Source organism: Nostoc sp., assembly GCF_036917095.1.
GTDB lineage: Bacteria > Cyanobacteriota > Cyanobacteriia > Cyanobacteriales > Nostocaceae > Nostoc.
In genome coordinates this window covers 1-41,378 of record NZ_JBALFH010000010.1, presented here as the reverse complement: position 1 = coordinate 41,378, position 41,378 = coordinate 1, and the positions used below count along the sequence as shown (strand labels likewise).

40 protein-coding genes are annotated in these 41,378 nt (G+C 41.6%); 21 read left to right on the top strand and 19 right to left on the bottom strand.

All coding sequences use genetic code 11. The features are described from left to right. A partial coding sequence (locus tag V7L01_RS02605) for a tetratricopeptide repeat protein (protein ID WP_335031652.1) occupies positions 1-1,584 on the bottom strand: 1,584 nt, incomplete at its 3' end. A gap of 104 nt (positions 1,585-1,688) precedes the next feature. Continuing rightward, complete coding sequence (locus tag V7L01_RS02600; protein ID WP_335031650.1) at positions 1,689-2,051, bottom strand: hypothetical protein; 363 nt, start codon at positions 2,049-2,051, stop codon at positions 1,689-1,691. 618 nt (positions 2,052-2,669) lie between these two features. On the opposite strand from V7L01_RS02600, the gene V7L01_RS02595 reads away from it, so the two are divergent. Then, a complete protein-coding gene (locus tag V7L01_RS02595) occupies positions 2,670-2,948 on the top strand; it encodes a hypothetical protein (protein WP_442936930.1) in 279 nt (92 codons plus the stop codon). 286 nt (positions 2,949-3,234) lie between these two features. On the opposite strand, the gene V7L01_RS02590 is transcribed toward V7L01_RS02595, so the two are convergent. Both V7L01_RS02590 and V7L01_RS02585 read right to left on the bottom strand, forming a co-directional pair. Beyond that, a complete protein-coding gene (locus tag V7L01_RS02590; protein WP_335031646.1) occupies positions 3,235-3,786 on the bottom strand; it encodes a Uma2 family endonuclease in 552 nt (183 codons plus the stop codon). A 271-nt stretch (positions 3,787-4,057) separates the two neighbouring features. Continuing rightward, complete coding sequence (locus V7L01_RS02585; RefSeq protein WP_335031644.1) at positions 4,058-4,240, bottom strand: CsbD family protein; 183 nt, start codon at positions 4,238-4,240, stop codon at positions 4,058-4,060. Positions 4,241-4,549: 309 nt separating this feature from the next. Between V7L01_RS02585 and V7L01_RS02580 the strand changes: the two genes are divergently transcribed. Continuing rightward, entirely contained in the window at positions 4,550-5,437 is an 888-nt protein-coding gene (locus tag V7L01_RS02580) for a TIGR02587 family membrane protein (RefSeq protein ID WP_335031642.1), read from the top strand. Continuing rightward, the gene (locus V7L01_RS02575) at positions 5,434-5,832 is read left to right on the top strand and encodes a TIGR02588 family protein (protein WP_335031640.1); all 399 of its coding nucleotides are present in this window, start codon (positions 5,434-5,436) and stop codon (positions 5,830-5,832) included. Before V7L01_RS02580 ends, V7L01_RS02575 begins: the two co-directional genes overlap by 4 nt. A 263-nt stretch (positions 5,833-6,095) precedes the next feature. On the opposite strand, the gene V7L01_RS02570 is transcribed toward V7L01_RS02575, so the two are convergent. From V7L01_RS02570 to V7L01_RS02550, 5 genes are all read right to left on the bottom strand, one after another. Further along, the gene (locus tag V7L01_RS02570; protein ID WP_335031638.1) at positions 6,096-6,863 is read right to left on the bottom strand and encodes a ChaB family protein; all 768 of its coding nucleotides are present in this window, start codon (positions 6,861-6,863) and stop codon (positions 6,096-6,098) included. Positions 6,864-7,284: 421 nt separating this feature from the next. After that, on the bottom strand, positions 7,285-7,824 hold the full coding sequence (locus tag V7L01_RS02565) for a Dps family protein (RefSeq protein WP_335031636.1): 540 nt from the start codon (positions 7,822-7,824) through the stop codon (positions 7,285-7,287). A 370-nt stretch (positions 7,825-8,194) separates the two neighbouring features. Continuing rightward, positions 8,195-8,554, bottom strand: coding sequence for a hypothetical protein (locus V7L01_RS02560; RefSeq protein WP_335031634.1), 360 nt, complete (start codon positions 8,552-8,554; stop codon positions 8,195-8,197). A 736-nt stretch (positions 8,555-9,290) separates the two neighbouring features. Then, entirely contained in the window at positions 9,291-10,391 is a 1,101-nt protein-coding gene (locus tag V7L01_RS02555) for a glutamate--cysteine ligase (RefSeq protein WP_335031633.1), read from the bottom strand. After that, positions 10,391-10,663: a hypothetical protein gene (locus tag V7L01_RS02550; RefSeq protein ID WP_335031632.1), complete on the bottom strand. Its 273-nt coding sequence runs from the start codon at positions 10,661-10,663 to the stop codon at positions 10,391-10,393. The genes V7L01_RS02555 and V7L01_RS02550 overlap by 1 nt, the downstream gene beginning before the upstream one ends. Before the next feature lie 371 nt (positions 10,664-11,034). On the opposite strand from V7L01_RS02550, the gene V7L01_RS02545 reads away from it, so the two are divergent. Both V7L01_RS02545 and obgE read left to right on the top strand, forming a co-directional pair. Beyond that, entirely contained in the window at positions 11,035-11,712 is a 678-nt protein-coding gene (locus V7L01_RS02545; protein WP_335031630.1) for a Mo-dependent nitrogenase C-terminal domain-containing protein, read from the top strand. A gap of 74 nt (positions 11,713-11,786) precedes the next feature. Next, positions 11,787-12,815: a GTPase ObgE gene (gene obgE / locus V7L01_RS02540; protein ID WP_335031628.1), complete on the top strand. Its 1,029-nt coding sequence runs from the start codon at positions 11,787-11,789 to the stop codon at positions 12,813-12,815. A 151-nt stretch (positions 12,816-12,966) separates the two neighbouring features. Here obgE and V7L01_RS02535 read toward each other — a convergent pair whose 3' ends face one another. Continuing rightward, a complete protein-coding gene (locus V7L01_RS02535; protein WP_335031626.1) occupies positions 12,967-16,014 on the bottom strand; it encodes a PAS domain S-box protein in 3,048 nt (1,015 codons plus the stop codon). Between the two features lie 406 nt (positions 16,015-16,420). Between V7L01_RS02535 and V7L01_RS02530 the strand changes: the two genes are divergently transcribed. From V7L01_RS02530 to V7L01_RS02520, 3 genes are all read left to right on the top strand, one after another. Next, complete coding sequence (locus tag V7L01_RS02530) at positions 16,421-17,026, top strand: vWA domain-containing protein (protein WP_335031623.1); 606 nt, start codon at positions 16,421-16,423, stop codon at positions 17,024-17,026. A 69-nt stretch (positions 17,027-17,095) separates the two neighbouring features. Continuing rightward, complete coding sequence (locus V7L01_RS02525) at positions 17,096-17,701, top strand: vWA domain-containing protein (protein ID WP_335031621.1); 606 nt, start codon at positions 17,096-17,098, stop codon at positions 17,699-17,701. A 27-nt stretch (positions 17,702-17,728) separates the two neighbouring features. Beyond that, the gene (locus V7L01_RS02520; RefSeq protein ID WP_335031620.1) at positions 17,729-18,121 is read left to right on the top strand and encodes a salt stress protein, Slr1339 family; all 393 of its coding nucleotides are present in this window, start codon (positions 17,729-17,731) and stop codon (positions 18,119-18,121) included. 72 nt (positions 18,122-18,193) lie between these two features. On the opposite strand, the gene V7L01_RS02515 is transcribed toward V7L01_RS02520, so the two are convergent. Then, entirely contained in the window at positions 18,194-18,541 is a 348-nt protein-coding gene (locus V7L01_RS02515) for a winged helix-turn-helix transcriptional regulator (protein ID WP_335031618.1), read from the bottom strand. A gap of 283 nt (positions 18,542-18,824) precedes the next feature. Between V7L01_RS02515 and V7L01_RS02510 the strand changes: the two genes are divergently transcribed. Continuing rightward, positions 18,825-19,439, top strand: coding sequence for a hypothetical protein (locus tag V7L01_RS02510; RefSeq protein WP_335031616.1), 615 nt, complete (start codon positions 18,825-18,827; stop codon positions 19,437-19,439). Positions 19,440-19,526: 87 nt separating this feature from the next. Continuing rightward, on the top strand, positions 19,527-19,823 hold the full coding sequence (locus V7L01_RS02505) for a type II toxin-antitoxin system death-on-curing family toxin (protein WP_335031614.1): 297 nt from the start codon (positions 19,527-19,529) through the stop codon (positions 19,821-19,823). Between the two features lie 377 nt (positions 19,824-20,200). Here the strand turns inward: V7L01_RS02505 and V7L01_RS02500 are convergent, their stop codons facing one another. Then, positions 20,201-20,944 (bottom strand): ferritin-like domain-containing protein, encoded by a 744-nt coding sequence (locus V7L01_RS02500; protein WP_335031612.1) that lies wholly within the window; start codon positions 20,942-20,944, stop codon positions 20,201-20,203. 114 nt (positions 20,945-21,058) lie between these two features. Here V7L01_RS02500 and V7L01_RS02495 point away from each other — a divergent pair, with 114 nt between their 5' ends. Further along, on the top strand, positions 21,059-21,625 hold the full coding sequence (locus tag V7L01_RS02495) for a thermonuclease family protein (RefSeq protein ID WP_335031611.1): 567 nt from the start codon (positions 21,059-21,061) through the stop codon (positions 21,623-21,625). An 80-nt stretch (positions 21,626-21,705) separates the two neighbouring features. On the opposite strand, the gene V7L01_RS02490 is transcribed toward V7L01_RS02495, so the two are convergent. Then, positions 21,706-22,587, bottom strand: coding sequence for a carbohydrate ABC transporter permease (locus V7L01_RS02490; RefSeq protein ID WP_335031610.1), 882 nt, complete (start codon positions 22,585-22,587; stop codon positions 21,706-21,708). Positions 22,588-22,612: 25 nt separating this feature from the next. Between V7L01_RS02490 and purN the strand changes: the two genes are divergently transcribed. Continuing rightward, positions 22,613-23,281, top strand: coding sequence for a phosphoribosylglycinamide formyltransferase (gene purN, locus V7L01_RS02485; RefSeq protein ID WP_335031608.1), 669 nt, complete (start codon positions 22,613-22,615; stop codon positions 23,279-23,281). Positions 23,282-23,441: 160 nt separating this feature from the next. Here the strand turns inward: purN and V7L01_RS02480 are convergent, their stop codons facing one another. From V7L01_RS02480 to V7L01_RS02460, 5 genes are all read right to left on the bottom strand, one after another. Next, the gene (locus V7L01_RS02480; protein ID WP_335031606.1) at positions 23,442-26,006 is read right to left on the bottom strand and encodes a GAF domain-containing protein; all 2,565 of its coding nucleotides are present in this window, start codon (positions 26,004-26,006) and stop codon (positions 23,442-23,444) included. 1,069 nt (positions 26,007-27,075) lie between these two features. Next, a complete protein-coding gene (locus V7L01_RS02475) occupies positions 27,076-27,678 on the bottom strand; it encodes a CPBP family intramembrane glutamic endopeptidase (protein ID WP_335031604.1) in 603 nt (200 codons plus the stop codon). A 97-nt stretch (positions 27,679-27,775) separates the two neighbouring features. Next, the gene (locus V7L01_RS02470) at positions 27,776-28,837 is read right to left on the bottom strand and encodes a DUF3326 domain-containing protein (protein ID WP_335031602.1); all 1,062 of its coding nucleotides are present in this window, start codon (positions 28,835-28,837) and stop codon (positions 27,776-27,778) included. A 79-nt stretch (positions 28,838-28,916) separates the two neighbouring features. Continuing rightward, the gene (locus V7L01_RS02465) at positions 28,917-29,096 is read right to left on the bottom strand and encodes a hypothetical protein (protein WP_335031600.1); all 180 of its coding nucleotides are present in this window, start codon (positions 29,094-29,096) and stop codon (positions 28,917-28,919) included. 140 nt (positions 29,097-29,236) lie between these two features. Next, the gene (locus tag V7L01_RS02460; RefSeq protein ID WP_335031598.1) at positions 29,237-29,557 is read right to left on the bottom strand and encodes a 2Fe-2S iron-sulfur cluster-binding protein; all 321 of its coding nucleotides are present in this window, start codon (positions 29,555-29,557) and stop codon (positions 29,237-29,239) included. A 293-nt stretch (positions 29,558-29,850) separates the two neighbouring features. Here V7L01_RS02460 and acnB point away from each other — a divergent pair, with 293 nt between their 5' ends. The 6 genes from acnB to V7L01_RS02430 all read left to right on the top strand — a co-directional run bounded on the left by acnB (position 29,851) and on the right by V7L01_RS02430 (position 37,012). Further along, positions 29,851-32,511, top strand: coding sequence for a bifunctional aconitate hydratase 2/2-methylisocitrate dehydratase (acnB, locus tag V7L01_RS02455; protein ID WP_335031596.1), 2,661 nt, complete (start codon positions 29,851-29,853; stop codon positions 32,509-32,511). 79 nt (positions 32,512-32,590) lie between these two features. After that, positions 32,591-33,010, top strand: coding sequence for an endonuclease domain-containing protein (locus tag V7L01_RS02450; protein ID WP_335031594.1), 420 nt, complete (start codon positions 32,591-32,593; stop codon positions 33,008-33,010). Between the two features lie 178 nt (positions 33,011-33,188). Then, positions 33,189-33,401, top strand: coding sequence for a hypothetical protein (locus V7L01_RS02445; protein WP_335031592.1), 213 nt, complete (start codon positions 33,189-33,191; stop codon positions 33,399-33,401). Between the two features lie 669 nt (positions 33,402-34,070). Then, entirely contained in the window at positions 34,071-34,607 is a 537-nt protein-coding gene (locus tag V7L01_RS02440) for a universal stress protein (RefSeq protein ID WP_335031653.1), read from the top strand. 210 nt (positions 34,608-34,817) lie between these two features. Continuing rightward, entirely contained in the window at positions 34,818-35,183 is a 366-nt protein-coding gene (locus V7L01_RS02435; protein WP_335031591.1) for a DOPA 4,5-dioxygenase family protein, read from the top strand. 425 nt (positions 35,184-35,608) lie between these two features. After that, a complete protein-coding gene (locus V7L01_RS02430; protein WP_335031589.1) occupies positions 35,609-37,012 on the top strand; it encodes a hypothetical protein in 1,404 nt (467 codons plus the stop codon). A gap of 776 nt (positions 37,013-37,788) precedes the next feature. On the opposite strand, the gene V7L01_RS02425 is transcribed toward V7L01_RS02430, so the two are convergent. Then, entirely contained in the window at positions 37,789-37,920 is a 132-nt protein-coding gene (locus V7L01_RS02425) for a hypothetical protein (protein WP_335031587.1), read from the bottom strand. Between the two features lie 128 nt (positions 37,921-38,048). On the opposite strand from V7L01_RS02425, the gene V7L01_RS02420 reads away from it, so the two are divergent. From V7L01_RS02420 to V7L01_RS02410, 3 genes are all read left to right on the top strand, one after another. Further along, entirely contained in the window at positions 38,049-38,276 is a 228-nt protein-coding gene (locus tag V7L01_RS02420) for a hypothetical protein (RefSeq protein WP_335031586.1), read from the top strand. Positions 38,277-38,775: 499 nt separating this feature from the next. Further along, positions 38,776-39,675 carry a hypothetical protein gene (locus tag V7L01_RS02415; protein ID WP_335031585.1) on the top strand — a complete coding sequence of 300 codons (900 nt, stop codon included), beginning with the start codon at positions 38,776-38,778 and terminating at the stop codon, positions 39,673-39,675. 245 nt (positions 39,676-39,920) lie between these two features. Beyond that, complete coding sequence (locus tag V7L01_RS02410; RefSeq protein WP_335031584.1) at positions 39,921-41,216, top strand: hypothetical protein; 1,296 nt, start codon at positions 39,921-39,923, stop codon at positions 41,214-41,216. Positions 41,217-41,378: the final 162 nt, after the last annotated feature.

The following is a 41,378-nucleotide window of genomic DNA, read 5'->3' as shown; positions in this document are numbered from 1 at the left end:
CGAGAGGGCAATTCCCCGGATGTTCCAAGTCTCATCGTTATTTGGATTAATTTTCAGTGCTTGGTCGTAAGATGCAACAGCTTCTTCGTAGCGTTCCAACTTCGAGAGGGCAATCCCCCGGATGTTCCAAGCTTTATCATCGTCAGGTTTAATTTTCAGTCCTTGGTCGTAAGATGCAACAGCTTCTTCGTAGCGTTCCAACTTCAAGAGGGCAATCCCCCGGATGTACCAAGCCGAATCGTTATTTGGATTAATTTTCAGTGCTTGGTCGTAAGATGCAACAGCTTCTTCGTAGCGTTCCAACTTCGAGAGGGCAATCCCCCGCTTGTTCAAAGCTTTATCGTCGTCTGGTTTAATTTTCAGTGCTTGGTCGAAAGATGCAACAGCTTCTTCGTAGCGTTCCAACTTCGAGAGGGCAATCCCCCGCTTGTACCAAGTCTCATCGTCATTTGGATTAATTTTCAGTGCTTGGTTGTAAGATGCAACAGCTTCTTCGTAGCGTTCTAACTTCGAGAGGGCAATCCCCCGCATGTACCAAGCTTTATCATCGTCATTTGGATTAATTTTCAGTGCTTGGTCGTAAGATGCAACAGCTTCTTCGTAGCGTTCCAACTTCGAGAGGGTAATCCCCCGGATGTACCAAGCTTTATCATCGTCAGGTTTAATTTTCAGTGCTTGGTCGTAAGATGCAACAGCTTCTTCATAGCGTTTCAAATTCCACAGCGCAATCCCCCGGATGTACCAAGCTTTATCATCGTCAGGTTTAATTTTCAGTGCTTGGTCGTAAGATGCAACAGCTTCTTCGTAGCGTTCCAACTTCGAGAGGGCAATCCCCCGCTTGTTCCAAGTCTCATCGTCATTTGGATTAATTTTCAGTGCTTGGTCGTAAGATGCAACCGCTTCTTTGTTGCGTTCCAAAGCCCTCAGCACAACGCCCCGGATGTACCAAGCCTGATCGTTATTTGGATTAATTTTTAGTGCTTGGTCGTAAGATGTTACAGCTTCTTCGTAGCGTTCCAAATCCGAGAGGGCAATCCCCCGGTAGTACCAAGCCTGATCGTTATTTGGATTAATTTTCAGTGTTTGGTCGAAAGATGCTACAGCTTCTTCGTCGCGTTTCAAAATCCGTAGAGCAATCCCCCGGATGTACCAAGCTTTATCGTTATTTGGATTAATTTTCAGTGCTTGGTCGTAAGATGCAACAGCTTCCTCATAGCGTTGTAATTTAATTAATGCAATTCCTCTACCTTGCCAGTCTTCTGAATCTTGGGCGGCAAGTGCGATCGCTTGCTCCAAATCTGCTTGTGCTTGCTGCGCTTGGTCAATTTTTTGGCAAGCCAATCCTCGCCATACTAGCGCCAAAATGTAGTTTGGCTTAATTCTCAAAGCTTTGTTTAGATATTCAATAGACTCGTGGTATTGTTCCAGACGATAACAAGTTAGACCCAACCCATAACTTACTTTAGGGTTTTGCGGTTCTAGTACAGCAGCTTGCTGAAAAATCTGTAAAGCTGCTTGGTACTCTCCCCGATCCAGTTGGTTGTGTCCTTGCTCTAGTAAACTTGCTACGTTAGGATTTGGCATTATTACCCAAAGTCCAATAATTTAATTGATATCATAACTTATTGGCTAAATAAGAGGCTGTTTATACCAGGGCTTACGCAGTATCACCGCATAAGCCCTGTTTATCAAACAACAGCCCCTTGTTTAGGCTGACGCACCGGACGTTTGCGATCGCTTCGACGAACGCCCCCCGCCATTTTGTACTCATCGCTATTCTTGCCATACTTTGCAGCTACACTCAGTAACATGTGTTCTGTTAGTTCCATTAGCGACTTTTCGGTAACTTCTAAAGCTTCCTGAGTCATATCCACGGTGGAGAGGCTTGAGTTATAAGCTTCCAACTTGTCTTGCGTTGTTTTGATAAGGGTTGCAAAGGCGTCAATTGTTACCCCATTCCCTAAGTCTAAGGTGGGACTGATCGATTTCAAAGCCGCAATCCGACGCTGCGCTCTATCAATTACTTTAGACCCGCGTTTTAGACGTGACATAAATCACCTTTCTGTTATTAATAATGCGCCAGGATAAAACTGATTTCTAACCTGGACTGTACAGCACTAGCATAGACAGAATTAGGGTTACTTGACACCCGCATTATTCAGTATAAATTAAATTATTTACTACAAATATATAAAATATTTTTGCGTAAATTCTTGTAGGTTGCCCGAATTCAATAAACGACTACCCGAATTCAATAAACGACTACCCGAATTCAATAAACGACTACCCGAATTCAATAAACAACTACCCAAATTCGATAAACGACTACCCGAATTCAATAAACGACTACCCAAATTCGATAAACGACTACCCGAATTCAATAAACGGCTACCCGAATTCAATAAACGGCTACCCGAATTCAATAAACGAACTTATAGCAATCTTATTTGAGTTGTGAAAATTTTTGTTATGGTCGTCCTTGGTCAGTTGTAATTACAAAGGACAAATGACTAATAACATCTTCACGCCTAATCTATGTAAAAATACTTAAAAAACTATTGACAAGTATAAAATAATACTATAAATTGAAATAAGAAAGGCGATCGCGGACTCTTGGCCGAGGGCGATCGCCTTTCATTTAACCCCTACAATTGGAGTCAAGTATGATCATTGCACAATCAAAAAAGTTTGCCAAATCACAACAAAAGCAGTATTTACCTACCCAAGGCAATAATGCACCCCCTCTGAATCTATCTAACCAAAAGCGATCGCCAAAAAGAGAACCGATCAAACATTTATTGATTGGTTCACCAAAAGCCGTTACCAGCACAATTCACTTGTTGCAAGTTCTCGGCTATGCGAACGTTGGTGATTGGAGTGCCCTACTACCAACAGGTAATCCACATGAAGTTATGAGTATTTTAAGCCGTCAGATTTTGATGCAATAACTCAGTCAAACACGATCTAGTCTCCTCCCCTTTATAAGGGGAGGGTTAGGGTGGTGTAAAACTGACACAAAAACTCAGTGAGTGAACTATTTCAGACTTGTGTGTACACCCTAGCCCTTTATAAGGGGAGAATCAGGGTGCAATACAGTTCAGTTAAGCTTTTGTTCTCTAAAGAAAAAATATGGCATTCCTCGTATCGATGTAGTTGACTATGCTTGCGATCGCTATATTATTTTTTCGCGAAGAGCAATTGAATATGCTTTCATCAAAAGATATTGTAATTACCTTAACTGTTAATAATCTGTTCTACCGCAACAGAAATATCTGGAAACGCCAGAGGTTGAATTGTTCCCGCAGTCAATGTCAATTTCGTGGCGTACTCTCCATCTAATATTTCTCGAAACACCACTAGGTGTAGCTTTTTAAGGTTGACAACCCAATACTCTAAAATACCTGCTTCTGCGTAGATTTTGCTTTTTATCTCTAAATCTTTTTCTAAATTGGAGTTAGCATACTCAATCAACCAGAAAATATTTTCTGGATAGGGATGATGCTCTCGATATTCGCGTCCTAAACGTTGGACAATGGCAATATCTGGTTCTGGCTCCGAGTCGTTTGGTAAGGTGATAGGCTTGGCATGACGAATTTTGGCGCGTTCAGCCAATAACTTTGCTAGATACTCACCAGATTCATCACTACAATAAGCATGAGGTTCCCCTTCCGGCGACATTTCGACAATTTCTCCCTTAAGTAGTTCAACTTTGCGATCGCTCAAAATGCCAGCATCAATCATGCGGTGATATTCGTCAATCGTCCACTTTGCAACAATAACAGTCATGACGAATGATTCCTCCCAATGATTCGTGATATTTTCTTATCTTAAAGGTACTTCAAAGGAAGCCGCTAGCAGCAACAGTTAACAATTCAAAATTCAAACAATTTTTAATTAATAATTTTTAATTTTTAATTGGAGCGAAGCGACTTGACCCTTTCAAAATTTACGCTAACAACATAAAAACTCCACTTTCTCAAAGAAAGTGGAGTTTTTAATCTTAGACTATCATTAATAAATCATCGCTAGGATTGCTATTTGGACTGCAAAAACTAAATTAGTCTAAAGCTTTCTTAAGTTCGTCTTTGATGTTTTCTACAGTGTGGTCAATTTGGGCTTCAGCTTGCTTTGCTTGTCCTTCAGTTTTATCTTGTGGATTACCTGTTATTTCACCCACAACCTCTTGAATTTTCCCTTCAATATTTTTTGCAGTAGCTTCTATTCTTTTTTCAGTACTCATGGTTTTTATTTCCAGCTTGTAGTTGATTAACCTATTACATAAGCTAACAGTAGTGTATTATTTGTGACTTCCATCAAACGATACAATAATTTGGTGAATTATATATCTTAAGATAGATACGGAGTGCAACGTAACACCCATCTGAAAAAATATGAAGCTATTATAAATTCGCGGTATCCCGATCCCCGACTTCGTAAAGTTGCCGGGGATATAACTTTTCACGAATAATTTAGGACTACTATATGCCTTTTGGTAGAGAATTAGTATAAGTAAGTCAAAGCAAATTTTTAACAAAAGGAAAGCAAAGGAGTGGCAACAAAACCTCAAAAAAATGTATGGAGGAGTGAGATTAATGACATCATTCGGGGTGCTTGCGGAGGTTTTTTATTTGGCATACCCTTGCTGTACACAATGGAAGTTTGGTGGATTGGCTCGCTGGCAAAAGCACAACTGATAATGACAGCGATCGCATTGATGTTTATTGTGGTTTACTTGCTCAATCAGATAGAAGGCTTTCGCAAACGCAGATATAGCTGGCTAGCTGCTCAAACCGCAATCGATACCGTCGAAGCGATCGCGATCGGAATAGCTTGTTCTACCTTTGTGCTATTACTATTGCGAGAATTGACACCAGAAACCTCCCTAAAGGAATCTTTAGGTAAAATCATCTTTGAAAGTGTGCCCTTTGCTGTTGGTGTAGCATTAGCGAATCAGTTGTTGGGAGAGACTGAAAACAGTAATGGAAAAGGACAAGGAAGCGATCGGGAAAATAGCACAACCAAGAACAAAGGGGATGAGTTACACACCACCTTTACTGATGTGGGTGGAACGCTGATTGGTGCAACCATAATTGCATTTAACATCGCTCCCACAGATGAAATTCCTATGCTTGCAGCCGCAACCTCTCCACCTTGGGAGTTGGCAATGATCGCCGCATCGTTGCTAATTTCTTATGGCATTGTATTTCAGGCAGGTTTTTCTAACCAGCAAAAACGTAAAGAGCAAAAGGGAATTTTTCAACGACCATCAAGCGAAACCATTATGTCCTACTTAGTATCATTGCTAGCAGGCGCTTTTATGCTGTGGTTCTTTCAAAAGTTAACTCTTAGCGACCCTTGGACAATGTGGTTAGATCACACATTGATCCTGGGTTTACCTGCAACTATTGGTGGTGCAGCCGGAAGGTTAGCAATATGACTGAAACAGAACAACAACCAAAGCGCTCAATAGCTGAGTGGATAACATTCAGCATCGCCTCATTCATCCTAGCAATCATTGTGAGTCTGGTGGGCTACACTTGGCTGAACGAAAAAAATCAACCTCCCATCCTTTCTGTTACCAAAAAACAAACAATTCGGGAAATTGATGGCCAATTTTATGTCCCCTTTGAAGTTGTAAATAGTGGAGGAGATACAGCAGAGTCAGTGCAAATTATGGCTGAGTTACTGATTAACGGTAAAGTTACAGAAACAGGAGAGCAACAGATCGACTTTTTATCTAGTGGGGAGACTGAAGAAGGCGCATTTATATTCAGCCAGAACCCGCGCCAAGGTCAGTTAAATGTGCGTGTTAGTAGCTATAAATTGCCTTAGTGAAGATTTAAAACCGCAGACAAACATAGAGTTATATCATGTCCGCTTGATTACTTATTAAACCCGAAGAACCCCACCCCGCCAAAGCTACCCTTTGTCTCCCCTCCCGAAGAGCGGGGAGGGGTTGGGGGTGGGGTGCAATGACTCTGGGAATCATAACTATTTATCTGGACATGATAAGGGTGGCTATCTCGCCCAGCCTTAACTAAATGCGGGCAAGATAGCCACCCGATAAAATTGGATAATTTATTTTTTGGAAATCTTTAAGCTTTAACCTTAGCTTTTGACCAAACGCCGTTTTCATCTTCATCATATTGCTGATGAACAGACTCCCAAGCGGCTTGTTCGGCAGTGAACTCGTCATTTTTCTCATTGAAGACAGTGTTATAGCGCTCAATAAATGTGCGTTGAGCTTCATCAGAAAGATGAGCGCGAACCTCAGGAGACAAGTCGTCTGGGCTGTTGCACTGTCCAGGACAAGGACGAGCAAAGGTTTTTTCAATTGTGTGAATTTCTTCGCCACCAGCACTTTCGAGCAGCAAATTAAATTCGCCAGCGCGATCGCTCGGAACTTCTGCCATCACTAAAAACTCGCCAGCTTGTAAGCGCGTTTGGTAGATAGCCGCTTTATCTTCTGGCATCCCCAAAGTAGTTAGAACCGATACTAGACCGGCACCTGCACTACCTGCGATCGCTCCACTAGCAGCCCCCAACAGCACTGCACCAATAGGCCCTGCTGCCACGATTGAACCGACAAAAGGAATAAACAGTACGCCTACACCCGTGAGCAAGCTGAGAAAGGAACCAAACAAGGAACCAAAAACTGCCCCTGTTCTCAAACCCCCCACAATAACATCTTTTTTACTAATAAAGCCAGCGATTCTAGTTTCTGACTGGAAGTTTCTGCCCATGACCGAAATATGATCTCTAGGCACACCCCTGTCTAATAAACGGCGAATCACATCATCAATTTGCTTCTGTTCTTTAAATACAGCAGAGATAGTCCGTTCTGCTTTATATACTTCTGACACTTAAATACTCCTTGTCTGATGTTTAGGACTTACGCAGCATAGATTCCCCAACCCCCTTAAAAGGTTGCCTTTTAAGCTCCCCTCTTTTTTCGGCTACGGTGTACACACATTTTTGTACAAAATCAAAATCTTTGTAGATATTCCTAAATCCCCCGATAAGTTGGGAGACTTTAAGAAGTTTTTGCCCTCCTAAAAAAGGGGGGTTGGGGGGATCAAAAACTTGTGGAACAACTCTAGAAGACTTGTGTCTACACCGTAGGTTTTTAAGGGGGGAGCAAGATTTCAGGTTTTAAATCTGTAAGTGCTGATGTTGTTTTTGCAATGAAGATGGTGAATATGCAGGGAGATTAATTCTTTCACACCAGTTAGAAGGAGGAATCAATCTTCCTTCTAACTCGTTTCCCAGACAATTATCCTCAACTTAGACACCTACAGGAGTCTTGGCCCCTTCTGCCGGCTGTCTACCATCTGGGCCCAGTGCTTCGCCTTCAATGAATGAACGTAACATCCAAGCCATTTCTTCATGCTGTTCCATCAGTCCAGTCAGAAAGTCAGCAGTTCCCTGATCGTGGAACTTGTCACCAGACTGATCTACATGGTCTCTTAAGTTCCGAATAACCTGCTCGTGATCGTTCACTAGATTAGATACCATCCCCGTTGCTGTGGGAACATTACCAGCATGTTCCTTGAGGGTAGCAATCTTGAGAAATCCTTCCATTGTGCCAACTGGATAACCGCCCAAAGCACGAGTCCGCTCTGCTAAGGCATCAATATTTAGAGTCAGCGTTTGGTAGTGTTCTTCCCAAAGCTGGTGCAAAGAGCGGAACTGAGGGCCAACGACATCCCAGTGATACTTTTTGGTTTTCACCAACAGTAGATAAGCATCTGCCAAATCTTGATTTAACAGATTAATTACACCTTGACGCTGTTCTTCACTCAAACCAATGTTTATCGAACGCATTGTTTTCCATCCCTAAGCAAACTTATCTATTAACTTCTCAAATTTCAGATAGATTCCACATCAACCAAAGGTAACATTGTCGGCTGAAATTAATTATATGCCTATGCCTTAATAGGTAGTGTTAAGCCAATACTCTAGTAATTGGCGAACTTTATTGTTTTTTGGCTACAACAATAAAATATACTAAATATAATTATAAATTAAGATATGTTTAATCAAAACTATGCACAGCCAGTTTCACCATAGATGCTCAGGGCGAACATATTTTTATAATTAAATTGTAGTCTTCAGGTTAACAATACTAATTAGTAATGGGTAACTGCATTTACGCAATTACCCATTACTACTGTAAAATTACCAGAACTTTAATTTAGTTCTTACCTGTAACTTTCTCCAACACATTCTTTATATTTTCTTCAACTGAGGTTGCACCTTGTGAATTTTCTGGACGCTTCTGCTTGTCAATATCAGCCGCTCCCTGAACCTCATTTAATCCTTCGCTAGTCTCTTTTTGAGTCTTTTTCAATCCTATTGGTGGTTCTTTGCCGGCTTGGTCAGTTTTGGCCTGAATGTCAAGCAGTTGTGTAGTACCTTCGGTAGACTCACTTTGGTAGCTATCGATCGCAAAAGCAGGAAAAGCACTAGATAGCAATAGTAAGGCACAAGTAAAAGCCACAACTAGGAAGCGTACTGGACTTAGGATAGATAAAACAGAAGCAATGATTTTCATTTGAGATCCTCGATAACAAACAGCTTTAACAACGCAGAACTTTTACAGAAAGAGCCAAGCTTATACCTTATTTAGCAAATTCGAGCAATAATAAAACAACCAAGCTGTGCTTCAATCTGGAAGTTCTTTTAGAAACCAACCTGACGAAATTGTCTTTATTGTTTTTGTATTTATGCATCGAATGAGTAAGGGATAATAAGCAAATACCACCTTCATTCATTAGCCAAATAATTACATTTAATATTGACGTTCTTCGTTTTCCAGGCTCCCTATTTCTACTTTTACTTGGAAAACCCTAAGGTCTGCATCAATCTCTAGAATGAACTTTCCTCCATCTTTAGTTATAATAAAATCAGTCTCTAGGTATATCGACTTAATATAGTTTTGGCAAGTTAATGCTCTACTATTTATGTTCAATTAGCTCGACTTTATCCAATCAGTAGAAAAACTTTTGCAGGATCTTGTGTTTACTGCTTATGCATCTGAATAGTTTATGCCAAAAGCTATAAAAAATACTTATAATACGCAAGATTACACAGCGAATCTAAGGATTTATATTATGAATATTAATATCCAGTAGATTAAAACAGATGTACTTGTCATTGGCGATCGCGACGTAATTAACTCCCTATAATAAACTTTAGATGACCCAGACGAAGAAGTGTCTATCCAAGCGCAACGGGCAATTTCAGAAGATTAAAATAGAAGCTTTAAAAGTCCTCATCCCCAATTTCCTCTAAACTTGATAAGTCTGCCTGATTACCTCCTCTATTGAACTTAGGCGATGGAACATTTCTATTAATTCATGCGATCTTGTTTTTCGCTTCGCCAGCAGCACTTTTAATGGCGTTAAATAATCAACATCTGGGTCGTTTCTCAAAGCAACTTCGGCTGCTTGCAAGACTTTTGTCGCATTTCCAAAAATATCCTCGTTGTCAAACCCTTCTTTTGCAGAAAGTTGATGTAACTCTGCATCGGGTACAGTTGCTCTACCCAGCAAGGTTTCATCTAACACCAAACCTTTCAATAATGTCAGCAAAGCTGCATAGATAGAAAAATCATCACAACTATCACAAGCCTTAAATTCAATGCGCCCCACTTCAGCCGGAATGCGGGCGATTTTTGTCAAGGGAGGTATGCTATTAATCAGTTGTTCCTGTTTCTGAATAAAAACTAGGGCTGCTGGTCTTTTTCCGGTTCTGATAAACGTTCGTACCGATAGCCCATCCCATAAACCTCCCTTATAAAAAGGAGAACTATAACTAAAAGGGACGATATATGGACTATAATAAGTTAACTTTTTGCCAATATCAATCACGTTTTCAGGGGACAAATATGACAGTGAAATATTTAAATCTGGCCCGTATGAAACCATGTGAATATTAGCAGTTTGTTCGTCAGGATAAGCCTCTAGCTGTTTGATTTCATAATCGTTTAATGGGGGTTGAGGCTCAAAAACCGGATTGTAGGGATTAAAACTGACCAAAACTGGTGATAAATTAAAGTTAGCAGCAACCTCACGTAGCAAATGAAAACTTTCTGATAATTCAGTTATAGCCCCTTGAATATCAGAATGTATAGTAGTTCTTATTTCAATACCTTTAACATGACAATCTATCACCTTGTCGGAATCCGCAAATCTTTCAAATCCCTCAATGTACCATCTCTTCATCTTAATACCTGCATCACCGACGCGTAGTTGAGGATAGTCGCTGGGGTATGTAGGTAGCTTTTCAATAATTTGATTGAAATCAGCAAACTTTGTGTGGGAAAAATCAGCAAATTTTCCTTCTTTATTTAGAAAAGCGACTTCATGCTCAATGCCAAATAAAAACATTATGTATACCTTAATTGCTTATTGAGGGGTGCGTACCCACTTCCGAGGATAGTTCCTCGTAAATAACCTATGTGAGAACTTTTTGCAGTAGTAAAATTATCAAATTCGTAGTTGATGCCTGCGGTAACCCAAAGCGGGAACGCTGCAATAATCTCAGATGATTTAGGATCTACTATAATTGGTTCTGTTGCCTGAAGCTGACAAGCTCTAACCCAGAGCGGCATTGGTGATGTTTCTTGAATGATGTCGAGGTGAACTTTGGTTTTATTCATGAATACCTCCACAACACAGATTAAATCTCCCTTTTCAGTTTAAGTAGAAAAAATTCTCAAGATACCTCTCAAATGGATTTTACCCCAAGACCGACTGTTGCGATTTGAAAACTTCTCTGGTTTAGGGACTTCCAGAGAATAAATTACCCAATTTATTTAGATGATATTTTTCTTTTCCCCCTGCCCCCTGCCCCCTGCCCCCTGCTCCCCTGCCTCACAGCGATTGATTATTTTTTTAATTGGAAGTCCCTTATGTCTTTAGGCGGCTACGCCTACGCGCTCTCTTGATTATTCTCTGCTGTCCCACTATCTTCATAGTCACTGGGTAGGGTAGCTTAGTAGTGACTGAGGAAAGCTTGAGACGTGAGTTTATGACAAGTACCGTTCAATCCCCCTACAGCAACGAACAGATTGCCGCTTGGTTGCGTGGACTGCTTACTATTGCTTGGGCTGATGGTAATTTTGACGATCGAGAACAGGAATTAATTGCCACCATCACCAAAGATGAATTAGCTCCTAAAATTAAATGCGACTCACTAGAGGTAATTACGCCAGAAGAATTAGCCGCAGTGTTGGGTAAAGGGACACCAGCTGCGGAAAATTTTTTAAGGACAGGGATAATGGTAGCGATCGCAGATGGTACTTATTCTCCCACCGAAGATGAGGTTCTGCATCAGTTCTGCCAAGCCTTAGAACAGCCAGATAATTTACTAGAAGCCCTTCGCCACACCTTAGAATACCCACAGCAAGTTACCCCTGCGATCGCCAGCCCTGCACTTACAAAGCGTCAAATTAATGCACTACACCCCCTACGCGACTGGCTGGATAAGCTAGATATCCAAGACCCAAGAGTAGCCCGCTTTTTGTGTAAAATGATTCCCTCCCAGTGTCCCTTTGAGCGGGATGTCACCCTATTTGGACGCAAGGTTGTCCACATCCCGCCGATGTGTAAAATTAACCCCTTGTATGAGCAACTAGTGGGCTTACGTTTCCGCGCCCTCTCTTATCTAGCAGATAAATGTGGTGAAGATATTTCACCATATATTTAGTTAAAGTGAAGAGTGAGGAGTTATAATTTTTTACTCCTAATTCCTAACTCCTCACTTTTCACTATTATTTAAGTATGCAATTTATCGACCAAGCAAAGATTGAAGTTGAAGCTGGTAAGGGTGGCGATGGGATTGTCGCCTTCCGGCGGGAGAAATACGTGCCGACTGGTGGCCCCTCTGGTGGTAATGGCGGAAGAGGCGGGTCGGTATTTTTTGTTGCCGACGAAAACCTACAAACCTTGCTGGACTTCAGATACAACCATCGCTTTCAGGCAGAAAAAGGGACTCGTGGCGGCCCAAATAACTGCACTGGAGCAGCAGGAAAGGATTTAATCATCGAAGTTCCCTGTGGTACAACCATTTATGATGCTGAAACTGGCGAAATGTTGGGGGATTTAACTGAGCCTAAGCAGACTTTGCTGATTGCTCAAGGTGGTAAAGGCGGACTAGGAAATCAGCATTTCTTGAGTAACCGTAACCGCGCCCCAGAATACGCCCTCCCAGGATTACCAGGGGAAATAAAGCAGCTGCGCCTAGAGTTGAAACTTTTGGCAGAAGTGGGGATTATTGGCTTACCAAATGCTGGTAAATCCACTCTAATTTCATCTTTATCAGCAGCACGTCCAAAAATCGCAGACTATCCCTTCACTACCCTCATCCCAAATTTGGGTGTAGTGCGGAAACCTACTGGTGATGGTACTGTTTTCGCCGACATTCCCGGACTAATTGAGGGAGCGGCTCACGGTGCAGGACTGGGACACGATTTCTTGCGCCATATCGAGCGCACGCAAGTGTTACTTCACTTGATTGATGCCACTAGTGATGATGTGGTTAGAGACTACAACACAATTAAGGAAGAATTACAAGCTTATGGACGGGGTTTAGCAGAACGCCCGCAAATTTTGGCGCTGAACAAAATTGATGCAGTCGATCGGGAAACTGTTGATTTGGAGGCGTTAGCTACCCAACTTAATCATCTCTCCTACGCCCCGGTTTTTGTGATTTCAGCGGTTACTCGTACTGGGTTAGAGCCGATGTTACAAGAAATCTGGGGAATTCTCGACCAAATGAAGGTTCGTGAAGAAGTTGAGGTATTTAGATAATTCGTAATTCGTAATTCGTAATTACTACTTGAAGAAGGGAAGTAGTTGTTGGCAGCAGAAATACTTTGTTTTTTAGTCACAGGATAAAGCTTTCAAAATTATGAATTACGTAGCTTGCTTCTTGCCAGAGGCGAGTATTATTTATTACGAATTATGTTGACGTATCCTGAATCAGAGGAATCTTAATCACAAACTCAGCGCCTTGTCCTGGCTGCGAAAGACATTTTAAGGAACCGCCATGTCTTTCTGTAATGATTTGGTAACTAATGGCAAGTCCCATCCCCGTACCTTTGCCGATGGGCTTAGTGGTAAAGAAGGGATTAAATAGTTGTTTTTTAACATCTTTTGGTATTCCCAATCCATTGTCGGCAATCTTAATTGTTACCTGATTTCGCTTCTGTAGTTGAGTGCAAATGCGAATTTGCGGGGCAGTCATTTGCTCTACCCTTCGGGCCTTTTCCTCAGGGATAGGATAAATGACCAATGACTCTTCTAAGGCATCGATCGCATTTGACAAAATATTCATGAATACTTGATTTAGCTGCCCAGCGTAACATTCAACCAGCGGCAGTTTGCCGTATTCTTTGATTATTTCAATTGTCGGGCGTTGGTCATTACCCTTGAGGCGGCTTTGCAAAATCATCAGAGTACTGTCGATTCCCTGATGAATATCAACAGCTTTCATTTCGGCTTCATCTAAGCGCGAAAAAGTTCGCAAGGAAAGCACAATTTCCCGAATCCGGTCTGCCCCAACTTTCATTGAGTTGATTATTTGTGGCAAATCTGATTTCATAAATTCCAGTTCGATTAGTTCTGCAAAATCCTGAATTTCTAGCACAGGTTCAGGATAATTATTTTGGTAAAGTTGCAAAAGTGAAAGTAAATCTTGGGTGTATTCTTTGGCAGGAATGAGGTTGCCATTGATAAAATTCACCGGGTTGTTGATTTCATGTGCCACTCCTGCAACTAGTTGACCCAAACTGGACATCTTTTCAGTTTGAATTAAGTGAGTCTGGGTGTGTTTAAGTTCGCGGAGTGCAACTTTAAGTTCTTCGGCTTGTTGTCGTAGTTGCGCTTCCGACTTTAGCAGGGCTTCCTTGGCTTGTTTACGTTCTGTGATGTCTCTAGCAACAGCTACCTGACAAAAAGGCTCTCCTGTTTCAGGATGTTTAACCATGAACAGGCTGCAATCAGTAGGAATTTCTATGCCCGTTTGAAAATGCCTATGGCGAAACTCACCTTGCCAGAAACCATGTTGAGACATCAAAGGCATAATTTGTTGATGAAACTCTGCAAAGGCTTCTGGTGAATGAAAATCAACCACTGGTTTGGTTTTAGCTGCTTCCAGGCTACTAAGTCCCACCATCTTGAGTCCGGCAGGGTTCACATAGACAACTTGCCCTTCCATTGAAGAAATGCCAATAAAGTCACTGCTGTTTTCAACCAACGCTACAAATTTTTGCTGTTCCTCTTCTGCTCGTTTGCGTTCTGTGATGTCCAGCACCATTGAGGCAATGCCAAGCACCTGACCATCAGGAGCCACTAACGGGTTATTATGCCACTCACAGAGCATCGTTCTGCCATCTTTAGTAACGTTCTCGTTGATACTAAAACTTCCTCCACGTTGTGTTAGCAGGGCAGCGATAATCTCATTTACGTGTTTTTTGGCGCTCTCAGGAATTATCATCTCAAAACTATTCCCTAGCATTTCCTCTGTGGTGTATCCAAAGATTTTTTCTGCTGCCCGATTCCATGTCTGAATCTCAAAGTTGGAATTCCATTCAATAATGGCTAAAGGTGTTTGTTCAATCAGCAACGCCAGTCTTTGCTTTGAAGCCCTGAGTTCTGCCTCTGCTTGCTTGTATTCGGTAATGTCGCGATAATACCAAATCCTACCGTAATACTCTTCTAAAGGTGATATCCGATCGCAAGCCCCTAGCTGTTTACGCACGGGTGCAGAATAACGCTCAAAAATCTTTCCAGACTTGAGGAAAATTTCATCGCGGCTGCTTTCCTCTGGATGCTGGTAAAGATACTCCACCTTAGCCACAAATTCGTTTGGATTTACTAGTTTGTCTAATACCCATTCCACGAGTTGGCGATCGCTCCCTGCTTGAATCAGTGCCGCAGGAATTTGCCATAGCTGGGAGAATTTCTGATTAAATGATGTAACTGTAAGATTTTCATCAACAATCAGAATTCCGTCGATGGAAGCTTCTTGTTGAGCTTGGAGTACAGCATTTATCCGGTGTAGGTCTTTCTCTGCTTGCTGACGAGCGAGCTGTTCGCTGATGTCGCAAAGCAACCAACGCCAGCCGACCTGCTGTCCGTGTGAATCATACATAGCAACCATCTTGATGCTAGCCGGAAAGGCTGTACCTCTTCGTGGCTGTAGATCGACTTCCCAATCCTGCACCTGCTGCAAACTTGCCAGTTGCTTCATGAAGGTTTGGCGGTCTGATTCAGCGATAAACAAGATGAATGGTTTACCTACCAGATACTTTTGTCTCACAGATAGTAAGGCTGCGGCTACATAGTTAGCCTCTTTGATGATGCCGACTACATCAGTCACCAAGTAAGCATCTGGGGCGAGATCGAACAAATCTTGGTAACGCCGATGTTCTAATTGAGCCGTTTCACGAGCGATCGCTAATTCTTCGTTTTGTTGGCGCAGCTCTTCTTCAACTACCTGGAGTTCTTCCAGGGTTTCCCGAAGTGCCTCGCAGGTTTTCATAACAGCGGTAGTATCAGTAACTCTACCAGCCACACCCAGAATCCCGGCTTTATTCTGTAAAATGATGTCTCGAATACTACCCACCAGAAATTTATTACCAGTCTCATCCTCAAAGCAAGATTTTTTTGTAGAGATGAGATGAGTTATACCCTGAGCATCGGTAAAAAGATCCTGGCTCTCATTAGTAATATTTGTGGTAAAAACCAGTTCATCTTTTTCCCGCAACGCATCAGCTTCTGCTTGCGGAAAAAAATCATAATCTGACTTGCCAATTAATTCTTCTTGGCTATGACCGACGAGATCGCAGTAGGTATCGTTAAGTAATACCCAGCGATGTTGCCGGTCTTTGACAAAAATTGAGTCAGGTATGCTATCGATCGTCTGATACAGAAATGCCAAGGAGAAGTTTGGCGGCTGCGTGTTTTCTTTTTGGGCGGGGTTATTTAAGAATCTAGGATGGTTCATACCTGAATTTATCTCTAAAATTAAGTAATAAAGAAACCTCTCCCTGGTTTTACTAGGTAAAACAGTCCCTCTGCCAGTCCGAGAGGGATACACTTTAATGGAAGTTCAAAGCAGGGAAAGGTTTGTCGAACTCACATTTATTTAGCTCCGTGTGTGCCAGCAGGAGTAGTATTTATTATTCCCAGACTAAATATTGATGCAACAAGCAAACCTATTGCTAACTTTTGGTGTTTCCAGGAGATTGGGGACTAGGAAGATTTTGTTCAAAGATCCTATGCCAACGCATTTATCAAGTGTGGTGCAGCTTTTTTGAATAGCACAATTGATACAAATACTTAAAAGCCTTGCTTGCTCGTAAAAAAACGGAGTTAGACTAGAACCACAGGGTAACAATCAGAGGAATATTATGATGAGCGATCGCGACTATACATTAATCATTGACAAAAGCGGTAGTATGTCTACGCCCGATCAAGTGGGTGGTAGAAGTAGATGGGAGATAGCCCAAGAGTCTACTCTAGCTTTGGCAAGAAAGGCCGAACAGTTTGACCCCGATGGGATCACCGTTTACGTTTTTTCCGGTAGATTTAAACGCTACGATGATGTAACCTCAGCCAAAGTCGCACAAATATTTCTCGAAAATGACCCTGCTGGAACGACAAACTTAGCAGGTGTACTTCAGGATGCACTCAATAACTACTTTCAACGCAAAGCAGCCGGAAAAACTAAACCAAATGGAGAGACAATTTTAGTCATCACCGATGGTGAACCAGACGATCGCAAAGCTGTGTTTGAAGTCATTATTCATGCTACTCGCCAAATGGAACGTGATGAAGAATTAGCAATTTCGATTATTCAAGTAGGTTCAGATGCCCAAGCAACGAAGTTCCTCAAAGCTTTGGATGACCAGTTGCAAAGTGTCGGCGCTAAATTTGATATTTGCGATACCGTCACTTTAGACGACTTAGAAGAAATGAGCCTTGCAGATGTATTGAGCAATGCAATAACTGACTAATGGGTCGATCGCCCATAGTCCAGCAACCAATTTGAGATTTTAGATTTTAAATTTTGGATTGATTTAATAATGCTAGAAAATCGTGACTATACCTTGATTATCGACAAAAGCGGTAGCATGGCAACCCAGGATCAAAAGGGTGGTAGAAGTAGATGGGTTGCAGCCCAGGAATCTACTTTAGCTTTAGCTAGTAAGTGCGAACAATTTGACCCAGATGGTATCACTATCTATGTATTCTCTGGTAGATTTAAGCGATACGAAAATGTCACATCCAGCAAGGTATCACAAATATTTCGAGAAAACGATCCCTCTGGTACAACTGACTTAGCAGGTGTGTTAAAACACGCAACTGATGATTACCTTCAACGCAAAGCAGCCGGTCAAACCAAGCCAAATGGTGAAACCATTTTAGTAGTTACTGATGGTGAACCGGACGATCGCAAAGCAGTTATGAGGGTGATTATCGAAGCTTCTCGCCGCATCGATAGAGATGAAGAATTAGCTATTTCCTTCATTCAAGTTGGCACAGATCAGCAAGCTACCCGCTTTCTCAAACTCTTAGACGATGAACTTCAAAGCGCTGGTGCTAAGTTTGATATTTGTGACACAATTACTATGGAAGATATGGAAGATTTGAGTCTATCGGAAGTGCTACTCAATGCCATTAATGACTAACTATACTATTTATTAGGAATTGCAAAAATGGATTCCATTGATAAGCTGTTAGCCCAACTCGAAACTGAATACAAAGAAGTACAACCACAACAGCAGTCAAAATCAGCCACAGCTAAATCGTTTATCCCTTCATCGCCAAAGTCGGGATATTTCATGGATAATCTTTTGGCAGAAATTAAGGCTGATTTTGCAGAAGAGGATGCTGCTATTGAGTTAAAAAAACAGCAAGAGCTAGAACAGGAAAGGATTCGACAAGAACAACTCAAAGCCAAACAACTAGAGGTTTTGAAAGTACAGGCAAAAGAATGGTTAGCTAAAGTAGATCCACTTTCGTCGGAAGGACTTTGGTTTGAAAGGTTTGCTGAAAGTTATCCTTCAAAATTAGAGGCAGCGATTGAATATTTAAGAAGCAATGAGTAAACAATTTAAAGTTCAAAAATAAATCTAGCTATCTCAAGTTGAAAGTTAGCAATTATTATTTATTACCTATGCTCAATATTGATGGTGATTTGTTATAGCTAAATGTTGAACAGCCCATTCATGCATAGCATAAAGAATTGGTTGCAAAGTTTCTCCTAAAGGGGTCAGTGAATATTCTACCTTGGGTGGAATTTGGGGATAAACTTCTCGATGAATAATGCCGTCTTCCTCCATTTCTCTGAGTTGCTGGGTTAGCATCTTTTGCGTAACTCCAGGTAAAGCCCGTTGCAACTCACCAAAGCGTTTGACGCCAGTCATTAATTCTCTAATAATCAAAACTTTCCAGCGTCCGCCAATCACTTTTAGGGTAGTTTCTACTTCACAAGTCAGCCTGCGATGGTTTTCTGCTTCAGCTTTCATAGTTTTTTGTAGGAATAACCTGACTCAGGTTTGCTCGGTAGTACTGCTAGTTACAGCAGATTTCAAGCTTGTGAGGTACAAAAATACCCCACCCGCGCTATCGCGCACTCTCGCTTTAATTCTACGACAATAGATCCTGACTGTCTTCCGCAGTCAACTGGAGGCGGATGCATGATGATTACTGTAACAATAATCATGAAAGTGCGATCGCTTGTTTTATAATTGGATAGCTAGCTATCCAATCAAGTAGAGCCTTCCAAAGAAAGTAATCTCTCCACGCTTCATGCTCACACAAGAAAAAATCTTAATATTTCAAGCACAAGTAGAGCAGTTTCAGCGATACCTGGATTCTCCTAATGCACAACATGAAGCCAGCGCTAAACTAGCTGAAATAGTCAGTACTAGAGGAATTTCGCAAGATGAGCTTAGAGAAGAGATAGCTCAACTTCAACAAAAACTTCCTAAACTTGTCAAACTGCTTGAAAAAATTTGTGACAGAGCTAGCGTTGGGGAGTTAACAATACTGTACTTTGTCAAGTCCAATTTCCTTTTAAAGGAAATTTTAGACGGCGGATACTGGGTTTTCTACTGGGGAGAAGACGTAAAAAAAACATTTGAAAAGCTAACATCAGGTTCTGTCGCTCTATACAAAGACCTCAAAAGCGTAGTTACTCCTGAAACTCCCAAAAAAGACATAAATTATGTTGTCGTAGAAACCCTAAAACATAGTCTAAACTCACTCATTGAAGCAGGGTTACGAGTTAACGCGTTCTCCCAAGAGGACGTTAACGCATTCGATTTAGGAGACATAACTCCTCAAGAATCAGAAACTGTGTTAATCTTCCTATCAACAATGAAAAAATGGGAACCAGTTTACAAGAGACTTGCAGCATCCTAAATTTCTTGGGAAAGAAGACGTAATCCTTATACATGAAGCACTCGTCAGTGAAACTGGCGAGAGTCATCAAACATAATTAATGAAGGCTTGCTGGACTCTGCTCTTTACTCACCTCAAGCAACTTTTGGGGGAGAGTATTTGCATCCCACAATTTATGAACAGGCATTTGCATATCTATTTCACATAGCCTGCAATCACGCTTTTGAACAAGGTAATAAACGCACTGCTTTTGCTGCTATGGTGACTTTTTTAAACGCGAATGATTACGATATTGAAATAACAGAAGAAGAAGCTGAGAGATTAACGGTACAGATAGTTACGCATGAAATAAGCAAGGAAGAACTGCCTGCTATATTGAAAAATTATGTGACAAATCTTATTTAACGTCATTACATTACTTGCGATCGCTGTTAGAGGATGTCTGAGAAGTTTTAGATAATGAGTCCCAAGCTCTACCAAAATACGCCGGAAAACTAGTAGTATGCAGCAACTTGGTGCTAAGAAGCTTCAAAAATCTCAGGTTATGCTAGGGAACATAGGAACCCCTGGCTAACGAAAGTTTGAGCCAGAGGTAGTCGATCGTTCTGACTTTTCACGCTGTCTGGAAGACCTCTCTCTAAATCTCTCTCCTACAAGGAGAGAGACTTTGAATTTTCCCCCTTCCCGTGTCAAGAAGGGGGCTAGGGGGTTAGGTCAATCGTTGGCTTTTCCACACATCTGAATTGTCAGATTGATCGTTAGGTACTCAAGATATCTATAAATTACGTAGCTACCAACTCAGAATCGATTTCCGACGGCGCACTATCCTGGACTAGCGATCGCGTTTCACCGTTACGCTGGAGGATACCGCCAACCATTGCCAACAAGGCATTCACTTTGCGAGTTCGCCACATATCTACGAGTTTTTGAACTTTAGTTGCAGACATCCGTCGCATCATCGCTTCGTAGAGATAAGCAGCATGTCCAGTTTCATCTTGGGCAATACTTAGCATTCCTAACTTCAAGTTCCGAGCAGTTGCCTCGTTATCAGGTAATACTTTCGCCATTCGCGCAAAGTCTTTACTAGCATCTAACTCCAGAATGTATGTGCTAGCCATAAACACATCCCAGTCAATGACAGTAGGTTTGAGCTGTTCTTGAGGGTAGCCTTCATAGAATGCTGCGAAAAAGGGACTACGCTGTTGTGATTTTTTTGTGGATGGAGTTGGGGGTTGACGTTTGAAATCTATAACTTGTTTATTCAACTGTTGTAAGGCGTGGGCAAAAATTTGTCCATGCCTAGTTTCATCTGATGCATGTTTTACTAGTTTTTCGGCTAGCCATGTATCGCCTTCGGCAGCTGCGCGATCGCTAAGTGCAGATAAAAATGGCACAGAGCCAGATTCTGCTAACTGAAACCCCGCAAGGATGTTGGGGCGGGTTTTAGAATCACGAATTTGAGCAGCAGAGTAATAGGCAAAAGCACCTGAACCAGCTAGATGCAGAACGTGAGTCAAGAAGTTCATCAGAGATTCCCGCTGACAATTGGAAGGTTACAATTCTTATTATGTCAACGGTTAACAAATATATCTTTGCATTTTGCTAGTATCATCCCACAGAGGTAATGCAGGTAAGTTTGGATGGAGAAATTAAATAAACCAGTGCGATTTTGGCTTTGTGCAACTATCCTAATTTTGGGTTTGTTCGGCTGCGATCGCTTTATCGGTACTTCTGGAGAACCAGTTGAGCGAGTCAGTGATGGCGATACTTTAGTAGTAAAAGATGCTGATGGCAAAAATCTTACAGTCCGCTTTGCTTGTGTAGATGCGCCAGAGATAGCTCATACTAATAAAGAAAAGCAGAGTAAACGCATTAGCGATCGCAATCAATTTACTTGGGGTGTGAAAGCCCAAGAACGGGTGCAGCAACTAGTGCAACAAGGAGGCGATCGCGTAACTTTGAATATCACCGATAGCGATCGCTATGGACGCAAAATTGCCGAAGTCCGTTTAAAAAATGGCACTTTTGTGCAACAGGTATTGTTGCAAGAAGGTTTAGCAAAAGTCTATCGTCCCTATTTAAACAAATGTCCTAGCAAAGACTTAGTTCAACAAGCCGAAGCTGAGGCCAAGCAGCAACGCCTTGGTGTTTGGAGTGATGCTAAATTTGTGAATCCTTGGGAATATCGCAGCTTATATAAGAAGTAAAACTTGAAAACTCGTCCTTGCATATTTGCAGTATGATTTAGCAACTTCCAAAATTCTCCCCCTGCCCCCTGCCCCCTGCCCTACTCCTCTCCCCAAGTTTGCAGTTGCAAATACACGAGTACCAGCGTCATTCCTAGTAACACCGTTGCTGCTGCTGCGGCATAACCAAAATCAAATTGCCCAAAAGCCTCTTGATAAATGTAGTAAACCAGCAAATTAGTCGAATTCAGCGGGCCACCGCCAGTCATCACATAAACTTGCTCAAAACTCCGCAATGTAAAAATCGCGGTAGTGATGATTGCGAATATCACAGTAGGGCGCAATCCAGGCAGAGTAATATACCAAAATTGTTGCCAAGTATTTGCTCCATCCAAATCTGCTGCTTCATAACGACTGGGAGGAATTGCTTGCAGCCCTGCTAAAAAAACTACCATATTGAAACCCAGTTGTTTCCAAATACTCATTAAAATAATTACTGGCATTGCCCAAAATGTGTCTCCTAGCCAGGATATGTCTGGAATGCCAAAAAAAGCTAAAAGCCCGTTAACTGGCCCTGATGTTTGAAACAGCCAGCGAAATCCCAAACCGGCTGCCACAAGTGAGATAATTGAAGGCAGAAAATAGGCACTTCGTAAGATGCCCCGCAAGGGAATGGAGCGGTTTAATAACACTGCCAATCCCAAGGAAATAACTAAAGTGGGAATGATGGTGGCAACAGTAAAATAAAAGGTGTTACCCAGAACTTGCCAGAAATCGGGGTCGAGTAGCAAGCGCCAATAGTTTTTTAAGCCTATCCAATAAGTACCTTTTAAAGTGAAACTACCTGCGGTGAAACTGAGGTAAAACAAATAGGCGATCGGCCAAATGATAAAAACGCCCAGTAAAATTAGTGCTGGTGTGAGAAAAATCCAGGCGGCTACTGTATCATTATCCAACCACGATTTAGTATATTTTTTTGGCATCTATTAATTAACCCTCTTAGCTGTTATGACCTTCCGCCCTGATTCTACCCTTAGCTTGGTTTCTCCCAGCATTAGCGATTGCCGACAAGTCGCCCCTTTAAAACTGGGAATTATGGCTTCTGGGAATGGCAGCAATTTTGATATAGTTGCCCAAGCTATTGAAGATGGACAGCTAAATGCCCAAATTCAAGTTTTAATTTACAATAACCCCTCGGCGAAAGCAGCCGTAAGAGCAGCTAATAGAGGTGTAGAAACTGTTTTATTAAATCACCGCAACTATCAAAGCAGAGAAGATTTTGACGATAAAATTGTGCAGACATTGCGACGCTACGATGTCGAATGGGTGATTTTGGCAGGTTGGATGCGATTGTTAACATCAGTTTTCATTGATGCTTTTCCTGAGAGGATTATTAATATCCATCCTAGTTTGTTGCCTAGTTTCAAGGGAATCCATGCTGTAGAACAAGCCTTGGCATGTGGGGTAAAAATCACTGGTTGTACGGTGCATATAGCTTGTTTAGAAATGGATAGCGGCCCAATATTAATGCAAGCCGCAGTACCAGTACTGCCCGATGATACAGCAGAAACACTCCACGCCAGGATTCAAATTCAGGAACATCGAATTTTACCACTAGCGATCGCTCTGGCAGCTTCTTCGTCAAAAACTACACTAAGCCCAATACACTTGGGTTAAAAGAGGAGCAGGGGGCAGGAAGAAGCAAAAGAGCATGAAAGTAGGTAGCAGGTATAAGGGAGAAGTCAAAGGCTTGATGCAGGTTCTTTTTCCCCTTTTCCCCCTACCCCCTGCCCCTTGTCCTCTTTCCCCCTGCCCTATTGCATCCTCTCTCACAAAGCTATACTTCAGTAGCTTGATACGCTTGTAGGAGCCTAGCATGATCGAGAGTAAATCCTACTTGCATAGCTATCTGGGTAAATAAATCAATCTCAGGCTGTTGCCAATCACGGGGCCCAGAACACTGATGGGCAATTAACAAACCAAATAGCTGCTCATCTTTGATAATGGGTGCTACTAAATTTGCTTTCACACCAAAAGATTCGAGCAGGCTAATGTGACAATCAGTCAAACCGGCTTCGTAAATGTTGTTTGTTGCGACAACACGACCAGACTGGTACTTTTCTACATAGCTTTCAGTGAAACAAGGGTCGTAGATTTTAGACCGCAAAACTTTGGGATAACCTGGAACTACTGATTCAGCAATTATAATTCCGAACCAATTAGCGTAAAAGCTATAAACTAATACTCGGTCAATACTCAGTCCTTTGCGAACCTCTTCCACAGTGGTTTTGATGACATCCTCTTCTTTGAGTGATTGGCGAATCTTGCGGGTAATATCCACTAGTAACTGACTTCGCATACTTTCTGCTTCGATTCGTTGCAGCAGCCTGGCATGGTCGAGAGCAAATCCCACTTGTACGGCTATCTGGCCAAATAAATCGATTTCAGATTGTTGCCAATCACGGGGTCTGGAGCACTGATGTGCAATTAATAAGCCAAATAGCTGTTCATCTTTAATAATCGGGGCTACTAAATTTGCTTTGACAGCAAAAGATTCGAGTAAGCTAATGTGACAATCAGCCAAACCGACTTCATAAATGTTGTTTATGGCTAGAACGCGACCACGCTGATACTGTTCTACATAACCTTGACCGAAACATGGGTCTTCAATTTCAGATTGCAAAACTTTTGGGTAGGTGAGAACGACTGATTCGGCAATTACAATTCCAGACCAATTAGCATCAAAGCTATAAACCATTACTCGGTCAGTACTCAGTACTTTCCGAACTTCTTCTACAGTGATTTTGAGGACATCCTCTTCGTTAAGCGATTGGCGAATGCTGCCGATAGTATCCGCCAGCAACCGACTTTGCATACCTTCAGCATCGATTCGTTGCAGCAGCCTAGCATGGTCGAGAGCAAATCCCACTTGCATTGCTATCTGGGCAAATAAATCAATCTCAGGCTGTTGCCAATCACGAGGTCTGGAGCATTGATGGGCAATTAATAAGCCAAATAGCTGTTTATCTTTGAGAATTGGGGCGACCAAGTTTGCTTTGACAGCAAATGATTCGAGCAAGTTAATGTGACAATCAGTCAAATCGGCTTGGTAAATGTTGTTTGTGGCTACAACGCGACCAGACTGATATTTTTCTATATAGCCCTGAGTGAAACATGGGTCTTGGATTTCAGACCGCAAAACTTTTGGATAACCTGGAACCACTGATTCGGCAATTATAATTCCAGACCAATTAGCGTTAAAGCTATAAACCAGCACTCGGTCGGTACTCAGTGCTTTGCGAACCTCGTCCACGGTTATTTTGATGACATCCTCTTCGTTGAGCGATTGGCGAATGCTGCGGGTAATTTCTATAAATATCTGAGCTTTATCTGCTTTGGTATCTACCTGTTCTAAAAGCCTGGCGTAGTCAAGGGCAAATTCTACTTGCATGGCTATCTGAGCAAACAAATCAATCTCAGACTGCTGCCAAAAGCGAATTCTAGAACACTGATGGGCAATCAATAAACCAAATAGCTGTTTGCCTTTGAGAATCGGTGCTACTAAATTAGATTTGACACCAAATTGCTCCAGCAACTCAAGATAGCTATCGCCGAGATCGGCTTGATGGATATTATCTATAGCACGGATACAACCATTCTGGTATTTTTTTATATACGCTGCCTCGAACCCAGGGTCAGAGACTGTAACTCCTAACATTTTTGGTAAACCAGGTGCTACTGATTCGGCGATAAAGGTTCCATTACAGTTAGAGTTGAAGCAAAAGATGGTTACGCGATCGATGCTTAAACCTTTACGAATTTCTTCTGAGGTAGTTTTGAGAACATCTTCTTGATTGAATGATTCTCTAACCCAACGGGTAATTCTTACCAATAGTTCAGAGTAATCAGTTTCGGCTTCTTTCTCCTTTACCAAAACCGAAAGCAGCTCTGTGAATAAGTTTATGTTTCTCTCTAATATCACTAATTCATCTTCGTTAGCGATGAAAGTTTGAGTAAACTCACTGTCTGGACGTAGCTTATTTTTGATCGTATTAGAAGTTGCCGCAGCCTTGCTGACTCGATTAATAGCTCGATTAGTCACAAAAACAGCGATCGCACCTGCCAAAATTGCTGTTCCCCCTATACCAGTTAACAAGAGTGACAGTTGCCTCTGTAGAGCTTCAGTTTCTGTTGAATTCCCACTTTCTTGTTTGACTTGCGGAATTTGTTTGGTAATTAAATTAATGCCGTAGTAGTAAGTAGCTGTTCCAATTGCAACCACAGGAAGGGCACTGATACTTAGTGCCAAAACTATTGCTTTAGTCTTTAAACTCCATTTTTGTTGCCACAGCTTTTGGTGACGATTTCGTTTGGCTTGGTTTTGAGAAAAAGACTGACTCATAAATGAAACCTGGATTGCTGCAATTTAGAATCAAGTAAATAACCTCACCACCAAATTCTACACAAAACTTAGTAAACAATGCCTGGCTTACAGGAGTATTTTGAGGCACTAACTTTCTACGTCATGTCCCCTAACGCTTTTGTTCTGTTTGACCTCAAAAAATTGTGTTAACAATCAAATGGCGATCCTTTGTTTGAATATCTTATTTTCTCATTAGATGTTGCCGTTTATTGGCAAAACAGCCAAACAATCTTTCTTTTTCAAGAAGATTTTTCCAGATTTCTCGCAGTTAGTCTCTCTTGTAGTCAAACTTAGGAGAAACGCAAGAACAGATTTTTTAAGTTTTTAATAGCACAAGGGCTGATTTTTCCTCTTCCATCTTAAAGAAGAAATTAGATATTAATATATATTTCTTGACTGTAGTCTACTTAACTAAAAATCTTTGTAGCTGCGTAGGCGTAGCCCGCCGCAGGCATCGCGCAAACACGCTGTTACTCAAGCAAGATATAGCAATCCTATTTGATTTTTAGACAAAATTAGCTACTGTAGGGTGCGTTAGGATGAAATTCGTAACGCACTATTGGTAAAGATTTGATGCGTTACGCTGTCGCTAACACACCCTATGTATTTTTAAATAAGATTGCCATAGCAAAGTGCAAACAATAGTATCAGTATAAATATTTAATTTAATATAATATAAACTAAAGTTTTAGTCAGTATATTTTAAGCAATACTTATAAACAGTCCTAGTCTATAAATCAACTTGAAGTAGTATTTAATACAGCTTAAGCGGTACTTATCAATGGTGAAGCTGTGGTTACAAACGCTCACGAGCTTATAAGTAAATTTGAAGCTGTTGCTCATACAGCTTAAGCATTAGTTATAAATGCTCAAGCTGTTGTTCATACAACTTCTTCTGTGCTTATGAACGTTCAAGCTGTGGTTAACATAGCTGTTGAACGTATCGGTAAAAGCTTACGGTGTACGCACAAGTCCTGAAAAACCTAGCTTGATAAGACTTTGCTTGTTCCCAGTCGGAGCCTGGGAATACAATTCATTGAGTCTCTGACTAAAATTTATTTTTTAATTGCCGCAATTGCCACATTTTCCAGAAATAGCTAGAAATCCAATTGGTAATAATGTGAGCGACAATCGGTACTAACAAGTTGCCTGTGAGCAGGGCACTATATGCGAATATTATCCCGACAATTGTTGCCCAAATCACATAAGGCCATTGTTGGGAACCGCTCAGATGCAAGATGCCAAAGCAAAGACTGGATACAATTACAGCTGTAAAATCGGAGCCTAAAGCTGGCAGCATCACACCTCTAAATAATAATTCTTCACTTAATCCTGGTAGCAACCCCAGCCAAATTAAGTCTGGTAAAGCTAAAGGCTTCAGTATCACTTCTAGGTAATAGTCTGCACTTTTACGATAGGCAGTCCAAAGGCGATAAGTTAAGCCACTTAAAGCGGTGATGACGAACCCCAACCCTAAACCCAACAGCAACTCTCTTTGGTTCAAGTCCCAAGAAAATAAAGAAAAGTTGCCCAAGTTCAACGCCACTTTGGCGACTATCAACAAAATGATTGCAGTCACTCCCATCGCCCCAAGTACTTGGATGCGCGTCAGGTATGGAATTTCTGGCTCTTGCTTGTGTTGTTCAACCACGGGTTTTTAAGGGGGGAGGGTGAGGGGGCAGGGGGCAGGGGAGGCAGGGGAGGCAGGGGGAGAGAATAACTAATGACTAATGACTAATGACTAATGACTAATGACTAATTGGCTGCAAAGGTAATAATTTGGGACGGAGAGCGGAGGGATTGATGCCTGCTTTGTGTGCGACTAATATACCCACTGCTTCTAAATATGAGTTTACCTGTATAGATTTGATCCCCAACGGTTGAGGAGGAACTTTTATCAGAGTTTTATTTTCTTCTACTGTAATTATTTGGCATCGGCTTTGGCTTAAACTCAATAAGGCACTGCTACCACAAGCAGTTGCAGGTACGATCGCAGCATCCACTTCATCTGCCCAAATATCTTCTTGCTGCGATCCGATTGCTCCTCTCTCTATTATAAATTGTGGAGCACGACTTAATCCGACAAGGACGCACGGCAAAAAGGTATAGCCCAATTCTTCGGCGGCGGAACGGGGAGACAAATCTGGTTGTGGAGGTTCGCTCAAAAGGGCGGGAGAATGAGCGCAAGGAATTTGAAAGGTTCGTACTAGCAAATGGCTAATTACGGCTTCTGCACCCGCTAAAGGATCGACACCTTCACCTTGACGGTATTTTTGTACTGCCTCCTCATCCATATCATCGGGGAAACGGGCTACAACTGCGATCGCTTCTGCCCCCGCTTTTTTAATTAATATCTCAGCTGCCCTTAATAAACTATCTGGGTTGCCAATTGTTCCCCAACTAGCTCCCGATGCTGTAGTCCGCAATTCTACATTTAATGGGCCATCAGTAATTATATAATCTGTTAAAGTCAATCCCAAAGTTGCTCTGACTGCATCTGCTGCTTGTATATGTCGTAGCCGCAATTCTGGCTCAATGGCTTGGTCTAAAAGCAAACCTACTTTGTTGCTGCGGACTGGACGCAAACCCCAGCATCCAGAAGCGAATTTGTCAAGTCCATAACCTTCAACATAGAAAGCGTTAGGGAGATTCCAATACAAACTTGCGCCATTCAGGACATTGGGGTGAGTAATTAGGCGATCGCAAACCTGTGCTATAACTTTGGCAACAGGTAAAGCATCTCCTGCATAACCCCCAATGGCAGCTCCAACGCCAGTTGGTACAATTAAGATAGCGGTGTATGGACGCATATTGAGTGCTGAGTTAGGAGTTATGAATTATAAGTCAAAAGCAATTAAATACTAACTCCCAACTCCCAATTCTCAACTTCTAACTCTCAACTGTCGTGACAACGGCTTCAACTGTAGCCTTTTGCTGGGCAACGTCCACAGAAGTAATTGCCCAACGTAGGGGTTCCCCTTGTTTGTTCAACTCTGTTTCAATTGCTTGTAGTAATTCTGTGGGAGTTTCTTCTAAATCAATTTCTGCGGTAATAAAATGAGTCGTCATCTTGGTAAATCCTGTTGATTTATAGTTTCTAGAATAGCTGATATCAGTTGCTAATAAATACTTATGTTATTTATCACTTTGGGTAATGTTAAATGAACAGTTATCAATAATCAAGCAGTATACTGATAACTGTTCGCTGATTATTTATCTTTACCAAACTGTAACTGATAAACTATGTCTTCTTTTTCCGTCTGAATTTTCAAATCAGAAAGGGGTTTGGCAACACAAAGCAATACATAACCTTGCTTTTGTAAATCTGGACTAACGCCCATGCCATCAGTTTGATCGACAGTTCCCTCAGTTATTTGACCGGCGCAAGTCGTGCAAACACCTGCATTACAAGAACTGGGCAGTTCTAAGCCAGCAGTATCGGCAACTGATAAGATCGTTTTATCTTCAGGAACTTGCAAGGTATGAATTTCGCCTTGGTGATGAATTTCTACGGTGTAAGTTTTGGACATATACAAAACAAGCGTGACACAGAGGACAAGTGAGTTATTTTATCTGATAAATAGACACAGTACCAAGTTAATAAAGAGGAAAAGAGAATTATTTTCAAAGAGGTTTATCGGGAAAAATAGCTATACAGTGATAATTATAAGTCCTTGCTAGACAAAAAACTTAAAGTAAGGAGACTCACTTGCTGTTAATTCCACTTGTAAAAACTTCTGAGGTTAGAATCCTCCTGAAACTAGAGAAGTGATGATACACACTTAAAACTTTGTTTGGCTAAATATTTGGAGTTGAGTTAAGAATGCTGGAATCATATCGTAAACACGTTGCCGAAAGAGCAGCACTGGGAATTCCCCCCTTACCGTTAGATGCAAAGCAAACATCCCAATTGTGCGAATTACTGAAAAATCCGCCAAAGGGTCAAGAGGATATATTATTGCATTTATTGAGCGATCGCGTTTCTCCTGGTGTCGATCCAGCAGCTTATGTCAAAGCTGGATTTCTCACCGCGATCGCCAAAAAGGAAATCACCAGTCCGTTGATTGCGCCCATAGAAGCGGTGCAATTGCTGGGCACAATGATCGGTGGTTACAATGTGCAATCCTTAATCGATTTGCTGCAATTGCCCACTGTATCCGTCTCCGACTCATCCGAAACACCTCTGGTAATGGGCGGACAAGGAAAGGAACCCATCGCCGCTTACGCCGCCAACGCCTTAAGCAAAATTCTTTTGGTGTATGACGCTTACCACGATGTTTTGGAGTTGTCTAAAACCAATCCTTTCGCCAAGCTGGTGATTGACTCTTGGGCGGAAGCTGAATGGTTTACCAGTCGCCCCACAGTTCCAGAAGCGATTACTGTCACCGTTTTTAAAGTTCCTGGCGAAACCAATACCGACGATTTATCCCCCGCCCAAAGTGCCACAACTCGCCCAGATATTCCTTTACACGCTTTAGTGATGTTAGAGTCACGGCAACCAGGAAGCTTACAAACCATTGCGGAATTGAAGAAAAAAGGGCATCCTGTAGCTTACGTGGGAGATGTAGTTGGTACAGGTTCCTCGCGTAAATCTGCCATCAACTCAGTATTGTGGCACATGGGAAATGATATACCTTTTGTGCCAAACAAACGCGCTGGGGGTTATGTTTTAGGTGGTGCGATCGCGCCAATCTTCTTTAACACAGCAGAAGATGCCGGTGCTTTGCCTATTCAGTGCGATGTCACCAAACTAGAAACCGGCATGGTAATTACCATCCATCCCTACAAAGGCGAAATCACAAACGAAACAGGCGAAGTCATTTCCACCTTTGCCCTCAAACCTGACACCATCCTCGATGAAGTCCGCGCAGGTGGACGCATCCCCCTACTTATCGGACGTACCCTCACCGATAAAACTCGTCTTGCACTTGGTTTAGAACACAGCACCGTTTTCACCCGTCCCCAGCAAGCCTTTGATACAGGCAAAGGCTACAGCCTAGCACAGAAAATGGTAGGTAAAGCTTGCGGATTACCTGGTGTGCGTCCCGGCACATCTTGCGAACCCATCATCACCACCGTTGGTTCTCAAGATACCACAGGCCCCATGACCCGCGACGAATTGAAAGAACTCGCCTGTCTTGGTTTCAGTGCAGACTTAGTAATACAAAGCTTCTGCCACACAGCAGCTTATCCCAAACCAGTAGACATCAAAACCCATCACGAACTCCCCGACTTCTTTGCCTCTCGTGGCGGTGTCGCCCTCCGTCCCGGTGATGGTATCATCCACTCCTGGTTAAACCGGATGCTGCTACCCGACACCGTGGGAACTGGCGGCGACTCTCACACCCGCTTCCCCTTGGGTATTTCCTTCCCCGCCGGTTCTGGATTAGTGGCCTTTGCAGCCGCCTTGGGTGTCATGCCTTTAGATATGCCAGAGTCAGTTTTGGTAAGATTTAAGGGTGAATTGCAACCAGGTATCACCCTGCGCGATGTCGTGAATGCTATTCCCTACGTGGCAATTCAAAAAGGTTTGCTGACAGCAGAGAAGCAGAACAAGAAAAATATCTTCTCCGGGCGAATTCTGGAAATAGAAGGTTTGCCAGATTTAAAAGTTGAACAAGCCTTTGAACTCACCGATGCTAGTGCCGAACGTTCTTGTGCCGGATGCACAATTAAGCTGAGTGTAGAGACAATTTCTGAATATCTGCGTTCTAACGTTGCTTTGCTGAAAAATATGATCGCACGGGGCTATCACGATCCGCGTACCATGTTGCGTCGTGTGGCCAAGATGGAAGAATGGTTAGCAAATCCGGTGTTATTAGAAGGTGATGCCGATGCCGAGTATGCCGAAATAATTGAAATTGATTTAAATGAAATCAAAGAACCAATTGTTGCTGCTCCCAATGACCCTGATAATGTTAAGTTATTATCGGAAGTTGCTAACGATCCAGTGCAAGAAGTATTCGTCGGTTCTTGTATGACGAATATCGGTCATTATCGGGCAACAGCGAAAGTTTTGGAAGGTGCAGGTGAAGTGAAAACTCGCTTGTGGATAGCACCACCAACCCGCATGGATGAACACCAATTAAAAGAAGAAGGTGTATACAGCGTTTTTGGGGCTGCGGGTGCTAGAACAGAAATGCCGGGATGCAGTTTGTGCATGGGTAATCAGGCGCGAGTTGCTGATGGCACAACAGTGTTTTCTACCTCTACCCGCAATTTCAATAATCGCATGGGTAAAGATGCGCGAGTGTATCTTGGTTCAGCAGAATTAGCCGCAGTTTGTGCGCTGTTAGGACGGCTTCCGACAGTGCAAGAATATTTGGATATTGTGGCGAGTAGAATTCATCCTTTTGCAGATGATTTATATCGGTATTTGAACTTCGATCAAATTGCTGGTTTTGAGGATGATGGGCGAGTGATTGCGTTGGAAGATATGCCGAGGCTTGAGGATATTTTGGGTATGCCTACGGTGGCGAGGTAAGTAATAGTACGGTGGGCAATGCCCACCTAATTATTTAACATCAATAAGTAAAGATAAACACCTATTTTATACTTCATAAATGAATAATCCAACACCCGAAGAACCCTATCTACTCACAAAAGAGGGAACTCGCAATATTGTAATCAGATACAAAGCAGACTTAGTTAAAGTGCAACGTGCCAAAGAACTTCGTCAGCAAATGACACCAGAAGAAAAAATTCTTTGGCAACATCTTCGTGCTAATCGCCTGAATGGTTTGCACTTTCGCCGTCAGCAGATTATCAATGGCTTTATTGCAGATTTCTACTGTCACGCAACAGCATTAGTGATAGAAGTAGATGGCAAAATTCATGAACAACAAGCCGAATCTGATGCAGAACGGGACAAAGTTTTGTTAGCTAGGGGACTGCGTTTGTTGCGAATTAAAAATGAAGAAGTGAGACACGAACTTGATAAAGTATTGATGCGTATTTCCACAGCTTGTTCTCAACAGACCTAACCCCCCAACCCCCTTCCCTGCAAGGGAAGGGGGAGAAATCCGGCTCCCCTCTCCGCTTCGGAGAGGGGCTGGGGGAGAGGTCAAATGCGATCGCGATAAACTGTTAAAATCTAATTGCCTGACACCAAAATTTTAACAGGTGAACAGCAATGGATTTCTACACATAGGAGTTATTAAAATGCTTGAACTTCACAAAAGCTATGTTATCGATGACAATCAACGACCTATTGCCGTACAAATCCCTATCGCTGAATTTGAAAAGATTGAAGAAATTCTTGAGGATTATGGTTTAGCAAAACTCATGAAGGAAGTAGAGGAAGAAAAACCATTATCAAAAAATGAAGCACTAAAATATTATCAATCACTAAAAGAAGAAAATGTGGCAAGTTGAATATACCAAAAGGTTCTTGAAATAACTTGCTGCTTTACCAATTGAGATTCAAAGCCGAGTAGAACCTATCGTTTTTCAAGAACTTGAATCAGAGAATCCGTTTGAATTAGGATATCTTGAAAAGCTGAAAGGCTATAGCGATAAATATAAAATTCGAGTTGGTGATTATCGGATTGGCATTACTCTTGATCCAGAAACAAAAACATTAATCTGCCAACGAGTTGCTCATCGCAAAGACATCTACAGAATTTTTCCTTGAAGCAGATACTGTAATATTAAAATTATAGGCGATCGCAAAAGTTATTTAACTTGCGATCGCACCCCTCATTCCTCAAGTGCGATTGTCAAGTAGTACAGCAAATTGACTGAGAACACGTATTCGTCCTCATCCCTAGCCCCTCTCCCAACTTTGAGAGAGGAATTTAGGGTGAGGGTCCAAAGATGTTTCTTCCAAAACGGGATGCTCCCTGATAGTTAAAGATAAATGTTTTCTTCACAAGTTCCTCAAATTGTTTTGCTATAAACATAAATATAGGGCGAAAACCTTTAATAAATTTAAAATTCACAAGTCGCTAAACATAGTTGAGGGATTAGTCATTTTTGACAATCCAGCATTTGGAAACCCGAAACCGTAAAGACCAATTACCAATAAAATCGGAGGTCTATATGATCTTTAAAAAGATTCTAGTTGCATTAGATCGCTCCCTAATAGGGCAACAGGTTTTTGAAGAAGCGTTGAGTTTAGCAAAGTTAACACAAGCTAGCTTAATGCTACTGCATGTCCTATCTCCCGAAGAAGAAGGTAGTCCTTACGTACCTATGCTGTCTAATATGGACTACTATCCGGGATTTAACAGTCAAAGCTTTGAGTTATACCAAAAGCAGTGGGATACCTTTAAAGAACAAGGAATTCAAATGTTGCAATCTTTCTGTGCCCAAGCTAACACAGCAGGTGTAACTACGGAATTTACACAAAATATTGGTAATCCTGGTCGCATCATTTGTGATATGGCTCATAGTTATGGCGCTGACCTAATTGTGATGGGGCGTCGGGGTCGTTCTGGGCTGATGGAACTATTTCTCGGTAGTGTGAGTAACTATGTTCTTCACCATGCTCCTTGTACGGTGCATGTTGTGCATCTTTCAGTTGCTCCTAAAACAGATGAAGTTGTCAAAGAAACTACAAGTACTTTAAGCGTTAACTAATTACTAACATCGCATAAATCTGAGCGAGCAAAACTCTGAATTTGGTTTATTTTCGCCTACTTACTTCCCTGGATCTCCACAAACGATCCTTAACTGTACGGTATTGGGCTAAAATTGAGCGTAGGCATAGCCCGTCGAAGACATCGCTTTTTCAGTAAGAAAGAAAAAGTTCGCTATCCAAAATTAGAGTTGAGAGCAAAAAGTGGATCTATGAAAGAAGATACTATCGAGATCGCTGGTTTTCATGCTCATGTTTACTTCGATGCTGCAAGTCGGGATGTAGCTGCGCGTGTACGTGAAGGATTAGGCGCTAGGTTTGACGTGCAACTTGGACGCTGGTTTGACAAGCCCATCGGCCCCCACCCAAAAGGAATGTATCAAGTTGCTTTCTTACCGAATCAGTTTGATAAAGTCGTTCCCTGGTTAATGCTCAATCGTGAGGGATTGGATATTCTCGTCCATCCTGAGACAGGCGATGCTGTGGCAGACCATGCAGTTCATTCCCTATGGTTAGGAGAAAAGCTAGATTTGAATATTCAGTTTCTTCGACAGCTTAATTCGACTTTATCCAATTAAGGGAAGTAGCCCACTTTATTGGGTAAGAGTTCTGGTCTGGGGCGTGAAACTTCTTCTATTGTGACTAATTCTGGTGAAATTGAAAAAGTCTAATGTCTTGATAAATAAAGGTTTAAGCCTATGCATAGATGCTTTTAGTGGCTTGCCGTAAGCATCGCAATAAAGGAAAAATGGATAAAGTCGAAGCTCAGAACCTGACTGAAACTTAGACTAAACCTAGCGGAAAATTGCTCCTCTTGTGGTCTCCCCAAGAGGAGCAATTTTCTTAGAGAGTCGTAGCGTTCAGCATCCGCAGGAAATGGGTATTAAACCCCTTAATTGCAGATAGATGTTTATTAGCATGACCTTTGAAAATAGAAATGAGACATCCGTTTTACACAATGCTATGCTGTTTATCAGTATTCTCATAAAAAGAAATTTATCCGATGAAAAACATCTCTGCGAGGGAAAAAATTGCAGGCATTCCCCAATTTGGCAAACCTAATTTCAGAGTCACAAAGAAACAGATTTTATTTAGTACTCTTATTCTATGTCTTGGTTTGCTGGGGTTGGGTGGTTTCTGGTTTAAATCCAGATATAATTTTGATAACCAGATGAGTGTAAAACTACAAGAATTATCTAATGTCGATTATCCAGCCAATCCCGCGCCCTTAGGCAAAAATTTTAAAAGATATTCTAATCGAAAATTAACACTTATTAAGAAAGATGATACACATTTTGATTTTGTGCTGGAACCAACAGACAAAAACACGGCAAAAATAGTTATAAAAAATATTGATTTAGAGCTATTAGTTCCTAAAGCACCTGAATGGGTTAAAAAAGATCCAGGTTTAGAAATAATCGCTTTTACAGACCGGGAGTGGAACAGGCAACAGATTAGTTTTCCTGCTAATTCAAAAAATATAGAAATTGTTGGAGGAGACGGTTTTGAAAAGCAAAACCTCGTAGAGGTCGCTTTGGCTAATAATTGCTTAAATGCAGGATATTGGGAAATTTTACTTTTCACTAAAGAGGATAGTAACAAATCCCTTTATTATCAAAGTTGGTTTACCTTTCCCATTGGACATTACAAAAATATTTTTGAAAAAATTAATAAGATTTCATATTGGCAGCATTGGTGGAAATTAGAACACTGGCAAGATCCGAGCGGCACAATAGTAAAAACTAATCTTCTGAGAAATGTAATCGATCAAAAAGAAGTTGCTACTCAGTTCCCCCTTGATGAAAGGATAATTGTATCAGGAGAGCAAGGTAGAAAAGTTAGAACTACACTAGCAACTAACATTACAAAATGGGGAGATTTTTACGACGCTAAAAATGAAATTAAATTTGCTAGTTTTCGAGCGCCAGGATTTTACGATCAAAATAAGCCTTGGGGAAATCAATACTGGAGAATAGGTAAATTTAATAAAGCCATTTTAAGGAACATTAAACCGATTGGCGTTGAACAAAATTTACAGGAAATTGAGCTAGGATTCACAGATACCAAGACTGGCGAACAAAATAGATTATTCATTAGTGGCATTAATCTGAAAACTCTTCCTCAATTGCCTGTAGAAGACTATCCTAAAGGCTTATATATGCCAATGGGAATTGGGATACCTCCTTTTTATCAAAGCTACGATGAATTAACGAAAAATCATCCAGATGTCAGCCCCTACTTCAGTTTTTTACTAGATTCACAGGAGCGGTGGATAGATCATCACCACTTAGCAGTTGATGGTTCAGTGATGCACCTTGATAAAGATAATCCGAATCTTTTGCATCTTTACTTACTATCCTACGAAAGAAATACTTTAATAGCTCATTTTTTGGTCAATTTAAAATAGATACATCACTTCTCTTATTCTCTAGAACACCAATTCAGTAATCCTGGAAGAACCTCTCCTCAAATCTCTCTCAATACCGTTCGGTTAAAGAATTTCTTGGTTGAAGCAGGCAGGGGAAGCAGGGGAAGAAAAAGAGTTATTAAATAATAATTCTTTCTCCCCATGCCTCCCCTTCTCACTTCAACAGATAACTCTCTTAACCGAACCGTGGGGTACGTTATGCCAAAGGCTAAAGCACCACTTCACTAGGGTTGATAGCGAAGACCAGGGCTATTTCGTTCTAGACATAAACCGCCCGGAACTAAAGTTCCGGGCTAATAGCCCAAGTCCACTAAAGTGGACTAAAAGCCTTTCTTAGTTGTCTAAAGACAACTTTTGCTATTAGCCTCAGAATTTATTCTGAGGTGGGCTAGATGAGAATGAAATAGCTCTGTAGCGAAGACTAAAGTAAAACCCATCATCCTGAGCATTATTACCGCGATCGCTCAGATCGATAAAATCCATTATCAAGCCTTAAAAAGGAATTATCAATTCCCATTGTCTGATTCCATAATAATCCTAAGCCTGCGTTCACCAAAAAAGTTTGATTAGGTAGCTGATTGAGATTATACGATTCCAGACATCTCCCATGTCCAGAAATGGCGCGAGTTGAATCGTGGATAATCCAGATTCATTGCGCTACACGAATGATGCTGGTACAGCAGCGTTGTTAACGAAATTTTATGAGAACGCAACCAGTTGAACCTGTAGAATATTAATATAAGGAAAAATATAATTCAGGGTAATTCTATCTGCGATCGCTCCCCTGGATCGGTAGGGGGTATAATCACTACGAGAGTGGAAATCCAAACCAGCAAGATAGAAGTAACAACTGTCAAAGTAAATACTGGAATTTGGCGTAAAGGCATAGCTGTACAGAGGTTATTAGTACAGATAATATAAATAAGGAGAGCATCAAAAAATTGGCATATACAATTTTTGTCCGCATTATAGCTTTGGATTATTGACTTTTAGCTTCTAAGCAATAAATATCTTTATGAGTAGTTTAGTCTTATTATTAATTGGTTTAGGAATTTTTTTATTTGCTTTAAGAAGCAAAGACGAAATTCATCGCATTGCGGCTATGCTAACTGGGACAATTTCTCTGATTTGGGGATTCTCTCTAGCTCCCTTGTCATTTCAATTGGTATTTGAGATTATCTCAGTTTTAGCGGCTTTCTTTGTTTGTATGCGATGTTTGGGTTGTGGTTTCAACCAAGATTGATAATGTTGGTGACTGTGGCTTATCCCATTTAGAGATTGACTATACTATTTATTGCTATCAGTCAGTCTCGCGGTGAAACATTGGATAAAAGCGATCGAGCCTCAAATCTAGGGAGATTAATTAAGTATCTAAAGATTTGACAAATTTATCAAAAGATTATTCATTGCAATCTTATATTTAATTTAAATTTAATTTGACTACACACAATTTCAGCCAACATTTCTAATTTATCGTCTAATAATATCTAATCTTTTGATATATTTATCAAAAGATTTTTCATTGCCCTTAGAAGTGAGATCGCATAGATTATGAGTGTAAGTAGCATTGAATAAACATGGATTATCTAAACTTTATAAGGTAACCAAATAAACCAAGAGCTACTAACTAGTTTTGCTAACAAAAAACCAACATAAAGGTCACGTTCAAGACTTCATATTGTCTATTTTATGTTGCTATGCTAGCAAGATTTTTATTCTAAGAATTAGGAGGATTAATCCTGATGGCAGATTTGAATAATAGTGGTACCGGGAACTCTTCTACTGGTGGCAACAATAACTTGAGAGATTCACCCTTCGGTCGCTTGGCTGAAGTCGTGCCTGAGAAAGACCTCCCCAAGATATTCAGTGGTGTTGGTGATGGAGAAGGTGGCGGTAGCCCATTTGGGGGTGCTGGCGGTGCTGGCAGTGCTGGTGGCGGTGGCAGTCAGCCTGATTTACCTTATGGTGGTAATCCTTTCGCTGGTGACAACTTCTGGAATATCTTTGCAGGCGGTGTAAACCCATCCGCAGGTGGTGGTAGCCCATCCGCAGGTGGTGTAAACCCATCCGCAGGTGGTGGTAACCCATTCGCAGGCGGTGGTAGCCCATCCGCAGGTGGTGGTAACCCATTCGCAGGCGGTGGTAGCACATCCGTAGGTGGTGGTAACCCATTCGCAGGCGGTGGTAGCCCATCCGCAGGTGGTGTAAACCCATCCGCAGGCGGTGGTAACCAAGGTAGTGGCAGCGACCCTTTGACTGGTGCTAGTAGCCAGGGTAGTACTATTAGCACAACTCAAATACCGGACGGACTCGGTTTGAGGGCTAGTATTGATAACCTAGTTAACTCAAAGCTTAAAGAGGAAGAAGGTGGCAGCAAAATCCCGTCATCCACTGGTGGCATTCCCTCATTTGGTGGTGGCATCCCCTCATTTGGTAGTGGCAGCGCCCCATCATTTGGTAGTGGCAGCGCCCCATCATTTGGTAGTGGCAGCGCCCCATCATTTGGTAGTGGCAGCACCCCCTCATTTGGTGGTGCCAGTGGTGAGAGCGGCATCCCCTCATTTGGTGGTGCCAGTGGTAGCGGCGGCATCTCCTCATTTGGTGGTGGGGCATTTGGTGGCGGCGGCAACCCATTCGCTTAGTCGCGACAGCCATTAAAATCTTTGGAACAATGATGAGTCCTTCAGTACATACCATGCTAATTGACTATGTTATGCCCTGAAACTCTTTATTAGTAAGGACTTTAGGCAAGATTTTCTGTCAGATTGACAGTGAAAATGATTAAAGCCTTTATTTAGAGGAATTTTGGGTTTAGCAAATACATACTTGGCATAATAGGTACTGAAGACTCCAAAATTTTTAACTAAAAATAGGAGAATTACTACTAATGGAAGCGTCTGCGGTCAATCCCATTAATGGTGAGGTTAACACGTTTATTGCCCCTAGCGATCGCAACCTGTCTAGCGGTAGTTCCTTTGCTCCCAATAGCAGTTTGTATACTGAAAGCAGCTTGTTGACGGGTGGTAGCAACCCCTTTGCAGGTAACAGTCCCATTCCAGGTGGCGGTATCAACCCCTTTGCTGGCGATGCTGGCAGTAAGCTTCAGCAATTAATCTTCGATCGCTTAAAGTTAGTTCTAGGTGAAAATTTTTTCCAGGACACTAACAACACATTAGCAGGTGGAAGTAACCCATTTCTAAACGGTGGCAATACCATTGTAAGTGGCGCTAACAACCCCTTTGCTGGCAACAGTAGTCCTATAGCAGGTGCTGGAAGTCTGCTTCAACAATCGCCTTTCGATCCGTTGAGAGAAGTCCTTGGTAATAATATACCCTTTGCTAACAATAGCAATACGTCTAATCCTGGTAGTATTAACCCGATTACTAGTGCTGGTAGCCCATCGTTTAATAAGGACAACGCACCCGTTGGTAAAAGCAACAGGAACTTTGGTAGTAATAACGCAACCATTGGTAATTTTAACTCGGACTATGGCAGCAACAGCGCAACCATTGGCAATGGGAATTGGAACTTTAATAATGACAACGCAACTATCGGTAATGGTAACTGGATATTTGCAAAGGATAATACAATCCTTGGTAACGGTAACTGGTATTGGGACAATGGAAATAATAATGCAACGCTAGGTAATGGTAATTGGCACTTCGGGAGTAACAACGCAACCATTGGAAATGGTAATTGGGACTTCGGTAGTAACAACACAATTATTGGTAATGGTAACTGGGTTTTTACAAGTGGAAATGAAATCATTGATAATGGTAAATGGCTCGTGGATAGTGACAACACAACCACTGGAAACATTAATAATCTCAGCAGTTTAGAATTATCTCCGCAAGGAATCAGGACTGATGTTAACAATCTGATTGACTCCCTTATAGGTAAAATAGGTCAAAATTTTATTGGGTTAACAGGAGATTTGGATGTATCAAGTAGCCAGACCTTTAACCGACTAATCTCTTCTAGAAATGTTGATATTAATGACACTAATATTTCTAAGGATATTGAGCAACTTTTGGCATCACTCAGCCCAATTCAAGGGAATCTGGTTGATTTTCAGGCTTTGCAAAACCCTCAGCCTGTCCCAGAACCTGCTTCTTCAGTATCGTTAGTAGTAATGGGGCTTGTGTGTCTAGTATTGTCAGTATTCAAAAAACAACATTGTTAAGTAAATTCAATAGTCTTGCTTTTTAGATAATTAATATTTAACTCTAAGCGATACATTTTCGATATAGTATAGGACTAGTATTTGATTTCTGAAAAAGATCCGTACATTTGAAGAGTGTCAAAATCAAAGGTAGTGTGTCGGAGAAACCATTCAAACATCCAC

Bases quoted from the DNA above. Each gene is read 5' to 3' on its own strand.
- V7L01_RS02420 (WP_335031586.1), top strand. From the start codon at position 38,049: ATGAGTAGTTTAGTCTTATTATTAATTGGTTTAGGAATTTTTTTATTT.
- V7L01_RS02465 (WP_335031600.1), bottom strand. From the start codon at position 29,096: ATGACGACTCATTTTATTACCGCAGAAATTGATTTAGAAGAAACTCCC.
- V7L01_RS02500 (WP_335031612.1), bottom strand. From the start codon at position 20,944: ATGAACTTCTTGACTCACGTTCTGCATCTAGCTGGTTCAGGTGCTTTT.
- V7L01_RS02430 (WP_335031589.1), top strand. From the start codon at position 35,609: ATGAAAAACATCTCTGCGAGGGAAAAAATTGCAGGCATTCCCCAATTT.
- V7L01_RS02545 (WP_335031630.1), top strand. From the start codon at position 11,035: ATGACAAGTACCGTTCAATCCCCCTACAGCAACGAACAGATTGCCGCT.
- V7L01_RS02530 (WP_335031623.1), top strand. From the start codon at position 16,421: ATGATGAGCGATCGCGACTATACATTAATCATTGACAAAAGCGGTAGT.
- V7L01_RS02600 (WP_335031650.1), bottom strand. From the start codon at position 2,051: ATGTCACGTCTAAAACGCGGGTCTAAAGTAATTGATAGAGCGCAGCGT.
- V7L01_RS02590 (WP_335031646.1), bottom strand. From the start codon at position 3,786: ATGACTGTTATTGTTGCAAAGTGGACGATTGACGAATATCACCGCATG.
- obgE (WP_335031628.1), top strand. From the start codon at position 11,787: ATGCAATTTATCGACCAAGCAAAGATTGAAGTTGAAGCTGGTAAGGGT.
- V7L01_RS02520 (WP_335031620.1), top strand. From the start codon at position 17,729: ATGGATTCCATTGATAAGCTGTTAGCCCAACTCGAAACTGAATACAAA.
- purN (WP_335031608.1), top strand. From the start codon at position 22,613: ATGACCTTCCGCCCTGATTCTACCCTTAGCTTGGTTTCTCCCAGCATT.
- V7L01_RS02425 (WP_335031587.1), bottom strand. From the start codon at position 37,920: ATGCCTTTACGCCAAATTCCAGTATTTACTTTGACAGTTGTTACTTCT.
- V7L01_RS02460 (WP_335031598.1), bottom strand. From the start codon at position 29,557: ATGTCCAAAACTTACACCGTAGAAATTCATCACCAAGGCGAAATTCAT.
- V7L01_RS02495 (WP_335031611.1), top strand. From the start codon at position 21,059: ATGGAGAAATTAAATAAACCAGTGCGATTTTGGCTTTGTGCAACTATC.
- V7L01_RS02470 (WP_335031602.1), bottom strand. From the start codon at position 28,837: ATGCGTCCATACACCGCTATCTTAATTGTACCAACTGGCGTTGGAGCT.
- V7L01_RS02560 (WP_335031634.1), bottom strand. From the start codon at position 8,554: ATGAAAATCATTGCTTCTGTTTTATCTATCCTAAGTCCAGTACGCTTC.
- V7L01_RS02445 (WP_335031592.1), top strand. From the start codon at position 33,189: ATGCTTGAACTTCACAAAAGCTATGTTATCGATGACAATCAACGACCT.
- V7L01_RS02515 (WP_335031618.1), bottom strand. From the start codon at position 18,541: ATGAAAGCTGAAGCAGAAAACCATCGCAGGCTGACTTGTGAAGTAGAA.
- V7L01_RS02415 (WP_335031585.1), top strand. From the start codon at position 38,776: ATGGCAGATTTGAATAATAGTGGTACCGGGAACTCTTCTACTGGTGGC.
- V7L01_RS02585 (WP_335031644.1), bottom strand. From the start codon at position 4,240: ATGAGTACTGAAAAAAGAATAGAAGCTACTGCAAAAAATATTGAAGGG.
- V7L01_RS02575 (WP_335031640.1), top strand. From the start codon at position 5,434: ATGACTGAAACAGAACAACAACCAAAGCGCTCAATAGCTGAGTGGATA.
- acnB (WP_335031596.1), top strand. From the start codon at position 29,851: ATGCTGGAATCATATCGTAAACACGTTGCCGAAAGAGCAGCACTGGGA.
- V7L01_RS02565 (WP_335031636.1), bottom strand. From the start codon at position 7,824: ATGCGTTCGATAAACATTGGTTTGAGTGAAGAACAGCGTCAAGGTGTA.
- V7L01_RS02525 (WP_335031621.1), top strand. From the start codon at position 17,096: ATGCTAGAAAATCGTGACTATACCTTGATTATCGACAAAAGCGGTAGC.
- V7L01_RS02450 (WP_335031594.1), top strand. From the start codon at position 32,591: ATGAATAATCCAACACCCGAAGAACCCTATCTACTCACAAAAGAGGGA.
- V7L01_RS02480 (WP_335031606.1), bottom strand. From the start codon at position 26,006: ATGAGTCAGTCTTTTTCTCAAAACCAAGCCAAACGAAATCGTCACCAA.
- V7L01_RS02435 (WP_335031591.1), top strand. From the start codon at position 34,818: ATGAAAGAAGATACTATCGAGATCGCTGGTTTTCATGCTCATGTTTAC.
- V7L01_RS02535 (WP_335031626.1), bottom strand. From the start codon at position 16,014: ATGAACCATCCTAGATTCTTAAATAACCCCGCCCAAAAAGAAAACACG.
- V7L01_RS02510 (WP_335031616.1), top strand. From the start codon at position 18,825: ATGCTCACACAAGAAAAAATCTTAATATTTCAAGCACAAGTAGAGCAG.
- V7L01_RS02555 (WP_335031633.1), bottom strand. From the start codon at position 10,391: ATGTTTTTATTTGGCATTGAGCATGAAGTCGCTTTTCTAAATAAAGAA.
- V7L01_RS02410 (WP_335031584.1), top strand. From the start codon at position 39,921: ATGGAAGCGTCTGCGGTCAATCCCATTAATGGTGAGGTTAACACGTTT.
- V7L01_RS02490 (WP_335031610.1), bottom strand. From the start codon at position 22,587: ATGCCAAAAAAATATACTAAATCGTGGTTGGATAATGATACAGTAGCC.
- V7L01_RS02550 (WP_335031632.1), bottom strand. From the start codon at position 10,663: ATGAATAAAACCAAAGTTCACCTCGACATCATTCAAGAAACATCACCA.